54 protein-coding genes, 1 tRNA gene and 1 pseudogene are annotated in these 53,336 nt (G+C 62.6%); 30 read left to right on the top strand and 26 right to left on the bottom strand.

What is annotated here, in order from left to right; genetic code table 11:
• Positions 1-36: 36 nt before the first annotated feature.
• The 3 genes from secB to M0954_RS06110 all read left to right on the top strand — a co-directional run bounded on the left by secB (position 37) and on the right by M0954_RS06110 (position 2,369).
• The gene (gene secB, locus M0954_RS06120) at positions 37-507 is read left to right on the top strand and encodes a protein-export chaperone SecB (RefSeq protein WP_074263255.1); all 471 of its coding nucleotides are present in this window, start codon (positions 37-39) and stop codon (positions 505-507) included.
• 21 nt (positions 508-528) lie between these two features.
• Positions 529-1,527, top strand: coding sequence for an NAD(P)H-dependent glycerol-3-phosphate dehydrogenase (locus tag M0954_RS06115; RefSeq protein ID WP_297352156.1), 999 nt, complete (start codon positions 529-531; stop codon positions 1,525-1,527).
• A gap of 263 nt (positions 1,528-1,790) precedes the next feature.
• The gene (locus M0954_RS06110) at positions 1,791-2,369 is read left to right on the top strand and encodes an O-acetyl-ADP-ribose deacetylase (RefSeq protein WP_297352155.1); all 579 of its coding nucleotides are present in this window, start codon (positions 1,791-1,793) and stop codon (positions 2,367-2,369) included.
• Here M0954_RS06110 and trmL read toward each other — a convergent pair.
• A complete protein-coding gene (trmL, locus tag M0954_RS06105; RefSeq protein ID WP_123385301.1) occupies positions 2,342-2,812 on the bottom strand; it encodes a tRNA (uridine(34)/cytosine(34)/5-carboxymethylaminomethyluridine(34)-2'-O)-methyltransferase TrmL in 471 nt (156 codons plus the stop codon). The two genes, M0954_RS06110 and trmL, sit on opposite strands and share 28 nt — an antisense overlap.
• An 18-nt stretch (positions 2,813-2,830) precedes the next feature.
• Positions 2,831-3,595 (bottom strand): ComF family protein, encoded by a 765-nt coding sequence (locus M0954_RS06100; protein WP_297352153.1) that lies wholly within the window; start codon positions 3,593-3,595, stop codon positions 2,831-2,833.
• Between the two features lie 85 nt (positions 3,596-3,680).
• Here M0954_RS06100 and M0954_RS06095 point away from each other — a divergent pair, with 85 nt between their 5' ends.
• The 7 genes from M0954_RS06095 to M0954_RS06065 all read left to right on the top strand — a co-directional run bounded on the left by M0954_RS06095 (position 3,681) and on the right by M0954_RS06065 (position 10,334).
• Positions 3,681-4,664, top strand: a complete 984-nt coding sequence (locus M0954_RS06095; RefSeq protein ID WP_297352151.1) for a methyltransferase domain-containing protein — start codon at positions 3,681-3,683, stop codon at positions 4,662-4,664.
• Between the two features lie 278 nt (positions 4,665-4,942).
• Entirely contained in the window at positions 4,943-5,416 is a 474-nt protein-coding gene (locus M0954_RS06090) for a DUF2244 domain-containing protein (protein ID WP_122153286.1), read from the top strand.
• A gap of 66 nt (positions 5,417-5,482) precedes the next feature.
• On the top strand, positions 5,483-7,168 hold the full coding sequence (gene coxB / locus M0954_RS06085; protein WP_297352149.1) for a cytochrome c oxidase subunit II: 1,686 nt from the start codon (positions 5,483-5,485) through the stop codon (positions 7,166-7,168).
• A 44-nt stretch (positions 7,169-7,212) separates the two neighbouring features.
• Complete coding sequence (ctaD, locus tag M0954_RS06080) at positions 7,213-8,829, top strand: cytochrome c oxidase subunit I (protein WP_297352147.1); 1,617 nt, start codon at positions 7,213-7,215, stop codon at positions 8,827-8,829.
• Between the two features lie 119 nt (positions 8,830-8,948).
• Entirely contained in the window at positions 8,949-9,083 is a 135-nt protein-coding gene (locus tag M0954_RS06075; RefSeq protein WP_220795455.1) for a cytochrome oxidase small assembly protein, read from the top strand.
• 39 nt (positions 9,084-9,122) lie between these two features.
• Positions 9,123-9,347: a DUF2970 domain-containing protein gene (locus M0954_RS06070; protein ID WP_122153289.1), complete on the top strand. Its 225-nt coding sequence runs from the start codon at positions 9,123-9,125 to the stop codon at positions 9,345-9,347.
• Positions 9,348-9,476: 129 nt separating this feature from the next.
• Positions 9,477-10,334 (top strand): cytochrome c oxidase subunit 3, encoded by an 858-nt coding sequence (locus M0954_RS06065; protein ID WP_122153290.1) that lies wholly within the window; start codon positions 9,477-9,479, stop codon positions 10,332-10,334.
• A gap of 219 nt (positions 10,335-10,553) precedes the next feature.
• Here M0954_RS06065 and M0954_RS06060 read toward each other — a convergent pair whose 3' ends face one another.
• Complete coding sequence (locus M0954_RS06060) at positions 10,554-10,763, bottom strand: twin transmembrane helix small protein (RefSeq protein ID WP_074263265.1); 210 nt, start codon at positions 10,761-10,763, stop codon at positions 10,554-10,556.
• A gap of 87 nt (positions 10,764-10,850) precedes the next feature.
• On the opposite strand from M0954_RS06060, the gene M0954_RS06055 reads away from it, so the two are divergent.
• The 6 genes from M0954_RS06055 to M0954_RS06030 all read left to right on the top strand — a co-directional run bounded on the left by M0954_RS06055 (position 10,851) and on the right by M0954_RS06030 (position 16,025).
• Entirely contained in the window at positions 10,851-11,567 is a 717-nt protein-coding gene (locus tag M0954_RS06055; protein ID WP_122153291.1) for an SURF1 family protein, read from the top strand.
• Between the two features lie 82 nt (positions 11,568-11,649).
• On the top strand, positions 11,650-12,312 hold the full coding sequence (locus M0954_RS06050; RefSeq protein WP_123385943.1) for a cytochrome C oxidase subunit I: 663 nt from the start codon (positions 11,650-11,652) through the stop codon (positions 12,310-12,312).
• Positions 12,313-12,402: 90 nt separating this feature from the next.
• Positions 12,403-13,512, top strand: a complete 1,110-nt coding sequence (locus M0954_RS06045; protein ID WP_122153292.1) for a heme A synthase — start codon at positions 12,403-12,405, stop codon at positions 13,510-13,512.
• A 6-nt stretch (positions 13,513-13,518) separates the two neighbouring features.
• Positions 13,519-14,424 carry a heme o synthase gene (cyoE, locus tag M0954_RS06040; protein ID WP_297352145.1) on the top strand — a complete coding sequence of 302 codons (906 nt, stop codon included), beginning with the start codon at positions 13,519-13,521 and terminating at the stop codon, positions 14,422-14,424.
• 4 nt (positions 14,425-14,428) lie between these two features.
• On the top strand, positions 14,429-15,046 hold the full coding sequence (locus M0954_RS06035) for an SCO family protein (RefSeq protein WP_297352142.1): 618 nt from the start codon (positions 14,429-14,431) through the stop codon (positions 15,044-15,046).
• A gap of 166 nt (positions 15,047-15,212) precedes the next feature.
• Entirely contained in the window at positions 15,213-16,025 is an 813-nt protein-coding gene (locus tag M0954_RS06030) for a MetQ/NlpA family ABC transporter substrate-binding protein (protein WP_122153295.1), read from the top strand.
• A 13-nt stretch (positions 16,026-16,038) separates the two neighbouring features.
• On the opposite strand, the gene M0954_RS06025 is transcribed toward M0954_RS06030, so the two are convergent.
• Positions 16,039-16,965: a bifunctional helix-turn-helix transcriptional regulator/GNAT family N-acetyltransferase gene (locus M0954_RS06025; protein WP_133892762.1), complete on the bottom strand. Its 927-nt coding sequence runs from the start codon at positions 16,963-16,965 to the stop codon at positions 16,039-16,041.
• 388 nt (positions 16,966-17,353) lie between these two features.
• Here M0954_RS06025 and M0954_RS06020 point away from each other — a divergent pair, with 388 nt between their 5' ends.
• The 5 genes from M0954_RS06020 to nagE all read left to right on the top strand — a co-directional run bounded on the left by M0954_RS06020 (position 17,354) and on the right by nagE (position 24,737).
• Positions 17,354-18,088 carry a GntR family transcriptional regulator gene (locus M0954_RS06020; RefSeq protein WP_123385311.1) on the top strand — a complete coding sequence of 245 codons (735 nt, stop codon included), beginning with the start codon at positions 17,354-17,356 and terminating at the stop codon, positions 18,086-18,088.
• A gap of 84 nt (positions 18,089-18,172) precedes the next feature.
• Positions 18,173-19,276, top strand: coding sequence for an N-acetylglucosamine-6-phosphate deacetylase (gene nagA, locus M0954_RS06015; RefSeq protein ID WP_122153298.1), 1,104 nt, complete (start codon positions 18,173-18,175; stop codon positions 19,274-19,276).
• Positions 19,269-20,276, top strand: coding sequence for an SIS domain-containing protein (locus M0954_RS06010; RefSeq protein WP_122153299.1), 1,008 nt, complete (start codon positions 19,269-19,271; stop codon positions 20,274-20,276). Before nagA ends, M0954_RS06010 begins: the two co-directional genes overlap by 8 nt.
• Before the next feature lie 39 nt (positions 20,277-20,315).
• On the top strand, positions 20,316-22,874 hold the full coding sequence (gene ptsP / locus M0954_RS06005) for a phosphoenolpyruvate--protein phosphotransferase (protein ID WP_185090075.1): 2,559 nt from the start codon (positions 20,316-20,318) through the stop codon (positions 22,872-22,874).
• 84 nt (positions 22,875-22,958) lie between these two features.
• Positions 22,959-24,737, top strand: coding sequence for an N-acetylglucosamine-specific PTS transporter subunit IIBC (gene nagE / locus M0954_RS06000; protein ID WP_297352141.1), 1,779 nt, complete (start codon positions 22,959-22,961; stop codon positions 24,735-24,737).
• Between the two features lie 135 nt (positions 24,738-24,872).
• On the opposite strand, the gene cydX is transcribed toward nagE, so the two are convergent.
• The 5 genes from cydX to rpoH form a co-directional block, all read right to left on the bottom strand.
• Positions 24,873-24,992, bottom strand: coding sequence for a cytochrome bd-I oxidase subunit CydX (cydX, locus tag M0954_RS05995; RefSeq protein WP_123385315.1), 120 nt, complete (start codon positions 24,990-24,992; stop codon positions 24,873-24,875).
• Positions 24,993-25,049: 57 nt separating this feature from the next.
• A complete protein-coding gene (cydB, locus tag M0954_RS05990) occupies positions 25,050-26,186 on the bottom strand; it encodes a cytochrome d ubiquinol oxidase subunit II (RefSeq protein WP_297352139.1) in 1,137 nt (378 codons plus the stop codon).
• Between the two features lie 71 nt (positions 26,187-26,257).
• Positions 26,258-27,856, bottom strand: coding sequence for a cytochrome ubiquinol oxidase subunit I (locus M0954_RS05985; protein ID WP_297352137.1), 1,599 nt, complete (start codon positions 27,854-27,856; stop codon positions 26,258-26,260).
• A complete protein-coding gene (cydP, locus tag M0954_RS05980) occupies positions 27,846-28,106 on the bottom strand; it encodes a cytochrome oxidase putative small subunit CydP (protein ID WP_122153304.1) in 261 nt (86 codons plus the stop codon). The genes M0954_RS05985 and cydP overlap by 11 nt, the downstream gene beginning before the upstream one ends.
• Before the next feature lie 304 nt (positions 28,107-28,410).
• Entirely contained in the window at positions 28,411-29,346 is a 936-nt protein-coding gene (gene rpoH, locus M0954_RS05975; RefSeq protein ID WP_122153305.1) for an RNA polymerase sigma factor RpoH, read from the bottom strand.
• Positions 29,347-29,789: 443 nt separating this feature from the next.
• Here rpoH and M0954_RS05970 point away from each other — a divergent pair.
• Positions 29,790-29,895 (top strand): annotated as a pseudogene (locus tag M0954_RS05970) (acyloxyacyl hydrolase); the annotation flags it as partial.
• A 43-nt stretch (positions 29,896-29,938) separates the two neighbouring features.
• Positions 29,939-30,325, top strand: coding sequence for a nuclear transport factor 2 family protein (locus M0954_RS05965; protein ID WP_122153306.1), 387 nt, complete (start codon positions 29,939-29,941; stop codon positions 30,323-30,325).
• Positions 30,326-30,450: 125 nt separating this feature from the next.
• Here the strand turns inward: M0954_RS05965 and leuA are convergent, their stop codons facing one another.
• Complete coding sequence (leuA, locus tag M0954_RS05960) at positions 30,451-32,190, bottom strand: 2-isopropylmalate synthase (RefSeq protein ID WP_297352135.1); 1,740 nt, start codon at positions 32,188-32,190, stop codon at positions 30,451-30,453.
• Positions 32,191-32,595: 405 nt separating this feature from the next.
• Positions 32,596-33,561: a DNA-binding protein YbiB gene (gene ybiB / locus M0954_RS05955; protein WP_297352157.1), complete on the bottom strand. Its 966-nt coding sequence runs from the start codon at positions 33,559-33,561 to the stop codon at positions 32,596-32,598.
• Between the two features lie 329 nt (positions 33,562-33,890).
• On the opposite strand from ybiB, the gene M0954_RS05950 reads away from it, so the two are divergent.
• Positions 33,891-34,589: a fumarylacetoacetate hydrolase family protein gene (locus tag M0954_RS05950; RefSeq protein ID WP_122153309.1), complete on the top strand. Its 699-nt coding sequence runs from the start codon at positions 33,891-33,893 to the stop codon at positions 34,587-34,589.
• Between the two features lie 27 nt (positions 34,590-34,616).
• Positions 34,617-35,261, top strand: a complete 645-nt coding sequence (gene maiA / locus M0954_RS05945; RefSeq protein WP_122153310.1) for a maleylacetoacetate isomerase — start codon at positions 34,617-34,619, stop codon at positions 35,259-35,261.
• A gap of 193 nt (positions 35,262-35,454) precedes the next feature.
• Here the strand turns inward: maiA and ftsY are convergent, their stop codons facing one another.
• Positions 35,455-36,639, bottom strand: a complete 1,185-nt coding sequence (ftsY, locus tag M0954_RS05940; protein WP_297352133.1) for a signal recognition particle-docking protein FtsY — start codon at positions 36,637-36,639, stop codon at positions 35,455-35,457.
• A gap of 248 nt (positions 36,640-36,887) precedes the next feature.
• Between ftsY and rsmD the strand changes: the two genes are divergently transcribed.
• The 3 genes from rsmD to M0954_RS05925 all read left to right on the top strand — a co-directional run bounded on the left by rsmD (position 36,888) and on the right by M0954_RS05925 (position 38,448).
• Positions 36,888-37,502, top strand: coding sequence for a 16S rRNA (guanine(966)-N(2))-methyltransferase RsmD (rsmD, locus tag M0954_RS05935; RefSeq protein ID WP_297352132.1), 615 nt, complete (start codon positions 36,888-36,890; stop codon positions 37,500-37,502).
• 113 nt (positions 37,503-37,615) lie between these two features.
• Positions 37,616-38,128 (top strand): pantetheine-phosphate adenylyltransferase, encoded by a 513-nt coding sequence (coaD, locus tag M0954_RS05930; RefSeq protein ID WP_122153313.1) that lies wholly within the window; start codon positions 37,616-37,618, stop codon positions 38,126-38,128.
• Positions 38,129-38,193: 65 nt separating this feature from the next.
• Positions 38,194-38,448 carry a YfhL family 4Fe-4S dicluster ferredoxin gene (locus M0954_RS05925; protein WP_122153314.1) on the top strand — a complete coding sequence of 85 codons (255 nt, stop codon included), beginning with the start codon at positions 38,194-38,196 and terminating at the stop codon, positions 38,446-38,448.
• A gap of 53 nt (positions 38,449-38,501) precedes the next feature.
• Here the strand turns inward: M0954_RS05925 and hisC are convergent, their stop codons facing one another.
• From hisC to M0954_RS05885, 8 genes are all read right to left on the bottom strand, one after another.
• Positions 38,502-39,581: a histidinol-phosphate transaminase gene (gene hisC / locus M0954_RS05920; protein WP_297352130.1), complete on the bottom strand. Its 1,080-nt coding sequence runs from the start codon at positions 39,579-39,581 to the stop codon at positions 38,502-38,504.
• Between the two features lie 15 nt (positions 39,582-39,596).
• Positions 39,597-40,199 carry an aminoacyl-tRNA hydrolase gene (gene pth, locus M0954_RS05915; protein WP_133892770.1) on the bottom strand — a complete coding sequence of 201 codons (603 nt, stop codon included), beginning with the start codon at positions 40,197-40,199 and terminating at the stop codon, positions 39,597-39,599.
• Positions 40,200-40,340: 141 nt separating this feature from the next.
• Entirely contained in the window at positions 40,341-40,967 is a 627-nt protein-coding gene (locus M0954_RS05910) for a 50S ribosomal protein L25/general stress protein Ctc (protein WP_297352128.1), read from the bottom strand.
• Between the two features lie 167 nt (positions 40,968-41,134).
• On the bottom strand, positions 41,135-42,091 hold the full coding sequence (locus M0954_RS05905) for a ribose-phosphate pyrophosphokinase (RefSeq protein WP_122153318.1): 957 nt from the start codon (positions 42,089-42,091) through the stop codon (positions 41,135-41,137).
• A 45-nt stretch (positions 42,092-42,136) separates the two neighbouring features.
• Positions 42,137-42,213, bottom strand: a tRNA-Gln gene (locus M0954_RS05900).
• 53 nt (positions 42,214-42,266) lie between these two features.
• Entirely contained in the window at positions 42,267-43,148 is an 882-nt protein-coding gene (gene ispE, locus M0954_RS05895; RefSeq protein WP_297352126.1) for a 4-(cytidine 5'-diphospho)-2-C-methyl-D-erythritol kinase, read from the bottom strand.
• Positions 43,149-43,200: 52 nt separating this feature from the next.
• Complete coding sequence (gene lolB / locus M0954_RS05890) at positions 43,201-43,875, bottom strand: lipoprotein insertase outer membrane protein LolB (protein ID WP_123385325.1); 675 nt, start codon at positions 43,873-43,875, stop codon at positions 43,201-43,203.
• Positions 43,875-45,716 carry a tetratricopeptide repeat protein gene (locus M0954_RS05885; protein ID WP_122153321.1) on the bottom strand — a complete coding sequence of 614 codons (1,842 nt, stop codon included), beginning with the start codon at positions 45,714-45,716 and terminating at the stop codon, positions 43,875-43,877. The genes lolB and M0954_RS05885 overlap by 1 nt, the downstream gene beginning before the upstream one ends.
• Before the next feature lie 87 nt (positions 45,717-45,803).
• Here M0954_RS05885 and mutM point away from each other — a divergent pair, with 87 nt between their 5' ends.
• Both mutM and mutY read left to right on the top strand, forming a co-directional pair.
• Positions 45,804-46,634, top strand: a complete 831-nt coding sequence (mutM, locus tag M0954_RS05880; RefSeq protein WP_123385327.1) for a bifunctional DNA-formamidopyrimidine glycosylase/DNA-(apurinic or apyrimidinic site) lyase — start codon at positions 45,804-45,806, stop codon at positions 46,632-46,634.
• Positions 46,635-46,642: 8 nt separating this feature from the next.
• On the top strand, positions 46,643-47,773 hold the full coding sequence (mutY, locus tag M0954_RS05875; RefSeq protein WP_123385328.1) for an A/G-specific adenine glycosylase: 1,131 nt from the start codon (positions 46,643-46,645) through the stop codon (positions 47,771-47,773).
• 67 nt (positions 47,774-47,840) lie between these two features.
• On the opposite strand, the gene M0954_RS05870 is transcribed toward mutY, so the two are convergent.
• The 6 genes from M0954_RS05870 to M0954_RS05845 all read right to left on the bottom strand — a co-directional run.
• Entirely contained in the window at positions 47,841-48,473 is a 633-nt protein-coding gene (locus M0954_RS05870; RefSeq protein ID WP_297352124.1) for an LON peptidase substrate-binding domain-containing protein, read from the bottom strand.
• A 41-nt stretch (positions 48,474-48,514) separates the two neighbouring features.
• A complete protein-coding gene (gene rapZ / locus M0954_RS05865; RefSeq protein WP_122153325.1) occupies positions 48,515-49,408 on the bottom strand; it encodes an RNase adapter RapZ in 894 nt (297 codons plus the stop codon).
• A gap of 82 nt (positions 49,409-49,490) precedes the next feature.
• Complete coding sequence (gene hprK / locus M0954_RS05860) at positions 49,491-50,459, bottom strand: HPr(Ser) kinase/phosphatase (protein ID WP_074263299.1); 969 nt, start codon at positions 50,457-50,459, stop codon at positions 49,491-49,493.
• A 143-nt stretch (positions 50,460-50,602) separates the two neighbouring features.
• Positions 50,603-51,118, bottom strand: a complete 516-nt coding sequence (ptsN, locus tag M0954_RS05855; protein ID WP_122153326.1) for a PTS IIA-like nitrogen regulatory protein PtsN — start codon at positions 51,116-51,118, stop codon at positions 50,603-50,605.
• A gap of 235 nt (positions 51,119-51,353) precedes the next feature.
• Positions 51,354-51,713, bottom strand: a complete 360-nt coding sequence (gene raiA, locus M0954_RS05850) for a ribosome-associated translation inhibitor RaiA (RefSeq protein WP_122153327.1) — start codon at positions 51,711-51,713, stop codon at positions 51,354-51,356.
• A 250-nt stretch (positions 51,714-51,963) separates the two neighbouring features.
• The coding region (locus M0954_RS05845; protein WP_297352122.1) for an RNA polymerase factor sigma-54 at positions 51,964-53,336 on the bottom strand (1,373 nt) is incomplete at its 5' end.

Raw genomic sequence — 53,336 nt, 5'->3', positions numbered from 1 at the left:
GCGCCGCAAATGACCATATTCAGGGAATATCCAATCATGTCCGACGAGAATAACCAGCCGTTCTTCAACATCCAGCGCATCTACCTGAAGGACATGTCGCTCGAGCAGCCGAATTCGCCGGCCATCTTCCTCGAACAGGAAATGCCGTCGGTCGAAGTCGAAGTCGACGTAAAGGCTGAGCGCCTCGCCGACACCGTGTTCGAAATCCTCGTCACCGGTACCGTGACGGCCAAGGTGTCGGACAAGGTCGCGTTCCTGATCGAAGCCAAGCAGGCTGGTATTTTCGATATCCGCAACATTCCGGCTGAGCAGATCGATCCGCTGGTTGGCATCGCTTGCCCGACGATCCTGTTCCCGTACCTTCGCTCGAACATCGCGGACGCGATCACGCGCGCCGGTTTCCCGCCGATCCACCTCGCCGAAATCAACTTCCAGGCCTTGTACGAGCAACGTCTCGCGCAGCTTGGCACGCAAGAAGGCGCGGCGCAGAACGGCGTCACGCACTAAGTGTTGCGCGCAGTGCCGGGTATGAAAGTCGCCGTTCTCGGCGCTGGTGCATGGGGCACCGCTCTCGCGGGCCACCTGGCGGTGCGGCACGATACGGTGCTGTGGGCGCGCGAGCCGGCGCTGGTCGCCGAGCTTGCCGCCACGCAGGAAAACGCCCGCTATCTGGCGGGCGTTGCTTTGCCGGCCGGGCTTCGTTATGAAGCCGATTTCGAGGCGGCGTTGAGCCACGCGTTGGGTGGCGACGCGCTATGCGTTGTCGCGACGCCGGTGGCTGGGTTGCGCGGTCTGTTCCAGACCATGCGCGCCGCCGGCAAGGTGCCGGCTCACGTGATCTGGCTCTGCAAGGGCTTCGAGGCGGATACGCAGTTGCTGCCGCATCAGGTCGTGGCGGCTGAGCTGGCCGGTCATAACAGCAATGGTGTATTGTCGGGGCCCAGTTTTGCGCGTGAAGTCGGGCAGGGCCTGCCGGTCGCGTTGACTATCGCGAGCGCGTCGGCCGGCTGTCGCGAGCGAACCGTGGCAGCGTTTCATCATGGCGCCATGCGTATCTACACAGGCGACGACCTCGTCGGCGTGGAAGTGGGCGGTGCGGTGAAAAACGTGCTGGCGATTGCTACGGGGATCGCCGATGGGCTCGGTCTGGGCCTTAACGCACGGGCTGCGCTGATCACGCGCGGTCTGGCTGAGATGTCGCGCCTCGGCGTGACGCTCGGCGGACGGGCTGAAACGTTCACCGGTCTCACGGGCCTCGGCGATCTGATTCTGACGGCCACAGGCGATCTGTCGCGCAACCGCACGGTAGGCGTGCAACTGGCCGCTGGGCGCACGCTCGACGATATCCTCGGGGGACTTGGTCACGTGGCCGAGGGCGTGCGCTGTGCGCAAGCCGTGTTGGCGATTGCGCGGGCTCATTCGATCGATATGCCGATCACCGAGGCTGTCTGCGCGGTGCTGTTCGATGGGGTCGCTCCACGCGATGCCGTCAATGCGCTGCTGCGCCGGGACGCCAAGGCTGAGTAGCTGGCGCGTCAGGGCATCGACCAGCGCGCCAACAAGCACTTCAACGGGCGCATCGAGCGCATCCACTTCAACAACGGTTCAGCCTCCGTACATCAACCTTAGCTGGACGGGGCGCCAATTCCTTGCCGCAGCAGCACGCGCCATGAGCCCGTTCGGCTGACCGACACACCGGCGATCCGCGCGCTTCCCCAGCCTGCCGCCCGCTCCGAATTACGCTGAACCGTTGTCCTCCCTTCGCTGTCAACGTCTTATCGGCGTTTCGAATGGCGAGGTTCTCCATGTTCACATCCGGTCAATGTTCGCTCGAGGCGCGCGTCGTCGATATCGCCACGCTAGCCGTCGACGCGATCGTCAATGCGGCGAATACGTCATTGCTGGGCGGCGGGGGCGTGGACGGCGCGATTCATCGCGCAGCGGGGCGCGCGTTGTTGCGCGAATGTGAGACTTTGGGTGGTTGCGTGACCGGCGACGCGAAAATCACCGCTGGCTACCAGTTACCCGCAAAGCACGTGATTCACGCAGTGGGCCCGGTCTGGCACGGCGGCGGCCGAGGCGAGGCCGACTTGCTGGCGTCGTGCTACCGGCGCTCGCTTGAACTAGCCGGGCAGGCGCAATGTAAGAGCATCGCGTTTCCGGCGATCAGTTGCGGCGTCTATCGTTTTCCTGCGGAGCAGGCGGTAAGTATTGCGGTGGGCACGGTGCTCGATACGTTGCAACGCGTGCCGGGCATCGAGCGTGTGCTGTTTGCGTGTTTCGACGATGCGATGTTCGCCCGCTATCAAACCGAACTGGCCAGGTGGGCAGCTCTGCTGCGTCAGGCGCCGCCTTCGAAGCCCGCCTGACGCCACGCTTCGAATACCACCACCGCCACGGTATTGGACAGGTTCAGACTGCGATTGCCTGGCCGCATCGGCAGCCGCACACGCTGTTCGGCTGCGAACTGTCCCAGCACGCTGTCCGGCAAGCCTCGGGTTTCCGCGCCGAACACGAACCAGTCGCCAGGCAAGAACGCATGCGCGTGAAACGCGCCCGAGCCGCGCGTCGTGAACGCGAACATCCGCGCCGGGTCTGGCGTTTCGCTGGCGACGAACGCTGCCCAGTCGGCATGCACGTGCATCTGCGCATACTCGTGATAGTCGAGCCCGGCGCGCTTCATTTTGGCGTCGTCGAGAGGAAAGCCGAGCGGTTCGATCAGATGCAGACGAGCGCCGGTATTTGCACACAGGCGGATGACGTTACCGGTATTCGGCGGAATTTCGGGTTCGACGAGAACGACGTTAAACATGGTGTAGGCCAGTAGAGACTAGTTTTTTGGGGTGCGCAATGCGACGAAGTTGGTCACGCGCCGCGCCCCGGCGGCCTTCAGCACGTGTGCGAGGGCTTCGAGCGTGGCGCCGGTCGTCATGACATCGTCGACCACGGCCACGTGCAGGCCGCGCACCGGTGCCGTGACTTCAAACGCCCGGCCAACATTTTGCCGGCGCGCATCCAGATCCAGCCGCGACTGCGGCGCGGTCTCGATCACGCGCGCGATCAGCGTAGCGTCGCTGCGCACCCGGAGCGCGCGGGCGAGCGGCTTCGCAATCTGCCATGCCTGGTTGTAGCCACGTTCGACGAGGCGCCTCGCCGCAAGCGGGACCGGCGCGATCAAGTCGGGCCATTCAGAGGCGAGGCGCGCGAGCCGCTGCGCGAACTCGTCGGCCAGCATCAGGCGGGCGCGAAACTTCAGGCCTACGGCCAGCGTGTCGAGCGGCGCGCGGTAGTCGGCTAGCACGAGCGTGGCGTCGAACGGCGGCGCGATGGCGACACAGTCCGCACACCGGTAACCGGCTCCTCTGCCCCGGCGCGAACTGGGCAACGGAACCGCGCAGACCGAGCAACGCAGGCGCGCTTCATTCGCATAAGCGTCGTCGCAGCCTCTACAAAGCGCACTCTGCGACAAATTGCCGCAGAGTGCGCAGAGATTCGGCAGGACGGCGTGAACGAGGCGCGGCCATGAAGATCCCAGCCGGGTTACAAGTTTTGCAACCCGGCTGCAAGGTGAAAAAGCCGACGCCTGGAATCGCATTGATGGGCCGTCCGCAAAACGCCAGTTACGATGAGTGAAAGGGAGCGAGCGAGTATACTTCGGGCTCTTCGTCCGCGTGACCCCCATGTCCTCAACTCCCGCAAAATCTGGCCGTCCGGCCTATGATTCCCGGCGCCTTCAGCGGATTTTCGACCGCCGCGCCGCTACCTTCGACGAGGTTGCGTTCCTGCCGCGCGAGATAGCCCAGCGTATGCGCGAGCGTCTCGACTACATCAAGGTCAGCCCGGCCGCCGTACTCGATGCGGGTTGTGGCGCGGGCGACGACCTGCCCGGTCTGCGCGAGCGTTTCCCCGAAGCACCGGTGTTCGGCACCGATCTTTCCCACGCCATGCTGACCCGTGCGCTACGGCACGACGCCGGCGACACGAGCTGGCGGCGTTTCCTGCCGGCCTCGATCGGCAAGGCGCTCGGCGCGCGTGGGCCGCGCTTCGCGCATGCCGATTTCTCGGCTCTACCCTTTACGCACGACGCATTCGAATTCATCTGGTCAAACCTCGCCTTGCACTGGCATTCGCGGCCCGATCTCGTGTTTCCCGAATGGCAGCGCGTGCTTAAGGTAGGGGGGCTGCTAATGTTCAGCACGCTTGGTCCCGATACACTCAAGGAACTGCGCGGCGCCTATGCCGAAGTGGAGGCGGCGCACGGTGTGCCGTCCGCGAAGCATGTGATCGATTTCGTGGACATGCACGATCTGGGCGATATGCTGGTGGAAAGCGGCTTCGAGATTCCAGTGATGGACCAGGAAACGCTCACCATCACCTATCAGTCGCCGCAGTCGCTGCTTGCGGATGTGCGCCGTTGGGGCGCCTATCCGTTCGAGCGCGAGGCTGCGGCCTACCCGGGCATGGGTGCCGGGCCGGTGTCGCGGCGCTTGTACACGGCCCTGCTGGCGGCGCTGGAGGCGCGTCGGCGGGCGGACGGTACGATTGCCCTGACGTTCGAGGTGATCTACGGACATGCGTGGAAAGCCGTGCCACGAATGACCGCCGAAGGTCACGGGATCGTGCGGCTCGAGGACATTGGACGAGGCCCGTCGAAGAATCGTTGAACCGGAAAGAGGGCATCTGTTATGTCTGAAATTACCGGGACGAAAGTGTTTCCCGAGGTGCGTCAAAACGGCGCAGAGGCTTGTCGGGACTGGCTTGCGGGCCGATAGGGCGTTGCTTGTGGATGCCATAGAACGCGCCTATAATGCGTCAGTTTGTCGCTCGGCGTCCCACATCCGCAGCGGCAGGCCCGAGGCGCTGGGCAGCGGGAAGGGCGGTACGAAGCGGTATAAGGCAACGGTATCGGGCAGGGTTAAGAGGCAACTCGCAGGAGACAGCGATGGCGTCATCTGATCTGCTGGCGGAGTCGGAACCGGTCCTCAAAGACTGGACGATGAAACGCAACTGTTCGGTGTCGCCCAGGCAGTTCGTATGGTTCTATGTGTCGCTTGCGGTGTTTTCGCTGCTGATTGCCTTCATGCTGGATCTGATCGGCGCCTGGCTGGTGCTGCCGTTCACCGGCATCGAGTTAGTGGCGGTCGGTATCGCTTTTGCAATTTACGCGCGTCATGCTGTGGATTACGAACGCATCAGGCTGTTTCCGAACCGGCTCGTGATCGAGCGGGTAAGTGCGGAGCAGGTCACCCAGTTCGAATTCAATCCACGTTGGGTGCGGATCGAGCCGGGCGCAACGCCGCGTGACCACATCAAACTGGTTTCGCGTGGCCAGACGATCATGATCGGGCAACACCTCGCGCAGTATCGGCGCGCGCAATTTGCAGGCGAATTGCGCATGTGGCTCAGGCGTTGTTAGACGCATTGAGGCTCGCGCCGTTCAGGAGGAGCGCGAGGCAGCCTTCCAGCGGGGTCGAGGGTTTGAATGGAAAATTTGGGTAAGGAATCTATGAAAACAATCAAGCGAGCCCTGATGGGCGGGCTGGCGCTTACCGGGATGTTCTTTGCCGGTGCCGCGCTGGCAGTGGGTGACAGTCCTGGCGGCCCCGCCGTCAACGAGATCAACCTCCAGCCGCCTGCAACCGCTATCGCTGAGGAGCTCTATCACCTCCACACGTTCATGCTGATCCTCTGTACGGTGATCTTCATTGGCGTGTTCGGCGTGATGTTCTATTCGGTCTTTGCTCACCGCAAGTCGAAAGGCTACAAGGCCGCCCATTTCCACGAAAGCACCACCGTTGAAATCATCTGGACGATTGTCCCGTTCGTCATCGTCGTGCTGATGGCGCTGCCCGCCACCAAGACGGTCATCGCGATGAAGGACACCACCAACTCTGACCTCACCGTCAAGGTGACCGGCTATCAGTGGAAGTGGAACTACGACTACGTGAAGGGTCCGGGCGAAGGCATCAACTTCTTCTCCACGTTGACCACGCCGCGTGCCGAGGTGGACGGCGAACAGCCCAAGACCGACACCTATCTGCAGGAAGTCGACAACCCGCTCGTGGTGCCGGTCGACAAGAAGATCCGCATCATCACCACCGCCAACGACGTGGTCCACTCCTGGTACGTGCCGGCCTTCGGCGTGAAGCAGGATGCGATTCCGGGCTTCGTGCGCGACACATGGTTCAAGGCCGACAAGACGGGCACCTTCCGCGGCTTCTGTACGGAACTGTGCGGCAAGGAACACGCGTTCATGCCGGTCGTCGTCGAAGTGCTTTCGGCTGATGACTATGCAAAATGGGTCGACGACCAGCAGAAGAAAATGGCCGCCGGCGCTGACGATCCGAACAAGACGTACACCCTCGCCGAGTTGATGGAGCGTGGCGGCAAGGTCTATGCGGCGAACTGCGCCGTCTGCCACCAGCCGACTGGCAAGGGCGGTGGTGCGTTTCCGGCGCTCGACGGCAGCAAGATCGCCAATGGCCCGATCGCTCAGCATGTGAGCATCGTGCTGAAGGGCAAGAACGTGATGCCGTCGTGGGGACCTACGCTGAACGATGTCGAAATCGCGTCCGTCATCACGTTTGAGCGCAACTCGTGGGGCAATCACACGGGCGACATTCTGCAGCCGAAGCAGGTCGCGGACGCACGCAATGGCAAGCTGCCTGAAGGTGGCGACCACCTCGCGGGCGCAGCTGCAGGCGCAAGCGGTGCAGCCGCCGCTAGCGGCGCCGATGCGGCATCAGGCGCCGCAGCAGCGTCGGGCGGCGACGCCGCGTCAGGCGCAGCGGGTGCAGCCCCGGCCCCGGCTTCTGGCGGTTCGGACAGCGCAGCAGCATCGCAACCGCAGGCAGCCCTGCCGGCCAACGTCTACTTTGAGACTGGCAAGAGCACGCTGCCGGGCGACGCGCAGGCAGCAGTCGCCGCCGCTGCGGACTACGCCAAGGCGCACCCGGACGCGAAGTTCACGCTATCGGGCTATACGGACACAACCGGTTCGGCCGACCTCAACGCGAAGCTCGCGAAGAGGCGCGCGCAAGCTGTGCGCGACGCGCTGAAGGCAGCCGGCATTGCCGAAGACCATATTATTTTAAAGAAGCCGGAAACGGTCACGGGCGGCAGCGATCCCAAAGAGGCACGCCGTGTTCAGATCAGTTCCGCAGCCTGACGTGTTCATGGTCAGCACCGCAGTATTCGCTTTAGGAGATTGTCATGTCTAGCGTTGGACACGATGTAGTTGCGGGCCACGAGCACGTACACGGTGACCCCCATGCTCATGGGACGCCGCATGGCTGGCGTCGCTGGCTGTATGCCACCAACCACAAGGATATCGGTACGCTGTACCTGATCTTCTCGTTCACCATGTTCCTCTCCGGGGGCGTGATGGCGCTGATGATCCGTGCCGAGCTGTTCGAACCGGGTCTGCAGATCATGCGTCCCGAGTTCTTCAACCAGTTGACCACCATGCACGGCCTGATCATGGTGTTCGGCGCGATCATGCCGGCCTTCGTCGGTTTCGCGAACTGGATGGTGCCGCTGCAGATTGGCGCATCGGACATGGCCTTCGCGCGGATGAACAACTTCAGCTTCTGGCTGCTGCCGGTTGCCGCCGTTCTGCTGGTGGGCTCGTTCTTCTCGCCGGGCGGTGCAACGGCTGCGGGCTGGACGCTGTACGCGCCGCTCTCCACGCAGATGGGACCGGGCATGGACTTCGCGATTTTCGCGGTCCACTTGATGGGTGCCTCGTCGATCATGGGCGGCATCAACATTGTCGTGACGATCCTGAACATGCGCGCGCCGGGTCTGACGCTGATGAAGATGCCGATGTTCGTCTGGACATGGCTCATCACCGCCTACCTGCTGATTGCCGTGATGCCGGTTCTCGCCGGGGCGATCACCATGCTGCTGTTCGACCGCCACTTCGGCACCTCGTTTTTCAACGCGGCAGGCGGCGGCGACCCGGTGATGTACCAGCATATCTTCTGGTTCTTCGGGCACCCCGAGGTGTACATCATGATCTTGCCTGCGTTCGGGATCGTGTCGCAGGTGATCCCGGCGTTCGCACGCAAGCCGCTGTTCGGCTATAGCTCGATGGTGTATGCCACGTCGTCGATCGCGATCCTGTCGTTCATGGTCTGGGCGCACCACATGTTCGCCACCGGCATGCCGGTGACGGGTCAGTTGTTCTTCATGTACGCCACGATGCTGATTGCAGTGCCGACGGGCGTGAAGGTGTTCAACTGGGTCGCCACGATGTGGCGCGGTTCGTTGACGTTCGAAACCCCGATGCTGTTTGCGGTGGGCTTCCTGTTCGTATTCACGTTCGGCGGTCTGACGGGCCTGATGCTCGCCATGGCGCCGCTCGACATCCAGTACCACGGCACTTACTTCGTGGTGGCCCACTTCCACTACGTGCTGGTGGCGGGGTCGCTGTTCGCGCTCTTCTCAGGCTGGTACTACTGGTCGCCGAAGTGGACCGGCTGGATGTACAACGAGACGCGCGGCAAGATCCACTTCTGGGGCTCGATGATCTTTTTCAACCTCGCGTTCCTGCCGATGCACTTCGTGGGTCTCGCAGGCATGCCGCGTCGTTACGCCGACTACCCGGCGCAGTTCACCGACTGGAACCAGGTCATCACGATCGGCGCTTTCGGCTTCGGCCTGACTCAGGTGTACTTCCTGTTTGCAGTCGCACTGCCGGCTTACCGCGGCGGCGGCGAGCTTGAGAAGGCTAGCGACAAGCCGTGGGACGGCGCAACGGGCCTCGAATGGACCGTGCCGAGCCCGGCTCCGTTCCACACGTTCGAAAACCCGCCGACGGTCGAGTAAGCGATCGTGCCGAACGGCATTCCGGTCCAGGCGCAAGCCGGACCGGGTGCAGCGAAGCGGTAGAGTCGTAGCGTGACAGAGCGGTGTTCCTTATAAGTGAAGTATCGAGAAACTCCAGCATGACCCGGAATCCCATACAAAGACGTACGCCCGAGCAAATCCGCGCGGGCAACTTGCGGCTCGGTTTGATCATGTTTGTTGTCGCCGCCGCTTTTTTTGTGGGCATCTTCGTCAAACGGAGCTTTTTCTCCTGAAGACGATCACGTTGTCGTAGGCGAAGGAAGATGACGGTAATGAGCGACAACAGCGGTAAAGGCGATGGCGGCGGCGCTGGAAAGAGCAGCTTTGGCCAGTCTATGAAGGCTGTGTTCTGGGCGTTTTTCGGCGTGCGCAAGCGGCGCGACCTGGAGTCGGATGCGGCACAGCTCAACCCTCTGCATGTGGTGGCGGCCGCGTTGATCGGTGCGGCCATCTTTATCGCCATATTGATTCTGGTCGTACGTGCGGTGGTGGGGTAAAGCGGCAACAGCGGGCCGAAGGTGGCTCCGAAATCAGAGTGAAGCGGTGCGGTATCGACGCATCGCCGAAGAGACAGCCGGACTAAACCGGGTCAAGCGGAACAACTGGACTGAAGTGGAGAATCAAGAATGAGCGGTCAAAACGAGAGCCCGTACTACTTCGTACCGCATCCGTCGCGGCATCCGATCAGCGCGGCCGTCGGGCTGCTGGTCATGCTGTCATCGCTGGCGGCGTGGATTAACGGCGAAAGCTGGGCGCCCATCACGGTACTCGCTGGCTTGCTGTGGCTGCTCTACACGTTGTGGCACTGGTTCGGCGACGCGATCTCCGAGTCCGAAGGCGGCATGTACGGCAAGAACGTCGACAAGTCATACCGCTGGAGCATGAGCTGGTTCATCTTCTCCGAGGTCATGTTCTTCGGAGCATTCTTCGGCGCACTGTTCTATGCGCGCCAAATTGCGTTGCATGAGCTGGGCAGCCTCGACTACAAGCTGATCTGGCCGGATTTCTCGGCGGTGTGGCCGAACAACGGTCCGGCAGCGCTGGTGTCGAGCTTCAAGTCGATGCAGCCGTGGCCGGTGCCGACCATCAACACGGCGCTGCTGCTCTCGTCGGGGGCGACGCTGACCGTGGCTCACCATGCGCTGCGTGAAAACCATCGCAACAAGACGATCGGCTGGTTGGCCGCGACGGTCTTGCTGGGTCTGTGCTTCCTGTTCCTGCAGGGCTTCGAGTACTACCACGCGTATAACGAACTGAACCTGACGCTGTCTTCCGGCGTGTATGGCTCGACCTTCTTCCTGCTGACCGGTTTCCACGGCTTCCACGTGTTCCTCGGCGGCACGATGCTGACGGTTGTGCTGGTCCGCGTGATTCGCGGTCACTTCACGGCGGATCACCACTTCGCGTTCGAAGGCGCGGCCTGGTACTGGCACTTTGTGGACGTGGTGTGGCTCGGGCTGTATGTCGTCGTGTACTGGCTATAAAGCTTGCCGGCCCGCGCGCAGTATTTTTTGCCAGGGTTTTAGTTACCGGCTACGCGTACGCTTTTGGAGTGCCGGTTTCGCTGCAGATCGCGAAGCCGACGAGTAGTATGCCGGACTGACGCAGCGCCGCCCTCGACCCTGTCAGGGCGGCGTTTTGCTTATGGCGAGGAAGTGACGCTAAGACCAGGACGCGGAGACGCGAAATTTTTGCGCACCCGGCTAGCGGCCGTAAGGAATACCGGTCGACTGAATCCAGCCCATCCAGTGAGCGAACAGGATGAACAGGAACAGCGAGATCGACAGACCCACGCGGGTGGCCAGCGACCAGACCATGCGTTTCGTTTTACCCTTGTCGTGCACCATGAAGTACAGCGCCGAGGCCATACTGGCGATGATCAGGGCAAAGGCGATGGGAACGAGAATGTGCATGAAATCAGCTGAAATTCAGGAGCGCGAAGGCAATATGGTTATTATCGCACCGTGCGTTGTACCGCGTGTAGCGGCGGGGCAGGCGCGATGAAGATCCGCTGGTTGCCCGCGCTGCTGATTCTGATCGTCGTTGCGGTGACGGTGCGGCTGGGGTTTTGGCAGCGTGACCGCGCGCATCAGAAAGAGGCGCTGCAGGCCCACATCACGCAGTTCGAAAATGCGCCGGCCGAGCCGATTGGCAGCGCTCCGCTGGCACTGAAAGACATCGAGTTTCACCGGGTACGCGTGCGAGGCAGCTTCGTCGCCGACAAGGTGGTCTATCTCGACAATCGCCCGTATAACGATCAACCGGGCTTTTACGTCGTGATGCCCTTTAAACTCGCTGATGGCGGCTACGTGCTGGTCAATCGCGGCTGGTTGCCGCGCAACATCAATGACCGCACGGTGATCGCGCCGTACGTCACGCCGCCTGGGCAGATCGAGATCGAAGGTATTGCGCGTGCCGATGCGACCCGCGCGTTTGAACTCGGGCAGGGCGGATCGGCCCCGCATCAGTCGATCCGGCAGAATCTCGACCTGGGCGCTTACGCTGCAGAGACCGGTCTGCCGTTGCAGCCGTTCGTGATCCAGCAGTTGAGCGACGATGGCGACAAGCTCGTGCGCGATTGGCCTGCGCCGGATACCGACGTCGAACGCAACTACGGCTACATGCTCCAATGGTGGGGCATGGCCATCGCGGCGCTCGCGTTCGGCTTGTATGCCGCGCGGCGCGCCGCGAAGCAAGAGCACGCGCCCAGCGCGTAACGTATGTTGTGCAGATTAATGCATCGCACGCGGCCGGCGGCTTGACCGCTCGCGCCGCGCAATCATTGAAAGAGGTTTGGTAGTGTCGACGCAAACTCCCCGTTCGCCGCGAGCCGGCAAATCCGCCAGTCCCGCGGTCCCGTCCGGCAAGCCGCGAGCCAAAGGCTCATGGCAACGCGGGCGCTGGATGATGCTGCTGATCGCGCTCGTGTGCGCCGCGCCCGTGATCGGCTCGTACTTCACCTATTACGTCGTCAAGCCGACCGGCGGCACCACCAGCTACGGCACGCTGATCGAACCGCAGCGGCCGATTCCCGATGAGCTGGTGGTGACCGGGGAAGACGGCAAGCCGGTGAAGCTCACTTCGCTGCGTGGCAAATGGCTCATGGTTTCGGTCGACAACAGCGCGTGCGACAAAGCCTGCGCGACCAAGCTGTATTTCATGCGCCAGATACGCGCAACCCAGGGGCCGGAGCGCGACCGGGTGGTCGAGGTATGGCTGCGCACCGACGCAGGCAACGTGTCTGACGTGATCCAGAAGGCCTATCCGGACACGCGCAAGCTGATCGCCGATCCGGCGGCACTGACCGCATGGCTGCCCGTCGACGCCGGCACGACGTTGACCGACCACATCTTCGTGGTCGACCCGAACGGCAATCTGATGATGCGTTTCCCGAAAGATCCGAATCCGAGCAAGATCAAGGGTGACATCACGAAGCTGCTGAAGTGGTCGAGCATCGGCTGATGCGGCGTTTTATCGCACGGCTGGGTGTACCGCGGATTGGACCGTCTGTAGCACCATTGGCCGCTATGTTTCTTGCGAGAAGGTAGAGAGATGTTCGTATTGCAACTGGGCCTGATCGGCTTGTGCATTGCGTTGCTGCCGTTGTCCTACATATGGGTCAAGGCCGACGACAATAAATTCCGCAAGCTGGTGTGGGTCACCACTTTCCTGACGCTGGACCTGGTGATGTTCGGCGGCTTCACGCGCCTGACCGACTCCGGTCTCGGCTGTCCCGACTGGCCGGGTTGCTATGGGACGTCCTCGCCATTCATCGCTCACGCCGCCATTGCCGCGGCTAACCAGGCTATGCCGACAGGGCCGGTCAGCATGACGAAGGCGTGGATCGAAATGACCCACCGTTATTTCGCCATGGCGATCGGCGTGCTGATCGTCGCGCAGATGCTGATCGCCTGGGTCGCGCGTATCAAGCGCCGCCCGCTGCACGTCTCGCCGTGGTGGCCCACTTCGCTGCTGCTACTGATTCTCGTACAGGGTGTGTTCGGTGCGTGGACTGTGACGCTCAAACTGCAACCCGTGATCGTGACGACGCACCTGCTGCTAGGGCTTGCCTTGCTCGGCATGCTCGGCTGGTTGGCGGCCCGCCAGACCCCGCTGCCGGCCTATGAACCCGAGGCCGCGCAATGGCGCGTCGCGGCGCTCGCCGGCCTCGCGCTGCTGGTCGTGCAGATTGCGCTCGGCGGCTGGGTCAGTACCAACTACGCGGTGCTCGCGTGCACGGATTTCCCGACCTGCAACGGTCAATGGATCCCGCCGATGGATTTCGCACACGGCTTTCACCTATGGCGCGCGCTGGGCATGACGGGCGACGGTGAAATGATCACCCAGGATGCGCTGGTGGCGATCCACTGGACCCATAGGACCTTCGCGATCGTCGTGATCGCCTATCTGCTGTGGTTTGCGCTGAAGGTGCGTCGCTTCGAATCGCTGCGGCGGCCCGCCGACGGTGTGCTGCTGGTGGTGCTGATCCAGTTCCTCACGGGCCTCTCCAACATTGTCCTGCAATGGCCGTTGCCGATTGCAGTCGCCCATAACGGGGGCGCCGCGATCCTGCTGCTGCTGCTCGTTATGCTAAACTTTCGAATCGCTTCTAGCCGTCCCGGCCGCGCCGCCTTGCCTGCGCGCGATGCCGCGCCAGCGTGACCCCACATGGACAGCACAACTCTTTCCCAGACCCCCGGTAGCCGGATCTCCCAGTACATCGCGCTCACCAAGCCGCGTGTTACACAGCTTGCTGTGTTCTGCGCGGTCATTGGCATGTTCCTCTCCACGCCCGGCATGGTGCCGTGGACGGTGCTGATCGGTGGCACAGTCGGTATCTGGCTGCTGGCCGGTGCGGCGTTCGCCATCAACTGCCTCGTCGAACAGAAGATCGACGCGAAGATGCGCCGTACGTCATGGCGACCTTCCGCCCGTGGCGAAATCACCACCCCACAGATCCTGCTGTTTTCGGCTGTGCTCGGCGGTCTCGGCATGTGGACGCTTTATACGTTCGCCAACCCGTTGACGATGTGGCTCACCATTGCCACCTTCGTCGGCTATGCGGTCGTCTACACGCTACTGCTCAAACCCGCCACACCGCAGAACATCGTGATCGGCGGCGCTTCGGGCGCCATGCCGCCGGCGCTCGGCTGGGCCGCGGTCACAGGGCATGTACCGGGCGACGCCTGGATTCTGGTGCTGATCATCTTCGTATGGACGCCGCCGCATTTCTGGGCGCTCGCGCTGTATCGCCGCAAGGACTACGAAGACGCCGGCCTGCCGATGCTGCCGAACACCCACGGTGAGCAGTACACGCGGCTGCATATTTTGTTGTACTCGGTGATCCTGTTTGCGGTCGCGCTGATGCCGTTCATCTCGGGCATGAGCGGTGTCGTGTATCTGGTTGCTGCGGTGCTGCTCGGCGCCGTGTTTCTCGCCTACGCGTGGAGGATCTATCGGGAGTACTCCGATACGCTCGCGCGTCAGCTGTTCCGTTATTCGATCATCTATCTGTCGCTGCTGTTCGCCGCGTTGCTGATCGATCACTATGCACGTGTCCTGATCGGCGCGTAACACCATGATCACAAACCGGCTTGCGCGCCTGGCGCGTGCCGCCTTGATGGCCTGTGCGCTCGGCGGCGCGGTGCTGGCCTCAGGCTGCGGCAAACCCGCCCCCTCGTTCGAGAACCTCGACATTACCGGCAACACGCAGTTCGGCGCGGACTTCGCGTTGCCCGACACCAGCGGCAAGATCCACACGCTCGCGGACTACAAGGGCAAGGTCGTGGTGCTGTTCTTCGGCTACACGCATTGCCCGGACGTCTGTCCGACGACCATGGCCGAACTCTCGCAGGCACTGCAACAACTGGGGCCCGCGGACGCGAGCCGTGTCCAGGTGTTGTTCGTCACCGTCGATCCCGATCGCGACACCTCAACCGTGATGTCGCAGTATGTGCCGGCCTTCAATCCGACCTTTGTCGGCTTGCGTCCGGCCGATCAGGCGCAGCTCACCAAGGTGACGAAAGACTTCCGCGTGTACTACGCGAAGGTGCCAGGCAAGACGCCCGACAGCTACACAATGGACCATACGGCCGCCAGCTATGTCTTCGATCCGGACGGTAAGCTGCGCCTCTTCGCTCGTGATGGCCAGGGCGCCGAGCCCTGGGTGCATGACATCAAGCTCCTGCTCGATTAAAAGCGTTGCGCGAGTGCCGTCCGCTCGCCCGTGTACCCATATGCGATAGCGGTATTTCACTTCTCGCCGGGCCTATGAGACCATTCGCGGCCCTGCTGGTGGCGTGTGTAGTGCGTCGCCGGCCGTTCACCCGAATCTGACATCGATCAGAAATAGCGAGATTTACATGCAGCGCAGGAATATCCTCAAAGCCCTCTCCGCAGTTGTCACCTCCGCCGCCCTCGTGGCGAGCTTCGGCGCTCACGCCGACGACAAGGTCATCAAGGTCGGCACCATCAGTGGCCCCGACGCGCAAATCTGGGCGGTCGTCCAGAAAGTGGCGCAACGCGAAGGCCTGAACGTGAAGGTCATCGAGTTCAACGATTACGTCCAGCCGAATGCCGCTCTCGATGCGGGTGATCTGGATGCCAACAGCTTCCAGCATCAGCCTTACCTCGATAGTCAGGTCAAGCAACGCGGCTACAAGATCGTCAGTGCGGGGCTCACCTACATTTCGCCGCTGGGCATCTATTCGAAGAAGTTCAAGTCGCTGAAGGATCTGCCGCAGGGGGCGAAGGTCGCGGTGCCTAACGATCCGTCCAACGAGAACCGCGCGCTGTTGTTATTGCAGGCACAAGGCGTGATCAAACTTAAGGCTGGCGCCGGTACGAACGGCAACAGCGCGACGCCGCTCGACGTCGCGGACAATCCGAAGAAAGTGAAGCTCGTCGAACTGGACGCCGCACAGTTGCCCCGCTCGCTGTCCGATGTGGACGCCGCCGCGATCAACACGAACTACGCGCTTGCCGGTGGCCTGCAGCCGACCAAAGATGCGATCGCACTCGAGGACATCCACAGCCCGTACGCGAACCTGATCGCCGTGCGCATCCAGGACAAGGACAAGCCGTGGGTGAAAAAGCTGGTCGCGGCTTATCAGTCGGAAGATGTGCGCCAGTTCATCAAAACCCAGTTCAAGGGTTCGGTTGTGCCGTCGTTCTAATCTAGGTACGCGCCTACAGATCGCGCTCCCAGCGTTCCACCGCCAGCTGATGACCGAATCGCATCTCTGGCGCTACGTCGGCGCAGATAAAACCGGCGCGCTCGCAGAGCCGCCGCGATTCTTCGAGCGTCGTGACGGTGGCCAGCGTGAGCTTGGTGTAACCAGCGCGTTTTGCAAACCGCACGCACTCGTCGACCAGTTGCGTGCCGATGCCGAGCCGGCGCATGTCGGGCTCGATATAAAGCATCTTGATCCGTGCCACCGTGGCCGATACGCCGGCCACCATCGCCGAGCCGACGATCGCATTGTCCTGTTCCGCGATCCAGCACATCTCGCGCACCGGATCGTGATGCTGGGTGAAGTCCGCGACGATGCCGGCGAGCAAACCTTCGAAGGTCTGATCCCAACCGTTTTCGCGCGTAAATAGCAGGGCTTGCCGGTGCACGAGCCAGCCATATTCTCCCGCGCGCGGCGCCCGCAGCGTGATGATGCCGCGGCGCGGCTGATCGTCGAGCAACCGCTCGACGAGTTTCATCGCGCCGATCAACTGTTCCTGCGAGCTTTCCGCGAGGCGCTCCAGCGCCGACAGCACTTCTTCGATGGCCGCGGTGTCGAGCGGTTCGTAGGCGGCATGCCCTTGGTCCGTGAGCGCGATCAGCGATTGACGCGCGTCGCTCTCCGACGGCCGCCGCGTCAGCAGGTTGCGGCGTTCGAAGCTGGTGAGCAGGCGGCTTAGATATCCACTGTCGAGCCCGAGATTGCGCCCCAACACAGTGGCGGTCTGCGCGCGCCCGCGCGCCAGTTCATGCAGCACGCGCACTTCGGTCAGCGAGAACGCGCTCTTTTGCAGACGCTCGTGCAACGCACCGATGTGCTTCGTGTAGAAGCGGTTGAAATGGCGGACGGCCTCAGCGCGCCGCAGCGCTGCGGAATCGGTCAACGTACGGCTCCCGGAAGTCCTTGAAGGTGTCAGACAACAAACCTATTGGATGACATCCTATCTAAAAACCGCGTAAAAAGCGGTAAAACGTACACTCTAACCGGCCATGCAAATTGGTACTACAAAAGTACTCAGACAAGGTAGAGCGATCCGTGCGGTAGCGAACCAGTGGTTCTCTATAGACCGAGAAGATATCTCGAATACGGGTAAATACCGATCATCGGAAACGCCCGGTAAGACGGCCAAAATCTGCCCGACTCCCTTTCCTGTCATAGGTTTGACGGCGATCACCCCCGCACGGAACAACTCGATTGACTGGTATTATTGTGGTTATATAATGGGCTCTCTCTTCGAAGCCCACGCTCTTCCTTTCGACCGACCCGAGCCCATGGAAACACGCTGGTCCGCATTGATGCCTGACGCTCGCAACGTCACGCCGCTCTATTTGCAACTTGCGCGCAACCTGGCCACCGCCATTCACTGCGGTGTCTGGTCAGCGGGTGAAGCGTTGCCGTCGGAGCGCACGCTGTCGGATGCGATCGGCGTGTCGCGTATCACCGCACGCAAGGCGATCGAGTTGCTGGTTGAACAGGGATTGATTCGCCGCTCGCCGGGCGCGGGCAGTTTCATTACGCCGCGCGTCGAAGATCCGCTGTCGCGGCTCACCGGTTTCACGAAGAAGATGCAGCAGCGGGGGTTTCGTCCGGACTCGGTCTGGCTCGAACGCGGCATCCGCGCGGCTAACCGTGACGAGCTGGTGCATCTCGGTCTGTCGCCGGGCGCAGCGGTGACGAGTCTGCGGCGCCTGCGGCGCGCGGACGGCATCGTGATGGCGGTGGAACATTCGGCGTTGCCGGCTGCGATCGTGCCCGACCCACAGACCATCGGTGTGTCGCTCTATAGCTATCTTGAGCAGCGTGGTATGGCGGTGGTGCGCGCGCTGCAGCACTTTCGGGCCGTCAACGCAACGAGCGAGATTGCTTCGCTGATGGACATCGAACCGCGCTCGGCCCTGCTGGTGATCACGCGTATCGGCTATAGCGCCGACCAGCGGGCGATCGAATTGACGGACACCTACTGCCGGGACGACTACTACGATTTTGTCGCCGAACTGCGCCAATAAGGGCGCAATAACGGCGCGACCCTCGCGCAATGCTGAACGGCGCGGATCAGAAACGTATCGCACTACGTATTATCAGAGAGACTCATGCTGACCGGAAACATACTCACCACCGATGGGTGGATTCACGGCACGCTCGAATACGAAAACGGCCGCATTACGTCGCTCACAGGTGAGCGCGTCGATCCGTCCACCAACGAAGCGCCCTACATCTTGCCGGGCTTTATCGATCTGCACGTGCATGGTGGTGGCGGCGCCGACGTGATGGAAGCGGGCGATGCGATCGACACGATCACGCGCACGCATGCGCGCTTCGGCACCACGAGCCTGCTCGCGACCACGATGACCGCGCCGCGCGAAGAGCTGATGAACGTGGTGGCGAACCTCGGTGACGTGGCCCGCGTGCGTACGCCCGGCGGCTCGCGCGTGCTGGGCGTTCACCTTGAAGGCCCGTACATCAATCCAGGCAAGCTCGGCGCGCAGCCGGACGCTGCGGTGTCCGCAGTGCTTGATGAAGTGCTGAAGTACCTGTCGATTGCACCGATTCGCGTGGTCACGATTGCGCCGGAAATCTCCGGCCACATGGACATCATTTCCGAAATTGCAGCACGCGGCGTGCGTGTGCAACTCGGCCATTCGCTCGGCACCTACGACGACGCGGTCGCGGCTCTCAAGCATGGCGCGTGCGGCTTCACGCACCTGTTCAATGCGATGTCGCCGCTGCACCACCGCAATCCCGGCATGGTTGGCGCGGCGCTGGCGCACGCTGAATTCGCGGAGATCATCCCCGACCTGTTGCACGTGCACCCGGGCGCGATCCGCGCCGCCATGCGGGCGATTCCGCGCGTGTACGTGGTGACGGATAGTACCTCGGCCACGGGTATGCCCGACGGTGAATACCGTCTCGGCAGCCAGCACGTGACCAAGTGTCTGGGCGGGGTGCGTCTTGCCGACGGGACGCTCGCCGGCAGCACCCTGACGATGGATCAGGCGCTGCGCAATCTGGTATCGCTCGGCCTGCCTATGGCCGATGTTTCAAATCGTCTGTCGCGCTATGCCGCCGACTATCTCGGCATTGAAGACCGCGGCCGCCTCGCGCGCGGTGCCTGGGCCGATATCGTCGTGTTCGATCGTGAACTGGCACTGACCGCGACTTACGTCGAAGGAGAATCAATTGTCGAATATGCTTAACGAAGCGCTGGCGTCCGCCGAGGTGGTCGCCGCGCAGCTTGCGGATACGTCGCACGTAGAGGCGCTGGCGGCCAGACTCGCCGAACAGCCGCGCCATGTCGCGCTGACGGTCGCTCGCGGTAGTTCGGACCACGCAGCGAGTTATTTCGCGAGTCTGACCATGAGCCGTATCGGCCTGCCGGTCGCTTCGCTGCCGATGTCCGTCGCGACGTTGCAGCAGGCGCCGCTGAAGGTGCGCGATCAGCTTGCTCTGGCGTTCTCGCAGTCCGGCAAGAGCCCGGATCTGGTCGGTACGATGGCAGCGCTGCGTGAAGCCGGCGCGCTGACAGTCGCGGCGGTGAATGCACCGCAATCGCCGCTGGCCGATGCCTGCGAATGGCATCTGCCGCTGGTTGCCGGTCCCGAATTGAGCGTCGCGGCGACCAAGAGCTACATCGCGATGCTGTCCATTTCCGCGCAACTGGTCGCGCACTGGCAGCAAGACGATGCATTGCTTGCCGCGCTCGGTGGTTTGCCCGATGCACTGCGAAGCGCCGGCAAACTCGACTGGAGCAAAGCCGTCGAGGAATTGCGCGGCATCGAGCGCATGATCGTGATCGGCCGTGGTCTCGGCCTCGCGATTGCGCAGGAAGCGGCGCTCAAGCTTAAAGAAACCTCGGGCATCCAGGCCGAAGCGTTTTCGAGTGCCGAAGTGCGCCATGGTCCGATGGAGTTGATCGATCGCGACTACCCGTTGCTGGTGTTCGCCCCGCGCGGACCCGAACAGGCCGGGCTGATCCAGCTCGCCCGCGACATGCAGGCGCGCGGCGCACGCGTGCTGCTCGCCGCGCCGGAAGATGTGCCGGAAGCTTCTCTGCCGCTCGTCACGACGGCCCATGCGGCGCTCGATCCGATCGCCGCGATTCTTTCCTTTTATGTGATGGCCGCCGGTCTCGCCGCCGCACGCGGACGCAACCCCGATGCGCCGCGCCATCTGAATAAAGTCACCGAAACTCACTGATCGAGAAATCAGATGCGTCGTGCTGAGGAGTCCATATTGATGAGCCCATCCCAAGGCCATATTGTTTTGCTTGCGCCCATGACCGGTCCGGTCGTGCCGCTCGCGAACGTGCCCGACCCCGTGTTTTCGGGCGGCATGTTCGGCGACGGTATTGGCGTGGATCCGCTGGTGGGCCAACTCGTCGCGCCGTGCGACGGGGTGGTCACGCATCTCGCGCGCACGGGCCACGCGTTGACGCTCGCGACTGCCGAGGGTGCTGAGATCCTGCTGCATATCGGCATCGATACGGTCGAGCTGAACGGCCGCGGCTTTACGCCGAAGGTGGCGCAGGGTGCGCACGTGCATACCGGCGATCTGCTGATCGAGTTCGACCAGGATCTGGTGGCATGCAATGCGCCGAGCCTCGTGTCGGTGATCGCGATTGCCAACTCGGATGCGTTCGAGATCGTCGAGCGCGCTGGCGCCGGCATGCTGAAGGCCGGGGAAACCCCGCTGCTGCTATTGCGTCCGCGCGCCGGTGCGGCAGCGGAAGCTTCGCGCCGGGCCACCAACGTGACCGAAGAAGCGCGTCAGACGGTGACGCTGGTCCACGCCGGCGGTTTGCATGCGCGGCCGGCGGCACGAGCGCGTGAAGCGGCGCGTGGCCTCGATGCACGCGTCGAAGTGCGTTACGAAGGACGCAAGGCGCCGATTGAAAGTGTCGTTGGCTTGCTCGGGTTGGGTGCGGGTGAGGGCTCGACTGTAGAAATTCTGGGCGTCGGTGCGCAAGCGGCGGCTGCCGTTGAAGCGGTCGCGCATGAACTGCTGCGCGAAGCGCATGGTGAAGCCGAAGAAAAGCCGGCCCGCCAAAGCTCGCCGGCGCCGCGAACGGTTGCGCAAACGGGCGGCGCGCCGCTCGCGCCGAATACGCTCGTCGGCGTGTGCGCGGCGCCGGGCGTTGCGGTCGGCAAGCTGGTGCGCTGGGACGACGCGGACCTCGATCCGCCTGAAGTTGCGAGCGGCACATCGGCGGCGGAAAGTCGTTTGCTCGACAAAGCGCTGGCTACTGTCGACGCCGAACTGAATTCAACCGTGCGCGACGCGTCGCAACGCGGCGCGCATGGCGAGGCCGGGATCTTCGCGGTACATCGTGTGCTGCTCGAGGATCCGACGCTGCTCGATGCCGCGCGCGATCTGATCAGCCTCGGCAAGAGCGCCGGGTTCGCGTGGCGCGAGTCGATCCGTGCACAGATTGCGGTCCTGACGAAAATCGACGATGCGCTGCTCGCGGAACGCGCGGCGGATCTGCGCGACCTCGAAAAGCGCGTGCTGCGTGCGCTCGGCTACTCGAACAACGCGGCGCGGACGTTGCCGGATGAGGCGGTGCTGGTAGCGGAAGAGTTCACGCCGTCCGATCTGTCAACGCTTGACCGCACACGCGTCACCGCGCTCGTGATGGCGCGTGGCGGCGCCACCTCGCACGCCGCGATTCTCGCGCGGCAGAGCGGCATTCCGGCGCTGGTGGCCGTGGGCGATGCGCTGCATGCGATTCCCGAAGGGACTCAAGTGGTGGTTGACGCAACTGCGGGACGAATCGAATTCGCCCCGTCCGCGCTCGACGTCGAACGTGCCCGCGTCGAACGCACACGGCTCGCCGGTGTGCGCGAAGCGAACCGCCGCACTTCGCAACAGGCGGCGACGACCGCCGATGGCCACGCTGTCGAAGTGGCCGCGAATATCGCCACGCTCGAAGATGCGAAGACTGCAGTTGAGAACGGCGCCGATGCAGTCGGCCTCCTGCGTACCGAACTGCTGTTCATTCACCGCGCGACGGCGCCGACCATCGACGAGCATCGTCAAAGCTATCAGTCGATTGTCGATGCGCTCGCCGGCCGTACCGCGATCATCCGCACGCTGGACGTGGGCGCAGACAAGGAAGTCGACTATCTGACGCTGCCGCCTGAACCGAACCCGGCGCTGGGTCTGCGCGGCATCCGTCTCGCGCAAGTGCGCCCGGACCTGCTCGACGACCAGTTGCGCGGCCTGCTGGCGGTGCAACCGCTCGGCGCCGTGCGCATCCTGTTGCCGATGGTGACCGACGTAGGCGAGCTGATCCATCTGCGCAAGCGCATCGACGAATTCGCGCGCGAACTGGGTCGCACCGATGCGATCGAAGTCGGCGTGATGATCGAAGTGCCGTCGGCCGCGCTGCTGGCCGATCAATTGTCGAAACACGCGGACTTCCTGTCGATCGGCACCAACGATCTGACCCAGTACACGCTGGCTATGGACCGCTGCCAGGCCGACCTCGCCGCGCAAGCCGACGGCCTGCATCCGGCGGTGCTGCGCCTGATCGCGGCCACCGTGCAGGGCGCGAACAAGCACGGCAAATGGGTGGGCGTGTGCGGCGCATTGGCGGGTGACCCGCTGGCCGTGCCGCTACTCGTCGGCCTGGGCGTGACCGAGCTGTCGGTGGATCCGGTGTCGGTGCCGGGCATCAAGGCGCGAGTGCGCAACCTCGATTATCAGCTGTGCCAGCAACGCGCCCAGGACGTCCTGGCGCTGGAATCGGCGCAGGCGGTAAGAGCAGTGAGCCGCGAAACCTGGCCGCTGGACTAAACCCCGCATGGTCCACGGCGGAATTTCGCTCAACAACCATGTAAAGCAACGACTCGACGAAGAGACAAAGGATTGGAGGTATAGATGGATGGGAATCCGTTTTTGAAGGTGCAGCGACTCGGCCGCGCGCTGATGCTGCCGATTGCAGTGCTGCCGGTCGCGGGTCTTCTGTTGCGACTCGGTCAGAGTGACGTACTGAACATCAAGATGATCGCCGACGCTGGCGGCGCGATTTTCGACAACCTGCCGCTGCTGTTTGCGATCGGCGTGGCCGTCGGCTTCGCGAAGGACAACAACGGCGTGGCGGCCCTCGCGGGTGCGATCGGTTATCTGGTCGAAGTCGCGGTGATGAAGGACATCAACGACAAGCTCAATATGGGCGTGTTGTCGGGGATCATCGCCGGTATCGTCGCCGGCATGCTGTACAACAAGTACAAAGATATCAAGCTGCCCGACTACCTCGCGTTCTTCGGAGGGAAGCGCTTTGTGCCGATTGTCACGGGGGTGACCTGTCTGGCGATAGGCATTGTGCTCGGCTACGTGTGGCAACCGGTGCAAGCCGCGATCGATATGGCCGGCCACTGGCTGACGACGGCGGGTGCGATCGGCGCTTTCGTGTTCGGCGTGCTGAACCGCTTGCTGCTGGTGACGGGGCTGCATCACATCCTGAACTCGCTGACGTGGTTTGTGTTTGGCACGTTCACGCCGCCGGGCGGCGGTGCTGCAGTGACAGGCGATCTGCATCGCTTCTTTGCGGGTGATCCGACCGCGGGTACTTTCATGACGGGCTTCTTCCCGGTCATGATGTTCGGCCTGCCGGCCGCTTGCCTCGCGATGTACCACGAGGCACCGAAGGAACGTCGTGCGATGGTGTTCGGCCTGCTGGCTTCGATGGCGCTTACGTCGCTGCTGACGGGTGTGACCGAGCCGATCGAATTCAGCTTCATGTTTCTCGCGCCGGTGCTGTATGTGATTCACGCGCTGCTGACGGGCCTTTCGCTGGCCATCTGTTCGGCGCTCGGGATTCACCTCGGCTTCACGTTCTCTGCGGGCCTGATCGACTACATCCTGAACTACGGGCTGTCGACGCGAGGCTGGTGGGCGCTGCCGCTTGGTGTGATTTACGCGGTGGCGTACTACGGTCTGTTCCGGTTCTTCATCCGCAAGTTCAATATGGCCACGCCGGGTCGTGAACCTGCTGGTGCTGACGAGCAGGTGGAGTCGTTCGACAAGGGTGGGTTCGTTGCGCCGGTAGCTGCGGCAACTCTGCCGCGTGCACAGCGCTACATCGCTGCTTTGGGTGGCGCGGCCAATCTGTCTATCGTCGATGCCTGCACGACGCGTCTGCGTCTGTCGGTGGTGGATCCGAGCAAGGTGTCGGAATCGGATCTCAAGACGATCGGCGCGCGTGGTGTGCTGAAGCGCGGTGCGACCAGCGTCCAGGTGATTATCGGACCGGAAGCGGACATCATCGCGGATGAAATCCGGACGGTGATTGCGCAGGGTGGTGGTGTTGAGGTGAAGCCTGCGGTGGTGTCTGCTGCGGCAGCTACGGCCGCCGCGCCGGTTGCGGGTTCGCACAGCGGACCGCTCGATCCTGATCCGGCACGCTGGATCGCCGTGTTCGGCGGTGCCACTAACATCGTTTCGTTGGACGCGATTGCGTCGACCCGGCTGCGAATCGTGGTGAGCGATCCGACTGCGGTGGATCGTCAGCGTCTTGCTGTGCTCGACGTTGCGTGGATCTCAGCGGATACGTTTCACATCGTTGTTGGTGAGGCGGCAGGGCGGTATGCGCAGGTGTTGTCGGCGCGTCTGCCGGCCGCAGGCGCAACGGACGGGGTATCGCCTCAACCGGCCTGATGCGTGTGACGCGGGAGCGGCGTTAAGCGTTCCTGTGTTGCGGTGAGTTATGTTGAAACGAAGAGCGGCGCCCTTGGGCGCCGCTCTTCGTTTACCGCCGTCCATGTTTGCGATTCACGCTGCCTCTGTCGCTAGTCAATCCGCCTTGCGCTTCACCGCCACTTCTTCCGGCCGGTTCGACTCAAGCCACAATACATTGATAATCCCAAACGAGAGCGCCACGCCAATACCGAGAATCCAGCTGAAATACCACATCATTCGCTCCTGTGAATCCAGTTGCAGTCACGTCCGCCGCGTCACGCGCCAGACGCTTCAATACATCGAGTGCCGGTTTTCTTCGAGCGCGGCCGCGGTCACCTTGCCGCGCATCACGCGGTACACCCAGCTCGTGTAGATCAGGATGATCGGCAAGAAAATGATCACCGCGATCAGCATGATCTGCAGCGTCATCTGGCTCGAGGTCGAGTCCCACACAGTCAGGCTGCTGCGTCCATCCAGCGACGACGGCATGATGAACGGAAACATCGAAAAACCCGCCGTCAGGATCACGCCGACAATCATCAGCCCAGTGCAGATGAATACGCTCTTCTCGAAGCGCGACTTCGCGAAGAGCAACGCCAGCACGCCGCCCACCACGCCAATCAGCGGCGCCGCGACCATCCACGGGTACGTGGAGTAATTGGTGAGCCACAAGCCGGGTGCGCCGACCACGCTTTTTAGCAGCGGGTTGGCGACCGTATCGAACGGCGCCGCATCGACGATCTGATAGCCACCGATCACCGTCGCAACCAGCACGCCGGCGATCAGGAATAACGCCACAGCAGCAAGCGACGCGATGCGCAAAGCCAACGACGCACGCCGCGCAATCACATCATCCGTTTTCATCTTCACGAATGCAGCGCCGTGCGCGGCCAGCATCGACACGCTGACAAGCCCGCACAACACGGCAAATGGATTCAGTAGCGCGAAGAAACTGCCGTGATAGGCGACGCGGAGGTCGGTGTCGAACGCGAACGGCACGCCTTGCAGCAGATTGCCAAAGGCGACGCCGATCACCAGCGCCGGCACGAAGCCGCCGATAAACAGCGCCCAGTCCCACGCGCTACGCCAGCGTGGGTCCTCGCGTTTGCTGCGGTAGTCGAAGCCGACGGGCCGGAAGAACAGCGAAAACAGCACCAGCAGCATCGCAAAGTAAAAGCCCGAGAACGACGCCGCGTAGACGAGCGGCCAGGCCGCGAACATCGCGCCGCCCGCGGTGATGAACCAGACCTGGTTGCCTTCCCACGTCGCGCCGACGGTGTTCACGACGATGCGTCGCTCCGCATCGGTCTTTGCGATGAAAGGCAGCAGGATGGCCGTGCCCATATCGAAGCCGTCGGTAACCGCGAAGCCGATCAGCAGGACACCGATCAGGACCCACCAGATCACTTTGAGGGTTGCGTAATCCATGATGATTTTTCCCTTTTATACAGCTTGGAAAGCTTTTGCAGCCTGGTCAGCGTGCTTAACGTGGTGGCGAATCACGCGGTCCTGGTGGTCAACGGTTTGGACGGCTGATCTGGCGGCGGCGTTTCATGGTGATACCGGCCCGTATGCAATGACGACGGACCGAGCCGCGCGTACTTGAACATCAGCGTGATCTCGATCACAAACAGCGCCGTGTAGAACACCACGAAGCCACCGATGCTCAGATACAGGTCGCTGGCCGTCAGGCTCGAAGCCGACAGCGCAGTGGGCAGGATGCCGGCAATAGTCCACGGTTGACGCCCCAGCTCCGCGACGATCCAGCCGAACTCAGCTGCAAGCCACGGCAACGGAATCGCCCACACCGCCCAGCGCAGGAACCAACGGCGCTTGTCCAGCAGCAGCGAGCGCTGCGCGCAGAACCAGAACGCGAGCAGGAAGGTCACGAGGAACAGGATGCCGAGGCCCACCATCATGCGGAACGAGAAGAACACCGGCAACACCGGCGGAATGGTCTTCTTCGCCGCCTGGGCGATCTGGTCCGGCGTAGCGTCGGTGACGTTGGCGGTGAACTGCTTGAGCATCAGCGCGTACCCGAGATTGTCCTTGTGCAGCGCGAAGGCAACCTTGGCGTCGTCGGTAGCATTGCCTTGCTTGAGCTGCTGCAGCGCACCGTAGGCAATCATGCCGTCCTTGATGCGTAGTTCGTTGTGCGCGATCAGGTCCTTCAGACCCAGCACCGGTTCATCGATCGAACGCGTCGCGATGATCCCGAGCGCGTAGGGACTCCGGATCGCGTAGTCCGTCCTCTCTTCCTTCTGGTTCGGGATGCCAAAGATCGTGAACGGTGCCGGCGCCGGCGCGGTTTCCCATTCCGATTCAATGGCGGCGAGTTTGACCTGCTGGACTTCGCCGGTGCGGTAGCCCGATTCATCGCCGAGCACGATCACGCAGACCGTCGATGCGAGCCCGAAACCGGCCGCAATCGCGAACGAGCGCAGCGCGAATTCGGTGTCGCGGCGCTTGAGCAGATACCAGGACGAGATGCCGAGCACGAACATCGACGCCGTCACGTAGCCGGCGGAAACCGTGTGCACGAACTTCACCTGTGCAACGGGATTGAACAGCACGGCGTAGATGCTCGACAGTTCCATCCGCATGGTTTCGTAGTTGAACTCGGCGCCGACCGGATTGTTCATCCAGCCGTTGGCGACCAGGATCCACAGCGCGGACAGGTTCGAGCCCAGTGCAACGAGGAACGTGACGATCAGATGCTGCACCCGCGACAACCGCGGCCAGCCGAAGAAGAACAGGCCCACAAAGGTCGATTCGAGGAAGAACGCCATCAGACCTTCGACGGCGAGCGGCACGCCGAAGATGTCACCGACGTAATGGGAGTAGTACGACCAGTTGGTGCCGAACTGGAACTCCAGCGTGAGGCCGGTGGTGACGCCCATCGCGAAGTTGATGCCGAACAGCTTGCCCCAGAACTGCGTCATGTCCTTGTAGATCTGCTTGCCGGTCATCACGTAGACGGATTCCATGATGACGAGCAGCCAGGACAGGCCGAGCGTAAGGGGTACGAATAAAAAGTGATAAAGCGCCGTCACCGCAAACTGGAGACGCGAGAGGTCGACGACTTCGCTACCGGGCATGTTGATCACCTTGAGACGGATGCGGGGCGGGCGCGGAGAGCAACGCCTGCGCGACGAGGGCGGGCGGCATGGACATGTTCTCCGCCAGGGGATGATTGAAAAACGCGTACTTGAGCACCATCAGGAGTGCAAATTTGATGGCAAGCACGATGGCGATATCTCGCCCGAAGGTTGGTCCGCGCGCCCAGGCGGCGATTCGCGCGCGCAGGCCGGGGCGAGGCGGATTCCTGTCGTGTAGCGTTATGGTCATGATCGGTCGATGGTCGACTTCACACCGGTTTACCCGGCCGGATCCAGGCGGCGCAGACGGCTTGGAGAGTGCATAACGATATTAAGATAGGGGCTGGCAGCGAAGGGGGTCGCGACTGTGGCATTGGGTCGCGTAGGCATGCCGTCCACGTCACTAATACAAGCAACGTTGCGTTACGTCAAGGAAGCGGGTCGCGATTTATAAAGGTATAAATGCAAAAGCCCTGCCGTCTTGCGAGGGCAGGGCTGATGTCTGACAGAGCGCTGACGGGTTCCGGACCGCGCCGGAAAGCCGCGGTTTTGCGTTAAGCGTACTCGTTCAATGCGCTGCGCATTTTCTTCATGGCGCTCGCTTCGATCTGGCGAATGCGCTCGGCCGACACGCCGAATTCGTCCGCCAGGTCGTGCAGCGTCGAACCACCCGAACCGTCATCCTGCACCTGCAGCCAGCGGGCTTCGATAATCCGGCGGCTGCGTGCGTCTAGCGATTCGAGAGCGCTGGCGATGCCGTCGCTTTGCAGCTTGTCGCGCTGGCGCGCTGCCAGCACGGCGGTCGGTTCGCTGTGCGAATCGGCCAGATAGGCGATCGGCGCATATGATTCTTCACCGTCCTCGACCTGGCCTTCCAGGGCGATATCGCCGCCGGACAGGCGCGTTTCCATCTCGGCCACTTCCTCGCGCTTGACGTTCAGTTCCTTGGCGAGACCTTCGATCTCGTCTGGCGTGAACGCGCCCAAGCCCTGCTTGTGGCTGCGCAGGTTGAAGAACAGCTTGCGCTGCGCCTTGGTAGTGGCGACCTTCACCATGCGCCAGTTGCGCAAGATGTATTCGTGGATCTCGGCCTTGATCCAGTGCATGGCATACGACACCAGACGCACGTTCTGCTCCGGATCGAAGCGCTTCACGGCCTTCATCAGACCAATATTGCCTTCCTGGATCAGGTCGGCATGCGGCAGGCCATAGCCCAGATAGTTGCGCGCGATCGATACCACCAGTCGCAAATGCGACAGGACCATGCGGCGCGCAGACTCGAGGTTGCCCTGCTCGCGAAATTCGGTGGCGAACTGTCGTTCCTCCGCCGGCGTCAGCATCGGAATCCGGTTCACGGCCTGGATGTAGGCGTCGATATTGCCCAGTTGGCCGGGCAGCAGCGAAGAATGCGAGAGCGCCAGTGCACCTGCCGAAGCGGCCTTAGCCGACGACGGGCTCAGAGTACTCGGAAGGGTCATTGCGTTGCTCACGTAGAAAACTCCTTTGGAATCAGCCAAAAGCTCAGTCGAACTTCGACTCCAGCGTGGATGTTAGCACTCTCAATATCCGAGTGCTAATACTTAGAGTGTGTGGGGGTATCATGGTTCCCGCTAGGCTATCGAAATTTAACTTCCAATAGCATCATACGCTTTCTACGCTCTGGCGGGGATGAGCGTAGGATTTGCTCTGGACGGGCGTACGTCGGTGGAGAGTCACCAGTTTTCGGCACTTTGGAGTATTGGTCTGCTGAATTCCGGCATTCTTCTTATGATTTCTTGCGCTCGTGGCCCCTCTATATGGGGTCCGGGATCGGCTTTTTCAAGGGCAATCCATGCGTAGTGGGTACCGCGATTGAGGTTGGATCGCGGCCGCGTCGCAATGTTCCAGCGTCCCCTCGACAACTGACAAGAGGGTGAGGTTCGTATGTCGGCATCAGCATCTGGCGGTCTACCGGTTCGGCGCCCTTCGCGAACGGCGGTATCAAAGAGCCCAAACCTGGTATAAATTTCAGCCAGCTATATTTGCAATGTAACTTCTAAGACTGCGGCCGCTGTTGGCCCGTCGAGGCAAAGGGGCTGAGCAATGTCCGCAAAGTTGATCGAGGCGATTCGTGGGCTCGAGCGCGACCGCTTTCGAGCGATGGTCGATGGCAACGGACCGTTGCTCGACTCGCTGCTCTCCGAGACCGTCAGCTATGTCCACACGAATGGCAAACGGGAAACGAAGCGGCAGTTCGTCGACGGAATCACAGCGGGGCGCCGTCGTTATCGCCAGATCGAGATCCAGTCGCAGGAGGTGCTGCCGGTCGGGCGCGAGACCTGTGTGATCGTCACCGGGCGCGCGCTCATCGAGATGGAGGCGAACAACGGCGCGTTGCTGTTCCCGATTGCCTACACCGCGCTGCATGCACAGGAAGACGGTGAGTGGCGGCTGGTCGCATGGCAGGCGACGCGTTGCGCGATCGAGTGAGGCCGGTGGGCTTCTCTCGCCGGGGCGCTGGGTGAGCGACCCGTGCTCGTAGGCGCGGCAGATTGTGCTGCGCTCTCTTCAGATTGTTGCCTGCCTTTGCGTCTGTGCTGACCAGCCGATTGTCGTCAGGCCGCCACTCTGCGGTCAGGCTCTTGCCACACCGCCGGATTTGCCACTCCTGCCACACTGGTCCCGGCTGCCTCGCTGGTTCCGATTGTCCGGTTCACTGCGCTGACAACAGCATCCACGACTGCCGCCGCGGCTTCCGAGCTAACTCCAACGCCGAAGCGAACCGCCTGCTCCCCGACCCTGCAGCCCACGAACACTACCGTGCGGCCATCTGTGGCCCGTGCGCTTTCCACTGAGGTGACTTCGATCATTTGCCCCGCGGCCGTGGCGAGGGCGGCGGCGACGCGCCGGGCGTGTTGCTCGTGCGGTTCATGCTGCGCCTCTTGCGCCTCGGACTGCTCACGCGGCCGCTTCGCCGCCGCCACATTGAGGTCGCGATCGTCCCACCGCACCGTCGACGCATTGACGCGCTGCGCCGGTCCATCGGTCTCGAAGTACTCGCGGGCGAACAACGCGCAAATCGCCTCGCCGCTCATCTCGGCGCCGCTGCTATCCGCGGTGGCTTGCACTGTGTGGCTGAACTCGATCTGCACCCGGCGCGGCGGCGTGAAGCCCATGCCCCGTTCGAGCAGATACGTCGAGCCGCCTTTGCCGGACTGGCTATTTACACGGATCACGGCGTCGTAGTTGCGGCCCACGTCGGCCGGGTCGACCGGCAGATAGGGCACTTCCCACACCGCGTCCGGCGTCTGCTGGGCAAAGCCCTTGCGGATCGCGTCCTGATGCGAGCCCGAGAATGCCGTATAAACGAGATCGCCCGCATACGGATGACGCGGATGCACTGGTAACTGGTTGCAGCGCTCCACGACGCGGCGTACCGCGTCGATATCCGAGAAGTCGAGGCCAGGGTCGATGCCCTGGGTGTAAAGATTCATCGCCAGCGTGACGAGGTCGACGTTGCCGGTGCGCTCGCCATTTCCGAAAAGACACCCTTCGATGCGATCCGCGCCCGCCAGCACGGCGAGTTCAGCGGCGGCCACCGCAGTGCCGCGATCGTTATGCGGATGCACCGACAGCACGATGCTGTCCCTATAGCCGAGATTGCGGTCCATCCATTCGATCTGATCGGCGTATACGTTCGGCATGGCTGCTTCGACGGTCGCGGGCAGGTTGACGATCATCTTGTGATCGCGCGTGGGCCGCCACGTCTGGGCGACTGCGTCGCACACCTCGCGGGCGAACGGCAGCTCGGTCATGCTGAAGGTTTCAGGCGAGTACTGGTAGGTCCACTGCGTCTGCGGCCGTGCCTGGGCGTACTGCTTGATCAGCCGCGTGCCTTCGACCGCGAGCGCCTTCACTTCGTCTTTTGACTGGTTGAAGACGATCTTGCGGAACGCCGGTGCGATCGCGTTGTACAGGTGGACGATCGCGCGCGGCACGCCATCGAGCGCCTCGAAGGTGCGCGCGATCAGTTCTTCGCGCGACTGGACGAGCACCTGGATCGTCACATCGTCGGGAATGCGCTTTTCGTCGATCAGCTTGCGCACGAAATCGAAGTCGGTCTGCGAGGCCGACGGAAAGCCGACTTCGATTTCGTTGAAGCCGATCCTGACCAGCATCTCGAAGAACTCAAGCTTCTGCGCGATGCTCATGGGCTCGATCAGCGACTGGTTGCCGTCGCGCAGGTCGGTGGCCATCCAGATGGGGGCTTGCTGGATCGTGCGGCTGGGCCATTTTCGGCCAGTCAAACGGACGGCGGGGAACGGTCGGTATTTTTCAGCGGGGTTGCGCAACATGATGAGCCTCGTTCGTTCTGTCGTATGCGAAGGGGCGTGGCCTCGGGCGGCTGGCGGGCTGCCACGGATGTGACCTTCGCGATTCGTCCGAACGGTAAACGGACGAACACAAACGACTGACAGGTTGTAAAAGGAACTACGGTTTGGGGTGCAACGGAAACTGCGGGACTACTTTGAGGACCGGGCTTGAACCGCTGGGGCGGCCAACGCGCGGCGCTACGCCTGGCTTACGCTAGACGTAGCGATAGGGGCCGCGCTAGGCGGCCAGAGGTAATTCGGAGGGTGTTCGGAAGGTGACGCATGGGTCCAATGTATGCGAGCGGGCCGCAGCGTGTCAACCGCGGATGCTCACAATGCGTCGTTGCGCGGTCGCCCGCGCGGCGCTGCGGGGTCGCGCGAAGCCCGTCACGCCGAGGTTCTGGCGATCTCCGCGATCACACTGATCTGCCGTTCGATCGCGCTCGGCACCGGCGCTTCGCCGCGCAGCACGGCATCGATCCACGCGGCGGTGGTGACGGCGTCGCGAGCCTCGGGCAATTCGACCTCGGGCGCATCAGCAGAGGACCGCTCGGCGGCCACGCGCGTTTCGCAGATGCCGTCATGCAGCCAGTCGATCTGCACCTGCCGACGCGTATCGGCGACGGCTTCGCCCTCTGTGCCGCGCGCGAGCAGTGCACCGCCTGCGGCTGCATCCGGATGGGTGACGAACAACTGGGTCAGGGCGTCACGATAGGGCGGATGCGTGTAGTTCACGAGCCGCAGCCCGGGCGGCGCGAACGGCTGCAGGATCTTGACGAGCGTATGGGTGGAATTGCGCACGCCCATCCGGCGGCGCAGCACCAGCAGGCGCGCGAGCTTCGGCGCGAGCGCGGTGATCGGCGCAAAGGCGAGGCGTCGCGAGGCGAGGCTGTCTTCGATCTCCGCATGGTCCTGCGCGTGCGCGATCTGCAGATGGGTGAAGATCTCGGCGCTGGTCACGCGGCCCGGGTCTTCGGTGACGCCGTGCACGAGCACCGGCACGCCTTCGCGGGCCAATAGCAGAGCGAGCAGCGGCACGAGATTCGGCTGTTTGCGTGCGCCGTTGTAGCTCGGGATGGAAACCGGTCGGTAAGCTGCGTGCGCAATCTGGATCGGCTCGAAGGAGGCGTGGGCGGCCGCCAGCATCGCGGCGAGCTCGTCGGCGGTTTCGCCCTTGACCCGATACGCAAGCAGCACCGCGCCGAGTTCGAGATCGGAGACGCGTCCATCGAGCATCGCGCTGTAGAGCGCGTGCGTGTCTTCGGGCGTTAGCGCGCGTGCGCCGTTCGGGCCGCGGCCAATCTCCTTGATAAAGCGGGCGCAGGGAAAGTCGGTATCGGCGGTATCGGTCATCGGGCTTAGTGGGGCTGGGTGGCCAGGCTCGGCATTGACGGCGTCGGCCACGGTATTCAAAGGGTATTCGTGCTGCCTGCGGCGGGATCAGTTGCGCTTTCCGCAGATATACCCGCAGCGGTATCCGTAGTGAGTATCGCATCTATGGCGTTTGCGCAAGTTGACACGAGGCTGCAAGCGTCAGGGGCTTTCCGTCCCGTGGCACATCATGCTTGGCACCGCCGCTAGGCCTCCGGACTGCCGGGTTCGCGCGCAGCCCGTTCACCCTCGCGTTAAACTAAATGCTTTATTGCCGCGCTCGCGGCGCTTACTAAAGATTGGAGAACGGGATGAGTTACGTGTTTGCTCCCGCACCGGTAGTCGCGGTGCCGGTCGTCGGGTCCAGCGATCAATTCGCGGTGCGTCGCATTTACTGCGTGGGCCGTAATTACGAGGCGCACGCGCGCGAGATGGGGCACGACCCTGATCGCGAACCGCCGTTTTTCTTTAGCAAGCCGGCGGATGCCGTGGTCTACGTCGCACCGGGCGAGACCGGTGAATTTCCCTACCCCACGCAATCGAAGAACGTCCACTTCGAAATGGAACTGGTCGCGGCGATCGGCAAGCCGGGTAAGGACATTCCGGTCGGACAGGCGCTGGAGCATGTCTATGGCTACGCGCTCGGACTCGACATGACGCGGCGCGACCTGCAGGCCGAAGCGAAGAAGCTGGGCCGTCCGTGGGACACCGCGAAGGGCTTTGATCACTCGGCGCCGCTTGGCCCGATCCATCCGGTGTCGAAGATTGGGCAGGTCGACAAGGGCGCGATCTGGCTCACCGTGAACGGTGAAGAAAAGCAGCGCTCGGATGTGTCGCAGCTGATCTGGTCGGTGGCGGAGACGATTGCGTATCTGTCGACGCTGTTCGAACTGCAGCCCGGTGATCTGATTTTCACGGGCACGCCCGAAGGTGTCGGCGCGGTCGTGAAGGGCGACACGATGAAGGGCGGCGTGGACGGGCTCGGCGACTTCAGCGTACGCGTCATCTGAAGCTGCTGCAGGGAGGGGACAAACAATATGAAGCTTTACAGCTATTTTCGTAGCTCGGCGGCGTATCGCGTGCGGATTGCCTTGAATCTGAAGGGGCTGCCGTATGACTATGCGCCGGTGCATCTGCTGCGCGATGGCGGCGAGCAGCTCAAGCCTGCTTACCGTCGTCTGAATCCGGACGCGATCCTGCCCACCCTCGTGGACGGCGACAACGTTTTGACGCAGTCGCTTGCGATCATCGAATATCTCGAGGAAACGCATCCGGAGCCGCCGTTGCTGCCGAAGTCGCCGGTTGATCGCGCCTATGTGCGCTCGGTGGCGCTGCAGGTGGCCTGCGAGATCCATCCGGTGAACAATCTGCGCGTGCTGAAGTATCTGAAGCACACGGTAGGCGCCGACGACGCGACCAGGGACGAGTGGTACCGCCACTGGGTCGAGGCAGGTTTCACGACGCTCGAAGAGCATCTGGCGGGCGATTCGCGCACCGGCAAGTTCTGCTTTGGCGATACGCCGACGATGGCCGATGCGTGTCTCGTGCCGCAGGTGTTCAATGCGCAGCGCTTCAAGACCGACATGGCGCGGTTTCCGACGATCCAGCGCATTCACGATCAGGCGTTGCAACTTGACGCGTTCACGCGCGCGGCGCCCGGCGTGCAGCCAGATGCGGAGTGAGGTGGGTTTGACTCAATGAGCCGCTGAGCCAATGTGGCCAGGTGCGGCTGAAAGCAAAGAGGGCGCTCTGTGAACTGAACCCCAAAAGTTGGACATTCGTCCGCGCTTTTGGGGGCCGCTCGCTGTGAGGCGCCCTCTTTGTCGCTGCCGCAATCTTGCGGCTCGCTTCGGCGAACTGCCCGGCCGCGCTGTTTTAGCTGCCGAGCAACGCGTCCGAAAACTCCTCGGCGCTGAACGGCTGCAAGTCCTCGACCTTCTCGCCCACGCCGATGAAATACACCGGGACCGGCCGCTGCCGCGCAATGGCCGCGAGAATGCCGCCTTTGGCCGTGCCGTCGAGCTTGGTGACGATCAGACCGGTGAGTCCGAGCGCATCGTCGAACGCTTTTACCTGCGTGAGCGCGTTCTGACCGGTGTTGGCGTCGATCACGAGCAGCACTTCGTGCGGGGCGCTGTCCATCGCCTTGCCGATCACGCGCTTGACCTTGCGCAGTTCTTCCATCAGATGCAACTGGGTCGGCAGACGTCCGGCCGTGTCGGCCATGAGCACGTCGATCTTGCGCGCGCGGGCTGCGCCGACCGCATCGAAGATGACCGCGGCCGGATCGCCGCTTTCCTGCGAGACGACCGTCACATTGTTGCGTTCGCCCCAGATCGCAAGCTGTTCGCGCGCGGCGGCGCGAAAGGTGTCGCCAGCGGCGAGCAGCACCGATTGGTCGAAGCTCTGCAGATGCTTCGCGAGCTTGCCGATGCTGGTGGTTTTGCCGGCGCCGTTCACTCCCGCGATCATCATCACGAGCGGCTGGGCGCGGCCGAGCATCAGGGATTTTTCGAGCGGTTTGAGCAGGTCGATCAACAGCGTGCGCAGCGCGGCCTTGACCTGTTGCGGGTCGGTCAGGCGATCGGTGCGGACTTTTTCACGCAGCGATTCGAGCAGGAATTCGGTGGCCTCGACGCCTGCGTCGGACATGAGCAGGGCGGTTTCGAGCTCCTCGTAAAGGTCATCGTCGATCTTGGCGTTGATGAAGATGCCCGTCAGGTTCGAACTGGTTTTCGAGAGACCGGTTTTCAGGCGCGTGAGCCAAGACCTCTTGGCCGCGGCTTCGGGCAACGGCGGCGGCACGATCTCTACGGTTTCGAGCCCGGTTTCCTCTTCAGGAGCCGCTTGCAGAGGCGCAAGCGGCTCGACGTCGCTCACGGATGCAGGTTGCGCGCCAATGCTGCTGACCGGCCGCGGGGCGGTTGGTGCAGCAGGCACGGCCGGCCGTGCGGCGACGGCTTCGGCTTGCGGCGTGACGACTTCCTGCGCCGTCTGCGATTCCTCGGGCGTCGCGTCGGGGTCTTTCGAACCCTTGAATCGTTTGAAAAAGCTGAACATGTTCTGGCGTGGTGAGAGCGAGCGCCGGTGCGCGCAACCGGTTGGGCCCGGTGGCAGCGGCAGGCAGCGTGGCAATGCGGGATGCAAGGCGCTGGAAGGCGCTTATTTTATCAGGCATGTCCGATCTGGCCGCATTAGCCGTCCGGCCAAGGTGAGATGCTTTTCACCCTGTGGTAACGTTGCCTCTCCAACCCCAGCGCAAACGCGCCTGTGGGCAATCGCCTAACCGTTTAACCGTTCGAATCTGCATGCCCCGTCCTCCTGCCTCCCGCGCGTCCAGCGCTCCGTCTAATCGCGGCAAGCCGCACGCCATCCGCATCATTGGCGGCGACTGGAAGCGCACACCGCTGCCCGTCCTCGACCTCGACGGCCTGCGGCCCACGCCCGACCGCGTGCGCGAAACGCTCTTTAACTGGCTCGGCCAGCGCCTCGACGGCCAGCGGTGCCTCGATCTGTTCGCCGGCAGCGGGGCGCTGGGCTTCGAGGCGGCTTCGCGCGGCGCGGCGCGGGTCTTGATGGTCGAGCGCCACGGTAAGGCGGCCGGGCAATTGCGTGCCAATCAGGCTCGCCTCGCGCCCAACACGATAGAAGTTGCCGAAGCGGATGCATTGCGCCTTGCGGCGAGCCTCGCACCCGGTTCGTTCGACGTGGTGTTCCTCGATCCGCCGTTCGGCTCCGACCTGCTGGGCCGCGCGCTGGAACTGGCGACGCCGCTTGTCAGCGCCGAAGGATTCCTCTATGTGGAAGCCGGCGATGCGCTCGACGTCGCACAGACGCCCGCGCTGGCGGGGTGGACCATCGTTCGGCAGGGGAAGGCCGGGGTGGTCCACTATCATTTGCTGCAGCGCGAAAATGAGGAATAATGCGCGTTCCAAAACAAGCGCCGGACGGCTAGCCGTTACGCGCGCGACCGGCGGCAAACGCGTCCTGCGGGCGTGCTTGACGTGCCCATTTGTCTGAAGAGAGGAGAAGTCACATGGTAGTCGCCGTGTACCCGGGTACGTTCGACCCGCTGACGCGCGGTCACGAAGACCTCGTTCGGCGCGCGTCGAGCATTTTCGACACGCTGGTGGTAGGCGTCGCCGACAGCCGCAACAAGAAGCCGTTCTTCACCCTCGAAGAGCGCCTCGATATCGCTCACGAAGTCCTCGGTCATTACCCGAATGTGCAGGTAATGAGCTTCAAGGGCCTATTGAAGGATTTCGTCCGCACCAACAACGCCCGGGTGATCGTGCGCGGCCTGCGCGCAGTGTCGGACTTCGAATACGAGTTCCAGATGGCCGGCATGAACCGCTATCTGTTGCCCGACGTCGAAACCATGTTCATGACGCCGTCGGACCAGTATCAGTTCATCTCCGGCACCATCGTGCGCGAGATCGCGCAACTGGGCGGTGACGTCAGCAAGTTTGTGTTCCCGTCCGTGGAAAAATGGCTGAAGGACAAAGTGGCTTTGCTGGATCAGGACGACGGCCAGGCAGGCCAGTCTTAACCGGCGTAAACTAGCGGTTTGACGGAACGAAAGCCGGCCTCGCGCCGGCCTGAAGTGAGAAAAGCATGGCCCTGATGATTACCGACGAGTGCATCAATTGCGACGTCTGCGAGCCCGAGTGCCCGAACGACGCAATTTCGATGGGTTCGGAAATCTACGTTATCGATCCGAAGAAGTGCACCGAGTGCGTCGGTCACTTCGACGAGCCGCAGTGTATCCAGGTGTGCCCGGTGGAGTGCATTCCGCGCGACCCGGAGCACCTGGAGACGCCCGAAGGTCTGATGGCGAAGTATCACGCGCTGCAAGCCGCCAAGGCCTGAGCAGCCTGTTTTGGCGGCGTGTGCGCTGCCTCGCCCTTCGCGTTCCTGCGCGCTCAGCCCACGTCCGAGCGAAACACATCCTCCAGCGCTTCCAGCAACGCATCGCATTCCGCGTCAGTGCCGATCGAGATACGCAAATGCTGATCGATGCGCGGGGCCTTGAAATGGCGCACAAAAATCTCCTTCTCCCTTAGCCGCAAGGCGAGCGTGGCCGCGTCGCAGCCTTCGTGGCGGGCGAACACAAAATTCGCCCCCGACGGCACGACGTTGAAGCCAAGTCCCGTCAGTCCTGCAGACAGGCGCTCGCGGCTCGCGATGACTTTCGCGCAACTGTCGCGAAACCACTCATCGTCCTGATAGGCGGCAATTGCTGCGACCTGCGCAAGCCGGTCGAGCGGATAGGAGTTGAAGCTGTCCTTGACGCGCGTCAGCGCTTCGATCAGCGCCACATTGCCGAACGCAAAACCCACGCGCATGCCGGCCAGCGAGCGCGACTTCGAGACCGTCTGCGTCACCAGCAGATTCGGATAGCGGTCGATCAGCGAGATCGCCGACTGTGCGCCGAAGTCCACATATGCCTCGTCGATCACCACAACCGAGTCGGCATGCCGCGCCACCAGCCTTTCGATTTCGCTGAGCGGCAACGGGTGGCCGGTAGGCGCGTTCGGATTCGGCAACAGGACGCCGCCATTGGGCAAAGCGTAGTCGTCGACGCGGATGGCGAACGCGTCATCCACGGGAACGGTCCGGTAGTCGACCTCGAAGAGGCCGGCGTACGTCGGATAGAAGCTGTACGTGATGTCCGGGAACAGGATCGGCTTGCCGTGCTTGAGTAACGCCTGGAAGGTCAGCGCGAGAACTTCGTCCGAACCGTTGCCGGCGAACACCTGCTCGGCGCGGATGCCGTGGTGTGCTGCGACCGTCTCGCGCAGCTTGCGTGCGGTCGGGTCGGGATAGCGTCGCAACGATTCCGCGTTCTCACCGAGCTCGTGGCGGATCGCTTCCAGCACGCGCGGCGACGGAGGATACGGGTTCTCGTTGGTGTTCAGCTTGACCGGATGGGCGAGCGCGGGCTGTTCGCCCGGCACATACGGCGTCAGGCGGTGGACGATGTCACTCCAGTAACGGCTCAAGCGGGCCTCCATATTTCAGCTGCTGCGGTGCAGCTGCATCACCGCGCGGTCGAGCTCGCCCTTGACGACGAGCGGCATCTGCACGAGCGCGCGTTCGATTGACGCATCGATCACGTCCTGCTCTTCGCGGCGCGGCGGTTTCAGCACGTAGTTGGCGACGTCCGGCTTCGCACCGGCACGCGCGCTTTCCGGAATCAGATCGCGCGGATGGCCAATGCCGATACGCAGCCGCCAATATTGCTGCGAGGAGAGATGCGCGGAGATGTCCTTCAGACCGTTATGACCGCCGCTGCCGCCACCGAGCTTCAGCTTGACGGTGCCAGGCGGCAGGTCGAGCTCATCGTGCGCGACCAGAATCTCGTCGGGCAGGATCTTGAAGAAATGCGCGAGCGCGACGACCGATTGCCCCGAGCGGTTCATATACGTCTGCGGCTCGAGCAAGTGGATCTCTTCGCCATGCAGACGGGCCTTCGCATAGAAACCGTGAAAGCGCCGCTCATCGCGCAAGGTCGTACCGGCTTCGCGCGCCAGTTGATCGACCAGCCAGAAACCGGCGTTGTGACGCGTCGCGGTGTATTCGGCGCCCGGGTTGCCGAGCCCCACGATCAGCTTGATCATGATTGATTCATGATGAGTTAAGGGCCGGCGGCGTGCCACGCGACCTGAAAAAACGAAAAAAAACCCGCCGGGGCGAACCGCGGCGGGTCACATCGTCCGTTCCATTGAAACGGATCGAGAGGATTGCTCGCTCTATGCAGCTTAAGCGGCCGGCGTTTCGCCTTCGCCAGCAGCAGGAGCAGCGGCGTCGCCTTCAGCGATAGCGCCAGCCGGGATCGTCGCGGATGCGATCACCGGGTTTTCAGCTTCAATGTGTGCAATCAGCGCGACGCCAGCCGGCAGGACGATGTCCTTGGCGTGCAGCGTTTGACCTGCTTCGATCGTTGCGAGGTCGACTTCGAGGAACTCAGGCAGTGCCGACGGCAGGCACTCGATTTCGATTTCGTTCAGAACGTGCGAGATCACCGCGCTCGACAGCTTGACTGCCGGGTTCGATTCCTGGTTCATGAAGTGCAGCGGCACCTTGGTGTGCAGCTTCTTCGTTGCATCGACGCGCTGGAAGTCCACGTGCAGCACGAGCTGACGGAACGGATGGTATTGCACGTCGCGCAGCAGAACCTGTTGCGCCGTGCCGCCGACTTCCAGATCGAGAATCGACGAATGGAAAACTTCCTTCTTCAGGGCGTGCCACAACGCGTTGTGATCGAGTTCGATCATTTGCGGTTCAGCACCAGCGCCATAAACGATTGCCGGCGTCTTGCCGGTAATACGCAGGCGGCGGCTCGCACCCGTACCTTGCTGTGAACGCTCGAAAGCGACTACTTTCATTTTGAATCTCCAATGCACTGCCCGCGACCAGGCAGTAAAAACGGGGCCTTCATGCCAGATTGGCTGAGGCCCCAGACTCGACGGCACGAACCTTCGTTCGTCCATGCCGATTGTGCAAAAGCGCATTGTGCGATTTGTAACCGCGCACGCCGCGCCTTCGCAAATACTTAACTTTCCGCAAACAGCGACATCACCGAATCGCCGCGGCGGATCCGCGAGAACGTTTCGGCCAACAGACCTGCGCTCGTCAGCGAACGGATCTTGGCGCACGAGCGGGCTTCTTCGCCGAGCGGGATCGTATCAGTGACGACCAGTTCGTCGAGCGCGGATGCAGCGATGCGCTCGCCCGCGCCGCCCGACAGAACCGGGTGAGTTGCATACGCGAACACCTTGATTGCGCCGCGTTCCTTCAATACCTGTGCTGCCTTGCAGAGCGTGCCGGCGGTGTCGACCATGTCGTCCATGATCACGCAGGTACGGCCTTCGACTTCACCGATGATGTTCATCACTTCAGCGATATTCGCCTTGGGGCGGCGCTTGTCGATGATCGCGAGATCGCAGTTCAACTGCTTGGCCAGTGCACGGGCACGGACCACACCGCCGACGTCCGGTGAAACGATCAGCAGGTTCTCGTGATTCTGCTTGCGCAGATCGCCGAGCAACACGGGCGTCGCATAGATGTTGTCGACGGGGATGTCGAAGAAACCTTGAATCTGGTCAGCGTGCAGATCCATCGTGATGATGCGCTCGACGCCAGCGATTTCCAGCATGTTCGCCACCACCTTGGCCGAGATCGCGACGCGTGCCGAACGCGGGCGACGATCCTGGCGGGCATAGCCGAAGTAGGGAATAGCAGCGGTGATCCGGCCAGCGGATGCGCGCTTGAGCGCATCGACCATGATCATCAGTTCCATCAGGTTGTCATTCGCCGGCGCGCAGGTGGATTGCAGGACGAAAACATCCTTGCCGCGTACGTTTTCCTGAATCTCGACCTGGATCTCACCGTCCGAAAAACGGCTGACCATCGCTTTGCCGAGGGGAATGCCGAGGATTTTTACGACTTCGTGTGCAAGCGCGGGATTCGCGTTGCCAGTAAAAACCATCAGGCCGTCATGGCTGCTCATCATGCACCTGCTTCTGGCTGGGGGGCGAGGAACTGCGAGAATTTTTGGCAGGGGAGGAAGGAGTCGAACCTTCGAATGCCGGAATCAAAATCCGGTGCCTTAACCAACTTGGCGACTCCCCTACACTAACTTTGAGCTTCCCCGAGCGTTTAGGACCGCTCGGCGATGCAAAACCTTATGACGCGAAACTGAAGAGTGGATGTGTATCCAGGCTTGCTGTTACCGCGCTGTTCCAGCCGCTCGGCAGTTTGGCTTGTGCCGCTTCTGCTTCATCGCGATTTTGGAACGCTGCAAAAACACTTGCCCCTGATCCAGTCATCCGCGCGGGTGCGACGTTGTCAAACCATCCAAGCACCTGCGCAACTTCCGCGTATTTTCCCACGACAACCTGCTGCATGTCATTCCGGCCAAAACTGTCGGGCCATCCCGCGTTGCAGCTATCTTGTGCAAGAAAGTCCACGATTGTGAGGGGTTTTGAGTCTCTTGTCAACGATTTCTCGGAGAAAATCGCTGCAGTTGGAACGTGAACCCGGGGTGTCACAACGAGGAAATATCGCGGCGGCAATTGTACAACCTCCAACGCCTCTCCGACACCCTCTGCAAACGCATTTTTTCCAAACACAAAGAACGGCACATCGGCACCCAGCTTCAGTGCAATTGCCTGCAATTCTGCGCGCGGCAGAGCGAGCTTCCACAGACGGTTCAGCGCCAGCAGCGTGGTGCCCGCGTCCGAACTGCCGCCGCCGAGGCCGGCGCCCATCGGCAGCCGTTTATCGATCGCGATGTCGACGCCTTCCTGCGAGCCCGTATGGCTTTTCAGCAGCAGGGCGGCGCGCACGGTCAGGTCCTGTTCCGGCGGCACACCGGAGATGTCGCTGCTACGCGTGACGAGGCCGTCGGAACGGCGCGTGAAATGCAGCGTATCGCCCCAGTCGAGCAACTGGAACACGGTCTGCAGCGAGTGATAGCCATCCGGCCGGCGGCCGGTGATGTGCAGGAAGAGATTGAGCTTCGCTGGCGCGAGGCAGTCGCGGAGCGAATTGGTTGTTTCGATCATGAGTAAAGACGAATTGCAGCAGGCGGGCCGTACGGTTAGTGCGTGTCGCCGGTTACTGGTCAAGCACGAGCTTGATTTCGAGTGGCGGCTCCTGGCGGTTCAGATTGACGCGCTTGAGGCCGGTGGCCGGTGCATCGGCGTATGCGACGTAGTTGATGGTCCAGCCGTCCTGGACGATCTCCTTCAGATGCGACGGATCCTGTGGATCCTGCTCGGTCTTCGCTCGCGAAGTGGGCGCGGCCGATGGCTGCAGCCAGTAGCGCAGGCCTTCGACCGGCAGCGCAAAGCCGAGCGCATTTTGCATCAGCGTGGACACGTTGTCGGCGGTGAGTGGCTGGCGGTTCGGCAGTTCGAGCGAGGCCGAGGCTGGCGACGACGTGACAATCGCGAGTGTCTGGCCGAGCGGGTTACGCAACTGCAGCGTGACGGTGTCGCCAGCCTCCTGCCAGTCGAAATTGCCGTAGGCGTTGCGTTGCGCGCCGTTCTGATCGACGTACTGGATTGCAAAGCGGCCGTGATAGGCGCGGCTCGTCTGTGCCGTCACCGAGGTGGTGGCATTAGACAGGGAGGGTTGCCGCGGCGTCACCGACGCGCACCCCGTCAAGCCGGACACCGTGACGACGGCCGCCGCTGCGAGCCCCAGCGCCGCGCGGCGCGGCGCCTGGGAATAATGGAACCAGCCGGGGAGCCAGCGTGCGGAGCGGATAGAGCGGTTCGAAATGAGCATCAGAGATCGTTCACCTGAAAACGTGCGAGCGTTTTGAGGAGCGTATCGTTGTCCGGTTCCAGCTTGCGGGCTTCGCGCCAGGCGTCGCGCGCCTGATCCTGCGCGCCGCTCTTCCACAGCACTTCGCCAAGATGCGCGCCGATTTCTGCATTTGGCTGCAGATTGTAGGCCTTGCGCAGCAACGTGAGCGCATCCGACGTGTCGCCGAGGCGATATTTGACCCAGCCCACGCTGTCCATGATGAACGCATCGTTCGGTGCCAGCGACGCGGCCTTCTGGATCAGCTTGTCCGCTTCCTGCAGGCGCACGCCGCGGTCCGCCAGCGAATAGCCGAGCGCGTTGTAGGCCTGCGGATTGTCCGGCTGCGTATCGATCAGCCTGCGCAACTGCGCTTCCATGATGTCGTAGTGGCCGTTCTTCTCGGCCGCCATCGCATAGTCGTAGGTCAGATCGGGGTCGTCGGGGAAGTCAGCGGTGGCTTGCGCCAGGCGCGCTTCCGCTTCCGGATAACGCTTCGAGTCGAACAGGATGGCGGCGTCCGTGCGGTCGATCAAGGCCTGATCGCGCGGGTCAGGGGCCTGCAGGCCGGCCAGCAGCTTACGGGCTTCGTCCGGCTTGTTCTGCTTTTCGAGCAACTGGGCGCGCGTGATCTGCGCCGGAATGTATTGCTGGCTTGTCGGCGCAATCTTGTTCAACCAGTCGCCGGCGGCTGCGTCATTCTTCTGCTCGAGCGAGATCTGCGCGAGATAGATGTACGCCTGGCCCGGATCGGCACCGGTCGTCTTCTCCGCTTTCTGCGCGTACTGCTGCAGATAGGTCTGCGCGGTCGGATAGTCCTTCTTCTGGATCGCGATCAGCGCGAGCGCCATCATCGGCGTCAGATCGTTCGCGTTGTCCTTGTGCATCTCCACGAACTGCGCCTGCGCGTCGTCGAGACGGTCGCTGGCGAGATACATCTGCGCCAGCGCGAGGCGCGCATCATGCGATTTCGGATTTTGCTGGACGTACTTCTCGAGCGACGCGATGCCTTCCTTGCGCTCTTCCGGACCCATTTGCGAGAGCGTGAGCGCCGCAGGCAGATAGTCGGGCTTCAACGCGAGCGCCTGCTCGAGCGACTTGCGTGCGCCCGGCGCGTCGTCCGCCACGATTTGCTGACGGGCGATAGCCAGTTGCGCTTCGGGCCGGTTCATGTCGTTCTTCAGCAGATCCTGCAGCACATGCAGGCCGCCGACACGATTCGGACCGCGCGAGAGCAGCAGTTGCAGTGCGAGGATCGCGCTGCCGCGATTCGCGTCCGGCACCTTCGCCAGTTCGCGCGTGAGCAGCGGCTCGGCGTCGTCAGGCTTGCCCGACAGAACGAGCAGCGACGCGTCGAGTTGCGCCGCGCGCTCCGACGAGGGCGCATACTGCTGCCACAATTGCGCGGCCGCGAGGGCGTCGGAAGGACTCTGCGCTGCCAGCGCGATTTCCGTGGCGCGTTGCGCCATGCGCGGATCGTGCGTGTCGCGCGCGAGCGCAAGGTACGTTTGATAGGCCGGCGCTGGTTGATCGCGCTGCAACGCGACTTCGGCCGCGAGCACCTGGAACACGACCTGACTCGACAGGGCAATGTCGGGCAGATTTTTCTGGTCTTCAGGCGTTTGCGCACCTAGCGCGTCGGGGATGGACACGGAGTTGTCGTCCGAATCGGACGAGGGATCTTGCGCATGCCCCGGCAAGGCGGCGAGCGCCCACACGGCAAGCGCCGCCGCACCGAGAAGGCGTCGTGCGGAGACAGCGTGCGGCACGCGGGCGGCGCGTGACGGGCGCTTCGAAAACAGCTTCACGAAGGACAAGTTCATGGAAATCCGTTCAATGTTTCGGACGATTGTAACGCGCTCGCTACAATAAGCGCACAACCACTCACGCAAGTTGCAGACCAGTTAGACATGCCAGAGTTGCCAGAAGTTGAGGTTACCCGACGCGGAATCGAGCCGTACGTCTCCGGACGCCGGGTCGAGCGCGTCGACGTCCGCACCCCCGCGCTGCGCTGGCCGATTCCGGCAGACCTTGCGAGAACCTTGCGGGGCCACGTGGTGCGCAAGGTCGAACGGCGCGGCAAGTACCTGCTGTTCGAAATCGACGGCGGCTGGTTCATTGTGCACCTGGGCATGACTGGCACGCTGCGCGTGCTGCGCAACCTGCCCCATCTGCCGGAAGCTGCGAAACACGACCATATCGACTGGATCTTCGACGAGTTCATTCTCCGCTATCGTGACCCGCGGCGCTTTGGAGCCGTCCTCTGGCACTCGCGCGAAGACGGCGATGTGCTTGAGCATCCATTGCTGGCCAGCCTCGGTGTCGAACCGTTTTCGCCGGCTTTTTCTGGCGCGCTGATGCACCGGGAGACGCGTGGCCGCAAGGTCTCCGTCAAGCAGGCGCTGCTCGCGGGCGAGATCGTGGTGGGGGTGGGCAATATTTACGCATCCGAAAGCCTGTTTCGCGCCGGCATCCGGCCCACGACGCCCGCTGGCCGTGTTTCGCTGGTCCGCTACGGCCTGCTGGCGGATGCCGTGCGGGTCACGCTCGCGGCCGCAATTGAAAAAGGCGGCAGCACACTGCGCGATTTCGTCGGCAGCGACGGTGAAAGCGGTTATTTCCAGCTCGATTATTTCGTCTATGATCGCGCGGGACTGCCATGCCGCGTGTGCGGCACGCCGATAAAAAAGATCGTGCAGGGGCAGCGATCGACTTACTTTTGTCCCACCTGCCAGCGCTAACTTTTCCGATGCCCTCCCGCTTAACGCCGTCCGCGACGGCCACCGTGCCTGTTTTGCCCATCGAGCCCGCTCTCGCCGATTTCTCCGCACGCCTGGTAGCCTGGCAGCGTCAGCACGGCCGCCACGACCTGCCCTGGCAGAACACGCGCGACCCCTATCGCATCTGGCTGTCGGAAATCATGTTGCAGCAAACCCAGGTGTCGACCGTGATTCCGTACTACGCGCGTTTTCTGGCGCGTTTTCCGGATGTCGCCGCGCTCGCCGCGGCACCGATCGACGACGTGATGGCGTTGTGGGCCGGTCTCGGCTACTACTCGCGCGCCCGTAACCTGTATCGATGCGCACAGACGGTGGTCGAATTGCATGGTGGGGCGTTTCCGGCCTCGGTGGAGGCGCTGGCCGAATTGCCGGGGATCGGGCGCTCGACTGCGGCGGCGATTGCGTCGTTTGCGTTCGGCGCGCGGGCCACGATTCTCGACGGCAACGTGAAGCGTGTGCTGGCCCGCGTGTTCGGCGTCGAAGGTTTTCCGGGCGAAAAGAAAGTCGAAAATGCCATGTGGACGCTGGCTGAATCGCTGTTGCCGTCCAACGCCAGTAACGACGACGTGAGCGCTTATACGCAGGGCTTGATGGATCTCGGCGCGACCCTGTGCATGCGCGGCAAGCCCAACTGCGAACGCTGTCCGTTCGCGCCCGACTGCGTGGCGAACGTCACTGGACGGCAGCGTCAACTGCCGGCCGCGCGGCCTAAAAAGGCGGTGCCGACGCGCCGCACATGGATGCTCGTGCTGTGCGACGGCGACACCGTGATGCTGGAAAAGCGGCCGCCGTCGGGTATCTGGGGTGGGCTGTGGAGTTTGCCGGAAGCGGCTGATGAAGCGGCGTTGGCAAAGCGGGCTCGCGAATTCGGCGGCGACGGTGCGGTCTCGCCGCTTGCGCCGCTCATACACACGTTCACGCATTTCCGCCTGGATATCGAGCCGCGCATCGCGGAACTGGGTCGTGCGGCGGGTGTCAAGACGGCGCTAGCGCTGGGTGACGCCGAAACCGTGTGGGTGGCGCTGCGCGATATCGACGCGTACGGTGTGCCGGCGCCGGTGCGCAAGCTGCTTGATGGCCTGCACGGGTCGTTGCTTTAGAGGGCGTGCCCCGCGCCCGCCGTGTCGCGTGTGCGTGCCCGCGTTAAAGCTAAAGCCGCGGCCCCCCTCACAACAACTGATGCTGCTGCATGTAGTGATGTACCACATCGATGCGCGCGCCGGCATCCGGCAGTTCCATCAGCTTTTGCCGCGCCCGCAGGGCAATCGGCAGCACTTCCGAGAGCCGGTTTGATACCCACGTCGGGTCCTCAAGCTTGAACGGCTCTGCGAATGGCAAGCTATCCGGATCGCGCTCGCGAATCGTTGCGATGATCCGCTCCAGCACTTCCGCGCAAGCGCCAAATTTGGCCAGCAGCTCGTTGCCTTCGAGCGGCACGTCGTCCGGCAGCGGCTCCGCCATGCCCACGAGGAGACCGCTAGCTTCCGCGCGATGCGATAGCAGCCGGAAGCGCTGCGTCCCACGTGCGCGGATCAGCAGCATGCCGAAGGTTTCGACATCGCACTCCCCGATCTCAGCCAGACAGCCGACCGCTTCGGGTACGGACGGCTCATCCGGCAGCGCCACTTCGCCGCCGCTTTTCAGCAGACATACGCCGAACGGAGTCTGTTCGCGCAGACACTCGCGCGCCATGTCCAGATAGCGCGCTTCAAAAATCTTCAGGGGCAGCAGCCCATCGGGAAACAGCACGGTGTGCAGCGGAAACAGCGGCACATCGGCAAGCACAGAAGTAGAGGACATGGCGCGCAACGCTTCGGGTTAAGGCCGCGCGATGCGGCCGGTTAAGCCACTAACTTTGATGATTCGCCGACGTCGACCGGCGCATCGCGGTGCCGCACGATCACATTGGCCTGCTTGGCAAGACGCGCGGCGAGCGTCTCGGCAATGAATACGGAGCGGTGCTGACCGCCCGTGCAGCCGATTGCCACAGTCAGATAGCTGCGATTGTCGTCGCGAAAGTGCGGCAGCCACTTCGCGAGGAACGTTTCGATATCGTCCATCATCTCGTGCACGACGGGCAGGGCGCCGAGGAAATCGATGACCGGTTTGTCGAGTCCAGTGAGCGGGCGCAGTTGATGATCGTAGTACGGGTTGGGCAGCGTGCGCACGTCGAACACGAAGTCAGCGTCGAGCGGCACGCCACGCTTGAAACCGAATGACTCGAACATCAGTACGAGGCCGCTGTGCTCCTGCTCGATAAAGCGTTTGACCCATGCGCGCAACACGTTCGCGCGCAGGTTGCTGGTGTCGATCTGGTGGCCGAACTCGGCCAGGTTTCCGACCAGTTCGCGCTCTCGTTCGATCGCTTCTTCAAGCGACGTCAGCAGGCCAACGTCTGCGTCGTGCGCAGTGGAACCGGAGAGCGGATGGCGGCGGCGCGTTTCGGAGAAACGTTGAATTAGCGACTGCGTGCTGGCGTTCAGAAACAGCACGCGCACATCGTGTTCGCGCGACAGGTCGCCGATCATCGCGGGCATGTCGTCAAGCGAGGCGCTCGAACGCGCGTCGATTGCAACAGCGAGACGGTCGTAACCGTCTGCTGCGAGGTAGGTGGCGAGTTGCGGCAGAAAGCGCGGCGGCAGATTGTCGACGCAATAGTAGCCAGCGTCTTCAAGCGCGTTCAGTGCAACGGATTTGCCGGAGCCGGAGATACCGGTGATCAGAATAATGCGCATGAGGTCGTCAAATCTGTACGTTTCATCATAGCATCTGGTCCCCGCATGCGTGCCCCGTTGCCGCCGGACACACCGGGCGGTTTCAGATCAGCTTGCCGGGAAACTGGCTGTCCGGGTCCTGCATGGCGAGGCGCTGGCGATCCATGAAGTCGCGCAGCGTGTCAATGCCGCGCAGTTGCAGGATCGTGTTGCGCACGGCGGCTTCCACCAGCACTGCAAGGTTGCGGCCGGCCGCAACCTGGATGGTGACCTTGCTGATAGGCAAACCAAGCACGTCGACGGTCTGGCTTTCCAGCGGCAGGCGCTGAAACTCGCCATCCGGACGGCGCACGAGCTGAACGATCAGCTTCAACTTCATTTTGCGCCGCACGGCGGTTTCACCAAAAATAGTCTTGATGTCGAGCAGGCCCAGGCCGCGCACTTCCAGCAGGTTTTGCAGCAGCGGCGGGCAACGGCCTTCGACGAAATCCGGCCCGAGGCGCACGAAATCCACCGCGTCGTCAGCGACGAGGCCGTGGCCGCGGCTGATCAGTTCGAGACCGAGTTCGCTCTTGCCGAGACCGGAGTCGCCGGTCAGCAGCACACCCATGCCGAGGATGTCGAGAAACACGCCGTGCAACGTGGCGCGCGGCGCCAGGATGCGCGACATGTACAGACGCAAGCTGTCGATCACAGCTGCGGCCGACATTGGCGTAGTGAACAGCGGCGTGGATGAACGTGTACAGCGCAGAACCAGCTCCGGCGGCGCAGCGACCCCGCCCGCCACCACCAGGAACGGCGGCTCGAGGGCGATCAGCTCGGCCATGTGGCGTGAGCGGTCTTCTTCGGATTGGCGCTGGTAATAGTCGACTTCGGCGTCGCCGAGCACCTGGATCCGGTTCGGGTGGATCAGGTTCAAGTGGCCGACAAGGTCGGCGCTCGAGGTGGCATTGGCGACTGTTTCCGCCGAGAAGCCACGCTCCCAGCCTTCATGCCCCGTCAGCCAGCTGAGTTTCAGCATGGCGGCGTTGTCGTCGAAAATGCTTTGGGCGTTGATGCTGGACGTATCCATGAGTCCGTGACTCCAGTGTGGGCCTGTGCCCCGCATGCGCCGGCTGCGTCAGCGCAGCCGGATTAGCCGGCGCGAGCCGGATTCGACACGGGGACCCGGCCGCTCGCAGGCGGGGGACCGACGTGCGGATGGGGGCCGATGCATCAAGGTTGCCACTGAGTGAGCAGTCGATGCAATGCTTCGCGGTTTTCTTCCGTATGCAGCCGTTCGCGCGTCTCGCGATCGGACAGCAACTGGGCGATTTCCGAGAGAATTTCGAGGTGTTGCTGGGTGGCTTGCTCGGGTACCAGCAGGAAGATCAGCAGCGATACCGGCTGACCGTCCGGCGATTCGAAGGGGATGGGCTCGGCGAGGCGCACGAAGGCGGCGAGCGGCTGCTTCAAGCCTTTGATCCGGCCGTGCGGAATCGCGACGCCTTCGCCAAGACCGGTCGACCCGAGGCGCTCGCGCGCGAACAGATTGTCAGTGACCGTGCTGCGGGCGACGCCGTTCTGGTTTTCGAAAATCAGGCCCGCTTGCTCGAAGACGCGTTTCTTGCTGGTGACCGATAGTCCGACGACGACGTTTTCGAGGGGAAGAAATTTGGCTAAACGATTCATGTTGGCAGGCGGAAACGTGGCCTGGATACTCCTCGCTGTGGCGTTTGAGTGGCGTTCCATTCTCGACTAATGCTCACGGCGATGTGCTTGGGAGCCCAAAAAACGCAGGACTCCCGCTGAATAACCCCGATTGACCCCTATGGTAACCGGCCCATTATAGAACAGCGCGACTATGGATGGTGCGGCGCGCCAATGCCTGATCGTCGTGCGATGTGTTCTAGCCAACGAAAAACCGCCCGTTGCCGGGCGGTTTAGCTAGGTCGGGGAAAATCCCTCTAATCCTTCACGGTCCTGCTTATTGCGGCGGCACGTCCAGTTGCGGCGCCAGCTCTTGATACTTGATCGCGTCGTGCTGATGACCCTGCAGGCGATCTTTGTGACGAATGACTTGCCGGTCGAGCTTATCGATCATCAGATCGATCGCGGCGTACAGGTCGCCGTCACAGCTCTCGACAAAGATGTCCTTACCCTTCACATGCAGGTTGATTTCAACCTTTTGCCTCTTTACCTTTTCCTTGTGGTTGTCGACCGAGAGGACCACACTGCCATCGATCACCTGATCGAAATGTCTTAGCACCCTATCCAGTTTGGTGATCACGTATTCTCGCAACGCTGGCGTTACTTCGAGATGGTGTCCACTGATCTGCAAGTTCATAGTGCTTCTCCATGCTAGTGGCCGCTTGGTCCGCACGATGGGGCAGGTACCGGTCGATCGTTCGCCTCGCCTGTGTCGTCCCCCCTTGACTGACTACTGGCAGGTCGCATCGGCCGGCCTGTCCGCCAACGGGCGGAACGGCCGGAAAATGCCCGCCACAGTACGCGACGGGCTAAAGAAAACGCCGGGCCGCCCCAAGTTTTCTTTCCCCCTCGGGGGGCCTGACGCGAAGCGGCAGGTTGGGGGCGCGCTATAAAGACTTGCGCAGGTTGACTGCGGGGATTCTCAGGGCTTCGCGGTACTTCGCAACGGTGCGCCGTGCGACCACGAATCCTTGCTCCGCCAGCAGTTCGGCTATGCGGCTGTCTGAAAGAGGAGATTTGGTGTTTTCCGCTCCTATCAGTTGCTTGATGAGCGCGCGAATGGCCGTTGAAGAGGCAGCGCCGCCCGTGTCCGTCGAAACGTGTGATCCGAAGAAGTACTTAAATTCAAGCGTCCCGAATGGGGTCAGCATGTATTTACCGGTTGTCACACGCGAGACAGTTGACTCGTGTAGGCCCAGCGTATCAGCAATTTCCCTCAAAACCAAGGGCCGCATGGCAATTTCGCCATGCACAAAAAAGCTCTTTTGACGCTCGACTATAGCCTGTGCCACGCGCAGGATTGTCTCGAAGCGCTGCTGAATATTTTTGATCAGCCAGCGGGCTTCCTGGAGTTGCTGACGCAACGATCCGCTGCCTGGGTCGCCGCGGTTGTTACGCAAGATGTTTGCGTACAGGTGATTGATACGCAGTTTCGGCACGACCTCCGGGTTCAGCTCGGCCTGCCAGCCTTGACCGGTTTTGCGCACCATGATGTCGGGCACGACGTAGTCGGCCTCGGCCTTACCGTAGGCGGCGCCGGGGAACGGTTCGAGCGAGCGGATCAGCACGTGTGCGTCGCGCAGCTCGTCGTCGTTCGCCTTTAGGTGTTTGCGCAGGCGCGTGAAATCGCGCGCGGCAAGCAGTTCAAGATGGTTGGCCACGATGTCGAGCGCGAGCGTGCGGGTGGCCGAGCCGTCGAGGCGCAGCAATTGCAGCTTCAGGCACTCGGAAGCGGACCGTGCGCCCACGCCGGCCGGATCGAAGCTGTGCAGCAGCGCGAGCGCGGCGTTCAGTTCGTCGAGGTCGACTTCGAGTTCTTCAGGCAGATCGGCCTGCACTTCTTCCAGCGTCGCAGTCAGGTAGCCGTCGTCGTCCAGAGACTCGATCAGAAACGTGATCAACGCCCGGTCACGCTGGCTTGCCTGTGTGACGCGCAGCTGCGCCATCAGGTGGTCGCGCAGCGAAGTGCTCGATTCGTGGATTTGCAGCGGCGGCAGGTCGTCGTCGTCGGAGGCGGTACCGGAACGGCCGTAATCCTCCAGATTCCACTGGGACGAGTCGCCGTTACTGTCGGACGCGAGGCCGTTGTACTCGTCGACGCCCTGTGGCTCGCCGCTTTCGCCGCCCTCGCTGCTGCTGGAGGACGACGACGAGGAAGAGGACGAGCCGTTGCCCATCATCTGCTCCGGCGCGGCGTTGCTCGGTGCCTGGGCGATCAACGTGCCGTCTGCGGCAACCCGCAAGGGGCTCGCGATCCAGT

The organism is Paraburkholderia sp., from assembly GCF_026225065.1.
Lineage (GTDB): Bacteria > Pseudomonadota > Gammaproteobacteria > Burkholderiales > Burkholderiaceae > Paraburkholderia.
This window is presented reverse-complemented; position numbering and strand designations above follow the sequence as displayed.

What these genes read in the sequence shown, in the direction of transcription:
- secB (WP_074263255.1), top strand. Translation starts at nt 37, where the DNA reads ATGTCCGACGAGAATAACCAGCCGTTCTTCAACATCCAGCGCATCTAC.
- M0954_RS06115 (WP_297352156.1), top strand. Translation starts at nt 529, where the DNA reads ATGAAAGTCGCCGTTCTCGGCGCTGGTGCATGGGGCACCGCTCTCGCG.
- M0954_RS06110 (WP_297352155.1), top strand. Translation starts at nt 1,791, where the DNA reads ATGGCGAGGTTCTCCATGTTCACATCCGGTCAATGTTCGCTCGAGGCG.
- trmL (WP_123385301.1), bottom strand. Translation starts at nt 2,812, where the DNA reads ATGTTTAACGTCGTTCTCGTCGAACCCGAAATTCCGCCGAATACCGGT.
- M0954_RS06100 (WP_297352153.1), bottom strand. Translation starts at nt 3,595, where the DNA reads ATGCGATTCCAGGCGTCGGCTTTTTCACCTTGCAGCCGGGTTGCAAAA.
- M0954_RS06095 (WP_297352151.1), top strand. Translation starts at nt 3,681, where the DNA reads ATGTCCTCAACTCCCGCAAAATCTGGCCGTCCGGCCTATGATTCCCGG.
- M0954_RS06090 (WP_122153286.1), top strand. Translation starts at nt 4,943, where the DNA reads ATGGCGTCATCTGATCTGCTGGCGGAGTCGGAACCGGTCCTCAAAGAC.
- coxB (WP_297352149.1), top strand. Translation starts at nt 5,483, where the DNA reads ATGGAAAATTTGGGTAAGGAATCTATGAAAACAATCAAGCGAGCCCTG.
- ctaD (WP_297352147.1), top strand. Translation starts at nt 7,213, where the DNA reads ATGTCTAGCGTTGGACACGATGTAGTTGCGGGCCACGAGCACGTACAC.
- M0954_RS06075 (WP_220795455.1), top strand. Translation starts at nt 8,949, where the DNA reads ATGACCCGGAATCCCATACAAAGACGTACGCCCGAGCAAATCCGCGCG.
- M0954_RS06070 (WP_122153289.1), top strand. Translation starts at nt 9,123, where the DNA reads ATGAGCGACAACAGCGGTAAAGGCGATGGCGGCGGCGCTGGAAAGAGC.
- M0954_RS06065 (WP_122153290.1), top strand. Translation starts at nt 9,477, where the DNA reads ATGAGCGGTCAAAACGAGAGCCCGTACTACTTCGTACCGCATCCGTCG.
- M0954_RS06060 (WP_074263265.1), bottom strand. Translation starts at nt 10,763, where the DNA reads ATGCACATTCTCGTTCCCATCGCCTTTGCCCTGATCATCGCCAGTATG.
- M0954_RS06055 (WP_122153291.1), top strand. Translation starts at nt 10,851, where the DNA reads ATGAAGATCCGCTGGTTGCCCGCGCTGCTGATTCTGATCGTCGTTGCG.
- M0954_RS06045 (WP_122153292.1), top strand. Translation starts at nt 12,403, where the DNA reads ATGTTCGTATTGCAACTGGGCCTGATCGGCTTGTGCATTGCGTTGCTG.
- cyoE (WP_297352145.1), top strand. Translation starts at nt 13,519, where the DNA reads ATGGACAGCACAACTCTTTCCCAGACCCCCGGTAGCCGGATCTCCCAG.
- M0954_RS06035 (WP_297352142.1), top strand. Translation starts at nt 14,429, where the DNA reads ATGATCACAAACCGGCTTGCGCGCCTGGCGCGTGCCGCCTTGATGGCC.
- M0954_RS06030 (WP_122153295.1), top strand. Translation starts at nt 15,213, where the DNA reads ATGCAGCGCAGGAATATCCTCAAAGCCCTCTCCGCAGTTGTCACCTCC.
- M0954_RS06020 (WP_123385311.1), top strand. Translation starts at nt 17,354, where the DNA reads ATGGAAACACGCTGGTCCGCATTGATGCCTGACGCTCGCAACGTCACG.
- nagA (WP_122153298.1), top strand. Translation starts at nt 18,173, where the DNA reads ATGCTGACCGGAAACATACTCACCACCGATGGGTGGATTCACGGCACG.
- M0954_RS06010 (WP_122153299.1), top strand. Translation starts at nt 19,269, where the DNA reads ATGCTTAACGAAGCGCTGGCGTCCGCCGAGGTGGTCGCCGCGCAGCTT.
- ptsP (WP_185090075.1), top strand. Translation starts at nt 20,316, where the DNA reads ATGAGCCCATCCCAAGGCCATATTGTTTTGCTTGCGCCCATGACCGGT.
- nagE (WP_297352141.1), top strand. Translation starts at nt 22,959, where the DNA reads ATGGATGGGAATCCGTTTTTGAAGGTGCAGCGACTCGGCCGCGCGCTG.
- cydX (WP_123385315.1), bottom strand. Translation starts at nt 24,992, where the DNA reads ATGTGGTATTTCAGCTGGATTCTCGGTATTGGCGTGGCGCTCTCGTTT.
- cydB (WP_297352139.1), bottom strand. Translation starts at nt 26,186, where the DNA reads ATGGATTACGCAACCCTCAAAGTGATCTGGTGGGTCCTGATCGGTGTC.
- M0954_RS05985 (WP_297352137.1), bottom strand. Translation starts at nt 27,856, where the DNA reads ATGCCCGGTAGCGAAGTCGTCGACCTCTCGCGTCTCCAGTTTGCGGTG.
- cydP (WP_122153304.1), bottom strand. Translation starts at nt 28,106, where the DNA reads ATGACCATAACGCTACACGACAGGAATCCGCCTCGCCCCGGCCTGCGC.
- M0954_RS05965 (WP_122153306.1), top strand. Translation starts at nt 29,939, where the DNA reads ATGTCCGCAAAGTTGATCGAGGCGATTCGTGGGCTCGAGCGCGACCGC.
- leuA (WP_297352135.1), bottom strand. Translation starts at nt 32,190, where the DNA reads ATGTTGCGCAACCCCGCTGAAAAATACCGACCGTTCCCCGCCGTCCGT.
- ybiB (WP_297352157.1), bottom strand. Translation starts at nt 33,561, where the DNA reads ATGACCGATACCGCCGATACCGACTTTCCCTGCGCCCGCTTTATCAAG.
- M0954_RS05950 (WP_122153309.1), top strand. Translation starts at nt 33,891, where the DNA reads ATGAGTTACGTGTTTGCTCCCGCACCGGTAGTCGCGGTGCCGGTCGTC.
- maiA (WP_122153310.1), top strand. Translation starts at nt 34,617, where the DNA reads ATGAAGCTTTACAGCTATTTTCGTAGCTCGGCGGCGTATCGCGTGCGG.
- ftsY (WP_297352133.1), bottom strand. Translation starts at nt 36,639, where the DNA reads ATGTTCAGCTTTTTCAAACGATTCAAGGGTTCGAAAGACCCCGACGCG.
- rsmD (WP_297352132.1), top strand. Translation starts at nt 36,888, where the DNA reads ATGCCCCGTCCTCCTGCCTCCCGCGCGTCCAGCGCTCCGTCTAATCGC.
- coaD (WP_122153313.1), top strand. Translation starts at nt 37,616, where the DNA reads ATGGTAGTCGCCGTGTACCCGGGTACGTTCGACCCGCTGACGCGCGGT.
- M0954_RS05925 (WP_122153314.1), top strand. Translation starts at nt 38,194, where the DNA reads ATGGCCCTGATGATTACCGACGAGTGCATCAATTGCGACGTCTGCGAG.
- pth (WP_133892770.1), bottom strand. Translation starts at nt 40,199, where the DNA reads ATGATCAAGCTGATCGTGGGGCTCGGCAACCCGGGCGCCGAATACACC.
- M0954_RS05910 (WP_297352128.1), bottom strand. Translation starts at nt 40,967, where the DNA reads ATGAAAGTAGTCGCTTTCGAGCGTTCACAGCAAGGTACGGGTGCGAGC.
- M0954_RS05905 (WP_122153318.1), bottom strand. Translation starts at nt 42,091, where the DNA reads ATGAGCAGCCATGACGGCCTGATGGTTTTTACTGGCAACGCGAATCCC.
- ispE (WP_297352126.1), bottom strand. Translation starts at nt 43,148, where the DNA reads ATGATCGAAACAACCAATTCGCTCCGCGACTGCCTCGCGCCAGCGAAG.
- lolB (WP_123385325.1), bottom strand. Translation starts at nt 43,875, where the DNA reads ATGCTCATTTCGAACCGCTCTATCCGCTCCGCACGCTGGCTCCCCGGC.
- M0954_RS05885 (WP_122153321.1), bottom strand. Translation starts at nt 45,716, where the DNA reads ATGAACTTGTCCTTCGTGAAGCTGTTTTCGAAGCGCCCGTCACGCGCC.
- mutM (WP_123385327.1), top strand. Translation starts at nt 45,804, where the DNA reads ATGCCAGAGTTGCCAGAAGTTGAGGTTACCCGACGCGGAATCGAGCCG.
- mutY (WP_123385328.1), top strand. Translation starts at nt 46,643, where the DNA reads ATGCCCTCCCGCTTAACGCCGTCCGCGACGGCCACCGTGCCTGTTTTG.
- M0954_RS05870 (WP_297352124.1), bottom strand. Translation starts at nt 48,473, where the DNA reads ATGTCCTCTACTTCTGTGCTTGCCGATGTGCCGCTGTTTCCGCTGCAC.
- rapZ (WP_122153325.1), bottom strand. Translation starts at nt 49,408, where the DNA reads ATGCGCATTATTCTGATCACCGGTATCTCCGGCTCCGGCAAATCCGTT.
- hprK (WP_074263299.1), bottom strand. Translation starts at nt 50,459, where the DNA reads ATGGATACGTCCAGCATCAACGCCCAAAGCATTTTCGACGACAACGCC.
- ptsN (WP_122153326.1), bottom strand. Translation starts at nt 51,118, where the DNA reads ATGGAACGCCACTCAAACGCCACAGCGAGGAGTATCCAGGCCACGTTT.
- raiA (WP_122153327.1), bottom strand. Translation starts at nt 51,713, where the DNA reads ATGAACTTGCAGATCAGTGGACACCATCTCGAAGTAACGCCAGCGTTG.